This window comes from Paenibacillus lycopersici (genome assembly GCF_010119935.1).
Classification (GTDB): domain Bacteria; phylum Bacillota; class Bacilli; order Paenibacillales; family Paenibacillaceae; genus Paenibacillus_Z; species Paenibacillus_Z lycopersici.
In genome coordinates this window covers 3955700-4012359 of record NZ_CP048209.1, presented here as the reverse complement: position 1 = coordinate 4012359, position 56660 = coordinate 3955700, and the positions used below count along the sequence as shown (strand labels likewise).

Genomic DNA, 56660 nt, shown 5'->3' with positions numbered 1-56660 from the left:
GATTAGTGCTGCATTCCGGAGCCCATAACGCATCCTATGTCCGATCGATGCTTCCAAAACGCCGATTTCGATCAAATAGCGGATCGTCCGTCCGCCTGCCTATGTTTGTTCGCGGTGCTACCCAAAACGCCGATGCTGTCGGCCTTTCAATTAATCAGCATTGGCATTTCGCGGTTAATATTGACGCGCTCGTCGTCACCATCGTTCGGGCGGGAACGCTCGGCCGGTTTAACGGGAGCGGAATTCGCTTGGGATCGTTACGCGCCGTTCGTGGAGAATCGTGCGTGGCGAGAAAGCGGAGGCAGGAGATCTGGCGTGGTTCACGTCCATGAATACAAGAACATCTGCAGGATTCATCCGGCAGGTGTTCTTGGACGTACAAGGGAACATCCAAGTAACATCCGGCTCTCTATTCAGGAGGAATCAACGCCTCCAGCAATTCCTTCCGATAGCCGTTAGCCGCTGGATCATATACGCCGAACCCCGCGCAAAATTCCCAATACGACCAGCCGAAGCCATGCTTCTCGGCTTGTTCGCGCACGAAGCTCGTCCAGCGTGCTCGCGAAGCCATGTCGGCATTGCTGTACGCGCCGAATTCGCCGAGCCAAATCGGCCGGTTGTTCTCTTCTCCCCATCTTTCCGCCTGATCGAAAGCTTCCGCAATCGCATGGGGGCCAGCCGGATTCGTGTCCGCCGGTTCCGTATTATACGCATTGAACCAATCGTTCACCCACTGTACCTGCTTGGCGGCATCGACAGGTTCCGCCTTCTGCGCCGGGGGACCTGGCCATACGATGCCGGTTGTTCCGTTCTCCGGGCCTACCCAATCTGCACCTTGATGAGTAAAGAGAAACGGATCGTAATAATGGAAGGAAACGATGACGTTCCGTTCGGTATCCGGAATGTCGAGCGACACGAGCGCGGCGTAATTGCTCCAGTTGGCGGAATCGATAATGATCGTATGCCACGGATCCTCGCTCCGAACCGTATCGAGCGCTTTCTTCAGCATTTTATTCCATTTGGACCAGGTCAGAGAACCGTTCGGTTCATTGGCCAGCTCGTAGTACACATTGCCTGGCAGCTCTTTATACCGCGCCGAGATTTGCTTCCATAAAGCCAGAAAACGAGATTCTTGCTCGTCTGCGTTCGCATTGAACTCATCGTAATTGTGCATGTCAAGAACGACGTTCAGCCCTTGCTTCAACGCCTGGCCGAGCACCCAATCTATGCGATCGAAAAACGCGGCTTCAATGGCGTACGGCGCATTCGCGTCCGCATGCCCCGACCACTTGATCGGAACGCGAACCGTCTCGAAACCCGCATCCTTGATCGTCTTGAAGTAACTTTCCTCTAGCGTGACTCCCCATTGCCCTTCTACCGGCGCTTCCAGCGCATTGCCAAGATTGACGCCTCTTCCGAGCTGCTTCGATTGTTTCCGTACGTCAAGCTGCGCCGACCGGGGGTCGCGCTTCGGCAGCTTCGGGTCCGGCGCAGTCAAAGGCACGTCAGCTGGCACCGGATCGGGGATCGGCGAGACGGCCGGGTCTGGGGCCGGCGCGGCCGTCTCTTCTTGATTGGCCGGCGGCTTGTCGTTCTCCGCTGTATTCGCCGCCGCATTTTCATGATTTTGCGTGCTGTTCTTGCATCCCGCCGCCAATACAAGCACGAGCAGCAAGACTGCGAGCGTCATGATTCGTTTATTCAAGGTCAACTTCTCCTCTCAGTAAATTCCTTCCATTATAAACCGCTTTCATACGGAGTTGAATACCTTTTTCTCCGGCAACGGGTATACGGGGACGAAGCAAATGAACCATCGCAAGGGAGCGTCGTTTTGGCCGTCCTATTGTAGGTCTCAATGAGAAGAACCCGCATTATTAAACATGCGGGTTTCTCTTCAGACCGGCTATCGCGAGTTTGATGCGCTAGGTCGCCGGCGTTGGCGGCGGCTCGGGATTTATACTTTGCTGCTGCTGTTGTTGCTGTTGTTCGGGATCGCTTTCTTGTTGCTGTTGCTGCTGTTGCTGCGCAAGAAGAGGCGACGGTTCGCCCGAAGGCGGAGGCGGCGACGACTCAAAGTTTACGATTTGCTGCTGCTGCTGTTGTTCCTGCTGCTGCTGTGAATCGAGTTGATCCTGCATCTGCTGCAGCTGTTGCTGCTGGGTTTGAATATGGGTTTGTACGAGCGCGAAGAATTGCAGCTGCGCTTGATATTGCGACTGCTCGGCGCTTTGAATCTGTCCTTGCACTTGCGTCTGGAACAGCAATTGCGCCTGTACCTGTGCATTAATCTGCGCTTGCAGCTGGGCTTGGAACTGCTGCTGCGCTTGCAATTGCGCTTGCGTCTGCTGGATCGTTTGCAGAATTGCGAGCGTGATTCTTGAGCTGGCAGTCGAGCATTTTCTCGCCGCTTTGTGATGCTTTTTGCTGCCGTGCTTTACGGTACAAACCGCCATAAACGTCAGTCGCTCCCTCCATGATTGAATATGACATCCCATTACATTATGAATCTATGCGTTCCAGGGACAAGGCGGATACCATAAGACGTTCGCGTATCTTTAAGGGATAAGCCCGCTATCTCTCGCATGCCGGCGGCGTTGTCTTGCATCGCGATATTTAGGTAATTCAAGCAAGTAAGCCGTCTAGTCCAACGTTGCCGCTTAGTCATATCTTTATAGAAGGGATGATGCTATCAGATCGTTCTATCGGGAGGCTGCTATGAAAGGGATGATCTTATGCGCTGGTCATGGCACGCGGCTGAGGCCGTTTACTTATTCCAGGCCGAAATGCACGGTTCCTGTGAACGGGGTTCCTGTCATCGTCTCGATTGTCGAGCAGTTCGTAAAGCTGGGCATTAACGACATTGGGGTCGTGCTGAACGCAACCCAGCATCAGATACGCCGCTTGCTGGGAAACGGGAGTTCGTTCGGCGCTTCCATCTCGTATTTCCTGCAAGATGAAGCGCTTGGCCTGGCGCATGCGGTCCAAGCAGGACGCTCGTTTCTACAGGATGGACCTTTCTTCTTAATGCTGGGAGACAATTTGGTGAATGACGTTCCAAGCGCATTGATCGAACAAGTGGCGAACGGCAACGCGGAAGCGTCGCTGCTGCTCGCGCGCGTTGACGATCCGCGTCAATTCGGGGTGGCGACGTTGCGAGAAGGCATCATCGTACGACTGGACGAAAAGCCCGCAGCGCCTATGTCCGATCTAGCCATTGTCGGCGTCTATGCATTCGGCGGCGCCATTTTTCAAATGCTCGACCGGCTTCAGCCGTCCGCGAGGGGCGAATACGAAATTACGGACGCGATCATGGGTTTGATTGAAGCCGGAGCTCGCGTGACGTACAGCCTCATGGCAGAGCCGTTCTTCGACATCGGCAATCCGGATCGGTGGCTGGCGGCCAACCGGTTCATGCTGGACCGCTATTCGGTTACAGCAGTCGGGGGATCGAAAGGGCTGATGTGACGATCATTCCTCCCGTCAATATCGCTCCGTCGGCTGTCGTGGGAAACAGCACGCTCGGTCCTTATGTCTATGTGGGGCCTGATTGCGAAATCGATGCATGCCGTCTCGAGAACGCCATCGTGCTCGATCACGCGAAAGCGCAGGACAGCATCTTCGGCTCCCATGTACTGGTGTCGAACGCTTCGCTGGACGCGAATCCCGGCCGATACATCAGTGATTGAGGACATCCTGGCCCGGAAGGGTCGTATGAGGATAATCGGACAAGAACCTCAGCATCTCTTGATCGCGGTTCGTTCTCGCGCGCATATTCGCCAATCCGAGCAGTATAACGCCGGAATTGAAATATCGGCTCGGCTCCAGGCCGCAGGCAATAATCTCTTCCTTGACGCCCATGATGCCCTGATCGATCGAAGCGGCCAAATAATGCTCGCCCAGATCAATGTTCCATAATTCCGCGATATCCATATTCACGAAGAGATCGCAATCCAAATAAATGACTTTCTCTGTTTGCAGCACGTTCGGCAGGTACAGGCGGTAGAGACTTGTTTGCGCTTGTTCTCTTCGGTCAGCGTGTCGTCGTGCAAGATATGAACGTTCAGCGTGAGTCCGTCCGTTGAATAATCGACATCAGCGTGACGGCGGCATGCTTCGCATACGATCCGCTGCGGTCGTTGAATGCCAAAGCCAGTTCGATCATTAGGTCCCTTTACACTCCTCGCAGCTTTGTCGTGAAAGCATTCATTCATTAATGTATGAGCCGGGTGCATCGGCGATCCGGGCATTGTCCATACTCCCGTCTCTTTTTCTTGCCCATTTCAATGCTGCCATAAGGAGAAGGACCTCGTCTCTCGACAGACAGACGCGAGATTCGTTATTCTCTGGACGTTATCAATGACAGTCGACGTTAACAGCCCTGAACAGCGCAGAGTGGCGAGAAGGATGTGAACAGCGGATTGCATTATTTCCCGACAGGACTATGATGATAATGAGCAGCAAGACCGCAGAGAGCGCTGCGGCTTCGTTGGATGTGTAAGGAAGGGGCGGCGTGGGCATGGAAGAAGACGCGACGGCAGAAAATGCGGCGGGATCGGCTGATAATAATACGAAACGAACGGCATCCGGCACAAGCTGTCTGGTGCAGCGAACCGGGCTCGTCACGATGACGGGACCGGAAGGCGTGACGGCGCTGATCAACGGCAGGACGCTGCTGCTTGCCGCAGAGAAGGTGGAAGCCGGCATCGAGGCAGGCGATACCATCGTCTGGAACGGCAATATTTGGACCGCTTCAAACGGCGGCGCGCAGGGTACATCAAACATGAGAAAAGCTTAATGGCCGCGGCGCCCCTATAAGGGGCGTTCGCTGCGAATCCTTCATAAAGAAGGGGAGGATGATAACGCTCATGGAAGTATTGGATACGAAACGATGCCTGTTCTGCGATGCGCTCGTGCAGGTGAAACATAAAGGCGGCAGCGAATGGTACATGAACTGCCTGTGCTCGCCAAGCGGCTCTTACGGTTTGAAGGATGGCAGCAGCGAACCGTTCCGCCTGTTGTCGTATGCGGAGAAACGGTCCGCATTCCCGATTATTTCGGCTTATATCCGGGAACAGAGCGATTGCGAAGAGACGGTCGTCGTCGCTTACGACGAGCTCGGGGCCATCCTGCAATCGCCGCTGATTCCGCTCACGCCGGAGGAGAAGGGGCTGAAGCTGCTTCGCTATCTGCACCGACATTCGAACGGGCCGGGCGAACCGGTCGTGATCAATCAGTTCTCGCAATGCTTTAATCTTACGTATTCGCTTAATTTGCAGGAATTGGTCTACCTCGTCGAGAAGCTGAAGGAAGAAGGAATGATCGAGCGGATCGGCTCGACGTTCCGTTTGACGGAGAAAGGGTGGCTGGAGGCGGACGCAAGCGCATCGGGCAAAGCGTACAAGCCTTGCTTCGTCCTGCTTCCGGATGGCGAGGAGGACATGGCGCAGCAATGGACGGAGAACGTCTTCCCGAGGCTGCTGCAGCTCGGCTACGCGCCGAAGCTGGTCCATCAAGGCAGGCCGCGGAGCGCGGCCGACACGCCCGTGCAGGAAGCGATGCAGCAGCTGCTTACATGCAAACTGTTGATCGCGGACATCAGCGCTCCCGAAGCGGAGACATGGATGTACGCCGGATATGCGCTCGGCAACGATATTCCGGTGGCTTGGACATGCCGGTCTTCGGCGGCCGGGACTCCGCCGGCCGGCGTCCGTCCGATTCAATGGGAGCATGCAGAGCAGCTTGCCGATCAGTTGCAGCAAGCGATGAGCCGCGACAAGTGAGGCATTGTCGATCGTAAGCTTGATTGCTGCTTGACAGGCGTGTGGACAGGCATGCCGGCTCAAAATAAAGTTGCTTACGAATCGCGGAATCGTCTATAATAATTTTATGCAATTTAATTTAATGAAATCGACTAACGGCCGATTTCGGGAGGGGACCGCTCATGGGCATTTATGATTTCAAGGTGACAACGATCGACGGCAAGGAGACGACGCTTGCGCCATACGAGGGCAAGATCATGCTGATCGTCAACACGGCGAGCGCTTGCGGATTGACGCCGCATTACAAAGGGCTGCAGTCGCTGTACGAGGCGTTCAAGGACGAAGGCGTCGTCGTGCTCGGCTTCCCGTGCAACCAGTTCAAGGAACAGGAGCCCGGCAGCAACGAGGAAATCGCGCAGTTCTGCGAATTGAATTACGGCGTTACGTTCCCGATGTTCGCGAAGATCGACGTCAAAGGCGAGCACGCGCATCCGCTGTACAAGCACCTCGTGGATGCCGTGCCTGCTCCGTACCATACGGGCGATATCGATTGGAATTTCGCCAAGTTCCTCGTGGACAAGCAGGGCAACGTCCTGAAGCAATATCCGGCGCCGACCGATCCTGCGGCGATCGAAGCGGATGTGCGCAGCTTGATCGAGAAGGGCAGTCTCTAATCGGCTTTCGAATGCAGCGATCGACTGGCAGGCGCGTTCCGTTCGTGGTTGACTTCCCGGCACGCGCCCGGTATGATAATGACGAGTCATTCCATACGAACGCGTATAACCTCAATAATAAGGTTTGAGGGTCTCTACCAGGAACCGTAAAATCCTGATTACAAAAAGGGCAATACTACTTTTTGTGATCGGGATTTTTGGCGTACGCTCATTCTCGCGATAGGGGCCGCGAAGTATGTAGTCAACGGCCACATGGACGCCTTCGGGCGAACGGGAAGGCTGCAATCGAAAGGCAGGTCGAACGAAATGGAACAGGAACGCGAAGCGCTCCGCCGAAGAATCTTGGTCGCAGGCAAGCGGATGCCCGCCGATCTCGTCATCAAACAAGCGACAATCGTCAACGTATTCACAGGGGAACTCATGGAAGGCGACGTTGCCGTCGTTGACGGCGTAATCGCCGGAATCGGCACGTACGAAGGGAAGGAGACGATCCAGGCGGAAGGACGCTACCTCGTTCCCGGCTTCATCGACGGTCACGTGCATGTCGAGAGCTCCATGCTCGCGCCGGGCGAATTCGCGAAGCTGTTGCTGCTGCACGGCGTCACCGCCGCCGTCACCGACCCGCATGAAATCGGGAACGTGGCCGGCGAGGACGGCATCGCGTATATGCTCCGCAGCGCCGAATCGCTGCCGGTCGATCTGTTCGTCATGCTCCCCTCGTGCGTGCCCGCCACGTCGTTCGAGAGCGGCGGCGCCGTGCTCGAAGCGGAACGGCTGGCGCCGTTCTATGCGCATCCGCAGGTGCTTGGATTGGCCGAGGTGATGAACTTCCCTGCCGTCGCCGGCGCCGAAGACGCGATGCTGAGCAAGCTGGCCGACGCGCAGCGGCGCCGCATCGACGGCCATGCGGCGGGCATCGGCCGGGAAGAGCTCAACATCTATATGGCCGCGGGCATCCGAACGGATCATGAATGCGTTACGGCCATGGAAGCGAAGGACAGACTGGATCTCGGCATGCATCTGATGATCCGGGAAGGCACCGTCGCGAGAAACCTCGATTTGCTGCTGCCCGCGATCACGCAGCGCAACGCAAGGCGGGCGCTGTTCGTCACCGACGATAAGCTGCCCGACGATCTGGTCGCGGAAGGCAGCGTCGATCATGTCGCCCGGCTTGCGATCCGGAAGGGACTCGACCCGATCACGGCTATTCAGATGATCACGATCAACGCGGCCGAATGCTTCGGTCTCCGGGACAGAGGGGCTATCGCGCCGGGGTATAAGGCGGATATGCTGCTGCTGGACGATCTTGGCAGCATTGCCATCCACGCCGTGTACAAAGCAGGGGTTCGCATCGTGGAGCAAGGCATTCTGGATACCTCCGCGTTCCCGGCGCCGATCCCGCAAGGCGACCTTCCGCCGTCGATCGCGGCGATGCAGGTCAAGGCCGTCGCCTCGCAGGATCTGGATATTCCGCTGTCGTCCGATCGCTGCAACGTCATCGAGATCATTCCCAATCAAATCGTAACGCGCCATCTGCAGGAAACGGTCGATATCCGGGACGGCAAGTTCCGGCCTTCGGTCGATAAGGATCAATTGAAGCTCGCCGTCGTCGAGCGCCATCATGCGACAGGCAACGTCGGGGTCGGCATCGTCAAGGGCTTCGGGTTCGGTAAGGGAGCGATCGCCTCGTCCGTCTCCCATGATTCGCACAATATCGTCGTCGCCGGCGCCTCGGACGAGGATATGCTGGCCGCCATCGAGCATCTTGCAGCGCATAACGGCGGTCTTGCGGTCGTCATGGACGGACGGGTGCTGGCGGCGCTGGATTTGCCGATCGCCGGCTTGATGTCCGATCGTCCATACGGGGAGGTATGCATGCGGCTTGAACAGGTGAAGCGCGCATTGGACTCGATCGGCGCCCGGCGGTCGTTCAATCCGTTCCTGACCTTGTCGTTCCTGACGCTGCCCGTCATCCCGTCGCTGAAGCTGACGGACAAGGGATTGTTCGACTTCGCATCCTTCAGCCATATAGCCGTCCAATGCCCGTGAACGCGCATGAAGACGAAGAAGAGCGCAAGAAGCAATGTCTTCTTGCGCTCTTCCGGATTTTATTCAGGCTTGAAAAGATACGATCCGCCTCTCGCGGGCGCGGTCCCGACGAGGAGAAGCAGCAGCGCGGCGGCGGCCAGCAGGAACATCGGCAGCGTCCAATTGCGGACGGCGTCGTGCAACACGCCGAACAGGAACGGCCCGACCGCGGCGAGCAAATAGCCGACAGACTGGGCCATGCCCGAGATCTCGGACGCTTCCCTCGCGGTTCGCGTGCGCAGGCTGAAGAACATCATCGCGAGACTGAAGGACGTGCCGCCGGCGACGCCAAGCGCGAGGACCGCTATCGAAGTCATGACCGGATTGCCGTCCGCGGCCAGCAAGCCGGCAAAGCCGGCTAAGTAGAAGCAGCAGGTCAGCACAAGCAGCCCCAATTGGCTCTTCAGCCGGCCCGCGATGATCGGAATCAGGAACGCGAACGGCATCAAGCCGACCTGCAGCAGCGACAGCATGTACCCGGATTCCACGTTGCTCATGCCTTGGGACAGCAGCATATCGGGCAGCCACGCGACGAAGACGTAGAAGATGAATGATTGCAGTCCCATGAAGAGGGTAATTTGCCAGGCGAGCCTCGAACGCCATACGTTCTGTTTCCTGTCCGCCGCAGCCGCCGAGGTGACGGCCGCCGTACGATTATGCCTTAATTGCGGTATCCAGGCGCCGAGCGCAAGGACGCCGATAAACGCGACGGCGAGGAATGTTCCGCGCCAGCCCAGGCTCGTGCCGTTCGCGATCGGCGCGCTGACGGCCGATGCGGCCGCGGCGAAGACATTCATCGAGATGGAGTAGATTCCTGTCGTCAAGCCTAGACGCCGGGGAAATTCCTTCTTGATCATCGCGGGAAGCAGGACATTGCCGGAGGCGATGCCAAGGCCCGTAAGCACGGTGCCGGCGAGCAGAGCCGAGACGCCGCCGGCATCGCGGACAAGGCTGCCGGCAACCATTGCGATCAGGGCGACGAACAGCGTGTATTCCATGCCGAACCTGCGCGCAAGGCGCGGCACGAACGGCGACAAGCCGGCGAAGGCGAGCAGGGGAAGCGTCGTCAGCATGCCTGCCAATGTGCCGGAAATCGGAAAATCGCTGCGGATCAGCCCGATCAGCGGGCTGACCGACGTAAGCGGCATTCGCAGGTTGGCGGCGATCAAGACGATGCCGGCGAGCAGCATCGCCGCATTGCGGCTGCGGGCAGGCTGTGCGTAAGCTTTGGCGAGCGTTTGTGTATTCGTTGCTGTCATGTCATGGGGTCTCCGTTTCTGCCGTTTCGTGCAACATGGATTTGGTCAAGGCGATATAGGCGTCGACTTCCTGCTCGGCCGCGGCCGCATTGCGATTCGAGATGGCCGCCACGAGCCCCGGATGGCCAGTAATCGCATCGTTGGAGAATTCCGTCGTGCTCGCGATAGACACCTGGATTTCCTCGAACAGGCTGGTGTAGATGTCAAGCAATAACGCATTATGGGAAGCGGCGACGATGGCCTGGTGCAGCTGCCAGTCCGCGCTGACGAATGCTTCGAGGTTCTGAGCGCGGAACGCGGCAATGCATGCCGCGTTGGCGTGCCTGATCCGTTCGAGATCTTGCTCCGTCCGGTTCGAGCAGGCGAGCGATGCCGCCTGACGATCCAAGGCGTGTCTGACCTCGAGCGTCTCCAGCACCGAGGAGCGCTGCATGCGCTTCTGCAGGATCGCGTTCAGTTCGCTCGTCGCCGCCACGAAGGTGCCGTCGCCCTGCTTCGTCTCCAGCATGCCGACATGGACCATCGCCCGGGTGGCTTCCCTGAGCGTATTGCGGCTGACGCCGAGCTGCGCCATCAGCTCCGGTTCGCTTGGAATGCGGGCGCCCAGCGGCCAAGTACCGTCGGCGATCATTCGTTCCATCTCGCCATAGGCTTGATCCGACAGCGAAATCCGGTTCAATTTATTCAACATGTATTCGTCCTCCTTATCAAACGTAGGATGTCTGATGATTGGTTGATTGTTTCATACTACCACTTCAGATCGTCCGCGTAAATAGGGACCGAGTGAATCGAGGGGCAGTCCGTCCAATAGAGCGGACCGCCCCTCTTGCCGGCATGTCCGGTCCGCCCGGCGAAGTCGGAGACATTTTGTTGACATCCCGTAGACGCCGCCGTGACATTCGGACGTTATGATGATGTTGAACTTACTGCGACTATCGCAAGCCGGGAGGACAACATGAAGAGAACGGGAAGCACGAAAGGGCTGGCCGGCTTTATTTTATTATTCTGCATCCTGATCGTGATCGGCTGCGCGCTAGCTGCGCAGAACGATCGTCGCTCCGGCATGAATATGCCGCTTGCGGATCGGCATGCCGGAGCAGGCATCGGCCCGGGAGAAGCCTCGGACAAGCCGTACAAGATCATGATCGATCCGGGCCACGGCGGCAAGGATCCGGGTTCGGAAGGCAGCGGCGGCGAATGGGAGAAGGACAGCAATCTCGCCCTTGCAGCGAAGCTGTACGACCTGTTGAAGCAAGATCCGGCGTTCGAGCCCCGTATGACGCGTACCGACGACACCTTCGTCGAACTTGACGACAGGGCCGCCATGGCGAATGACTGGCATGCGGATGTCATGATCTCGATCCACGGCAATGCTTTCGAAGACAAGACCGTCGCCGGTACGGAAACCTATTACCGGTTCGACGACGGACTTCGGCTGGCGGATATCATTCATAAGCAGCTGGTTGACGCGCTCGGCTTCGAGGACCGCGGCGTAAAGCAAGAATCGCTCAAGGTACTGTCGCTCAGCACGATGCCGGCGGTTCTGATCGAGCCTGGATATATTACGAATCCCGCGGAGGAAGCGGTCATGCTGAGCGGCGACGGACAATCGCGCGAGGCGCAGGCGATCGCGGACGGGCTGAAGCAATATTTCGGAGAACGCTGACGGCTGCGGGGTTCTGCTGGCGCCTGCTCGATTTTATTCAGGCGGGCAGCTATGCTACTATGGGCCTTACGAGGTACGCGCAAGCCATGCGGAACAGAACAAGGTGGGAGCCCGAATGGACAAAACGAAAATACTGATCATCGAAGACGAGGAAGCGATCGCGGATTTGCTGGCATACGGTCTGGAGCGGGAGGGCTTCCTCGCGCGCACGGCTTCGAACGGGGCGGACGGCCTCAAGGAGCTGGAGCGGTTCCGTCCGAATCTGCTGCTGCTCGACTGGATGCTTCCGGACCAGAGCGGCTTGGACATCTGCAAGAGGGTGACCGCGAACTATAATTTGCCGATCCTCATGATCACGGCGCGATCCGATATTACGGACAAAATTCTCGGCCTCGAATTCGGCGCCGACGACTATATTACGAAGCCGTTCGACCTTCGTGAAGTCATTGCCCGGATTCGCTCAATACTACGGCGGATCGCGCAGGCCGGCCAGATCGAAGATGCCGCGAGCGGCGATAACGTCATTCGCTTGCGCAACATCGACGTCGCGCCGGCCGAGCGGCTGGTTACGAAGGACGGCGAACCCGTCGAGCTGACGCCGAAGGAATTCGACCTGCTTCTGACGCTGCTCGGGAACCGGGGCAGGATCTATTCGCGGACGGAACTGCTTGATCTCGTCTGGGGCTACGATTTCCCCGGCGACACGCGAACCGTCGATACCCATATCCAGCGCCTGCGCAAGAAGCTCGATGCGGGGGATCTGATCACGACGGTGTTCGGCATCGGCTACAAATGCGAGAAAAGGGCGGATTGACGGCATGTTCCGGACGATAAGGGCCAAATTCGTCATCGGCTTCTTCGTGATCTTCGGGCTTGCTTTCGTCGTGCTTAACCTGACCCTGAAGGAAGTCATTCGGACGAGCAACCAGAAGATCATCGCCTCCGACCTGATCGGACTGAAGAACAACGGCAACGTCTATGTTCGGCAGGCGTTTCTCATTAACCATTTTACGAATAATAACCTGTACTTCGGTCAGATGGCCGAGGAGATGGTGGACGATCTGCATCGCGCCGCTTCGTGCGAAGTGGCCGCGTATACGGTCGACGGCATCCTCCTGTACGCCTCGGACGAAGTCGCGTTTGCCGGCCGGCCCGCGGACGATCTGAAGCAAGCGCTGAACGGCCGAACCGCCTATACGATCACGTACAAAGGCAGCGAAGGTTCCGTCTACTTCTCCTACCCGGTCATAATCGACGGCGTGAAGGTAGGCATTCTGCGCTACGCGGAAGACTTCTCCCCGCTGTACGAGCAGAGCGAGCGCATCTTGAACGTCGTCTTCGAGGTGGCGCTGGCGATATTCGCGGCGGCGTTTCTGTTCTCTTACTTGCTGTCCAGGCATATCACGATTCCGCTCGTCAAGCTGACGCGCGTATCAACGGAAGTCATCGGCGGGAACTTGAACGTTCGGAGCCGTATCAGGCGAAAGGACGAAATCGGGCGGCTGGCAGCCAATTTCAACGAAATGATCGGCCGGATCAGCAGCCAAATCGCCATGATCGCCCATGACCGCGACCGGTTGAAGCAGCTGAACGAACAGGAGAAACGGTTCTTCGACAACGTAACGCACGAGCTGAAGACGCCGCTGACGTCCATTCTGGGCTACGCCGAGTTAATTAGGGAGAACGGGACGAACGATCCCGCGTTCTTCGATAAAGGCATGAACCATATCGTGGACGAAAGCAGGCGGCTGCACGGCATGGTGTTGAATCTGCTCGAGGTTTCGCGGCGCCAAGCGGACCGGGAGGCTCTCGAGCTCGTCGAAGCCGGAACGATCCTGCGCGACGTATGCGACGCGATGGGCATTCGGGCGAAGCGGTACAACAAACGGATCGTTCCCGAAGCGAAAGACGCGCTGTACGTGCTCGGCCAAGGGGACAGGCTCCGGCAGCTCTTCATTAATCTGCTCGACAACGCGATCAAGTACAGCTCGCCGCGTTCGGACATCGCGGTCTCGGCCGATACGGACGCGTCTGCGGGGATCGTATGGTTCGAATTCGCCAATCCGGGCGAAACGCTGTCTTCCGGCCAGCTGTCCGCCGTGTTCGAGCCTTTCAATTCGGGGGACCGCCGATTCAAGGAAGAAGGCAGCGTCGGGCTCGGCCTCAGCATCGTGAAAGCGATCGTGGACGATCACGGAGGGACGATCGCCATCCGCTCCGATGAGCGGCGTACGACCGTCCGCGTGGAGCTGCCCGCCGCGGGAAGGGAGGAAGGACGATGACGAAGCTGCGACGGCGCTGTACGCTCTTCGCGTTGGCGGCGCTTATCCTGCTGCTGACTTCCGGCTGCATGGGCGGTCCGCGATCGGAGACGATCGTGATCCCCGGCACGGACGACGATCAAATGAACAGCGGGGCGACCACCGGTCAGTCCTTCCGGGTGAAAACCATCTACCGGCTGCCGGCTTCCGCCGCGAACGGCGCGCAGCTGCTGGGGTGGGCGAACAACGCCGATCTCGTCGCGCTGAGCGCGGAGAGCCGGGCAGCGACGAGCACCGGGCTTCAGCTGCAGCGTCTCGCGCCTCCTTACGAGCAATTCCAGCCGATGGAAGGCACGGTTCCAGCTGCCGGCTGGTACGCCTTATCGCCGGACGGAACGCGGACGGCATTCATTGCGAAGGCGAAGACCGGTACCGAATTGACGCTGGCGTCGTTAACGGACGGGAAATCGGCGCACATGGCCGCGCCGCCGAACGGGCAATGGCAGATGCTCTCGGGCAGCTTGAGCTGGTCGAACAACGGCCGGTTCGTCTCGTATCTCGTCGTCTCGGCGGAAGAGAGGGGGCAGCTGCGCATCGTCGTTTGCGATACGGTTGATCGTACGGCCGAGCTGTACCCGCTGACGGGACTGCAGTCGTACGGCGAGCTCATCAAGGTCGCGCTGTCGGACGACGGCAGCGGCGCGTTAATCGATACCGGGAAGACGGTCGCGTTCGCCAAGCGGAACGGGGACGGGTATGCCGTTCAATACGACCGCCCTTCAGGCTTCGGCGAGAGCGCCTGGGTCGGCGAGAGCCAGTTCGCGTTCCTGGGCTCTGACGGCACGCTGTTCCAATACGACATCCGCAACGGAGAGCTGTCCGTGCTGCTGGAGAAGGTCGACAGCTTCCGGCTGTCGGCGGATCGCAAGTCGATTGCGTATACGCAGGACGAGAAGGATACGATCTTCGCGGGCAAGCTGCAGGGCAACAATATCCTGTACAGCGAGGCGGTCTATCAAGGCGTCTACCCGCTGCGGATGGACTGGAGCCTGGACGGCGGCGCGCTGCTGGTCGATGGGCGCAAACGATATGCCCATGCCGCGGCGCAAGGCATGCCGGCAGTCGAGTCGAACCCGGTCGTCGATCAGCTGCCGTTCATCATTCGGTTTCGATCTTAACAGGAGCAGTGCGACAGCGCCTGCTTCTTCTACCGTTAGCCGCGGCAGGTTGGGCGATCGTTCCGTCCGGCCTGCCGTTTTGTTTGAAATTCGGAGACATTTTGTTCGCAACCGGTCGAAGTTTCGGAGACATCTCTCCTCTAAGCTGTGGATGTGCCCGCCAAGCGGGCATAATCGATTCCGAGCGAAGGAGAAGGAGATCAGACCATGAATAAAATCGGCACGAGCCTGATGGCGAGCTGTATGCTTGCGCTTGCCTTAACGGCTTGCGGGAGCGGAGAAGGAACGGGCGGCGGCGCTTCTTCCGGCAATGCGTCATCCGGGGGCAAGGCGGCGGCAGGCACGGCGGACGAGCGCGGCGGGAAGGACGCGGCGAACGGAGCAGAAGGGTCGAACGGGAGCGCGGGCGGCAAGAAGACGATCGTGTTCTCGACCTTCTGGCATGACGACAAGTACGAGGACGCGAAGAAGAACTATGAAGCGCTGCATCCCGACGTCGAGATCAAGCTGGAACACGTCGATTCCACGGATGCGACGCTGGAAGCCGATATCGAGAAATACGTGACGTCGACGAACGCGGCGATGCTGGCGGGCAAAGGTCCCGACGTTCTCGAGACGGACCTGCTGCCCGCGGACAATTACGTCAAGCATCATCTGCTGGCGGACCTGAACCCGATGATGAAGCAGGATTCGGGCTTTCGCAAGGACGATTACTTCGGCAATGTCCTGGACAACGTCCGCGTAGGCGGCTCGCTCTACGAGATGCCGCTCTCCTTCTTCCTGATGGGCTTCGCGGGCGACGCGGACGCCATTGCCGATACCGGGGCGAAGTTCGACGATCTGGCTTGGTCCTGGAACGATTTCGCCAAGACGGCGGAGGCACTGACGGCGAACGGGCCGCTGCCTTCCGCGCTGTCGTATTCAAGCCCCGAATATTTGCTGGGCGAAATGGTCGGCGATAATTACGGCTTGTTCATGGATGAAGCGGAGCATAAGGCGCATTTCGACTCGGCGTCTTTCACGGGGCTGATGAAGCAGGTGAAGACGTTGTACGACGACGGCGTCGTCTCTAACCTGGGCCGAGGCGCGAATGCGTATTTCCGGAGCGTCCAGATCAATTCGCCGAAGGATTACCTGGAAACGATGCAGGGCATCGCGCTCGGCGTGAAGGTGACCCATAAGGAGCTCGGCAACCGAATGAAGCTGTACGCCAAGCCCCATGCGCAGGACACCGCGGCAGGCGGTTATTTCAAAACGTACCGGAACGTCGCCATTGCCGACAATTCCAAGGTGAAGAAGGAAGCTTGGGATTTCGTCAAGTACCTGACGTCGGAAGCGGTGCAGGCCCCGTCGAACGCGACCGGATTCCCGATCAACAAAGCCGCTTATGCCAAGCAGATCCAGGCGTTGAAGGCGCAAGGGTCGTTCGGGTCGTATCCCGAAGGGCCTCTGCAAGGCGAAGCCGTCCAGGTGGACGACGGCATGCTGGACGGATTGAACGGTTACGTGAACGGCGCCGTCCATTCCGTCCGGGATACCGGTTCCGACAAGGTATGGGAAATCGTCACCACGGAAGCCAAAGCTTACTTTACCGGGCAGAAGTCGGCGGAGGATGTCGCGAATCTCGTTCAGAACAAAGTGACGACATACCTCAATGAGTAGAACGGCGCCGTTCGCGCGGCTGCGGAAGGACGGCTTCCAGGCGCTTTGGTTCCTGCTGCCCAGCGCGGCCGGCTTTGCGCTCTTCTATCTCGCTCCGTTCCTGCTCGGCCTGTACGAATCGTTCACGGACGGCGCGCTCGCCGGGAAGTTCGTCGGCTTCCGCAATTACGCCGAGCTGCTGGACAGCGAATCCTTCCTCAAGGCCGCGGGGAACACGCTGATATTCGCCGGCATCGGCGTTCCGCTGCTGATCGCGCTGTCGCTGACGCTTGCGCTGCTGCTGAACAGGCCGCTCTATGCGCGAGGCTGGCTTCGGTCATCGATCATGCTGCCGCTCGTCGTGCCCGTCGCATCGGTCGTAACCGTATGGCAGCTTTTTTTCGATTGGAACGGCACGCTGAATGCCTGGCTGCATCAGCTTGGGAAGGAGCGGATCGACTGGCTGCAATCGAATGGGTCGATGAGCGTCATCGTCGCCATGTTTGTCTGGAAGAACGCCGGCTATAACATGGTCTTGTTCCTGGCCGGCCTGCAGTCCATCCCGAAGGATTACTATGAGACGGCGTCCATCGAGGGAGCGGGCCGATTCCGGCAATTTCGAACGATCACGCTCGTGTATTTGACGCCGACGATGTTCTTCGTCCTGCTCATCTCGATCGTCAACTCGTTCAAGGTGTTTCGGGAGACGTATCTGCTGGCGGGCGATTATCCTTACGACCGGCTGTACATGCTGCAGCACTACATGAACAACATGTTCTACGTACTCGACGTGCAGAAGCTGACGGCCGCGGCCGTGCTGATGGTCGGCTGCATCGTCCTGCTGGCGATGGGCCTGCTCCGCATCGAGCGCCGGTTCAGGGACAACACGGAATAGAGAGGGGCGGTCCAATTTGAAAGGCATGGCAAAGCTGCCGCGTCTCGCGCTGTCGCTGGCGATCGGAGCGTTCGCGGGAGCGATGTTGATTCCGGTCCTGCTCACATTCACGAATTCCTTGATGACGCAAGCGGAAATCGGCCGGAATTACGATCTGCTCGGACGGATGGTCGATACCGCGCATGGCGGCAGGGACGCGTTCGTCAATCTGAAGCTGCTTCCCGATTGGCTGACATTCGCGCAGTACGCGCAGGTGCTCGTTCTCAGTCCGAAGTATATGAGCATGTTCTGGCATTCGGTCCTGCTGGTCGTGCCGATCGTTGCCGGACAGGCTGCCGTCGCCTCGCTGGCGGCCTATGCATTCGCCAAATTGCGCTTCTTGGGACGGGACAAGCTGTTCGCGGTCTATCTGATGACGATGCTGATGCCGTTCCAGGTTACGCTCGTGCCGAACTATTTGGTGATCGACAAGCTCGGCCTGATGAATCATGCGTCTGCGATCATTCTGCCGGGCATCTTCGGCGCTTTCGGCGTCTTCATGATGCGGCAGTTCATGTCGCATATTCCGATGGCTTACGTCGAAGCCGCCAAAATCGACGGCGCCGGTCATTGGACGATCTTCGCGCGCATCGTGCTTCCGCTTGCCAAGCCGGGGCTGGCCGCATTGGCGGTGCTCTTGTTCATCGACTATTGGAACATGATCGAACAGCCGCTCATTTTCCTGCAGGACAAGGCGAAGCAGCCGCTGTCGCTCTATTTGGCGCAGATCAACGCCTCGGCGCGGGGCATCGGGTTTGCCGCATCCGTGCTATATATGGCCCCGGCTGTGCTGCTGTTCCTGTATGCGGAGTCGTATTTCGTGGCGGGCATTCAGCAATCGGGCATCAAAGGTTAATCGGGAGTGGTGGTCATGGAAGAATTGGTTATCCGGTCGAGGAAGCGGAAGATCCGTCTCGCAGCCGGACTGTTCGTCGTCCTGCTCATTGCTTTCACGCTGGCAGGCAACACGCTGCGCTCCTTGTCCTTGCCGAAAGTTTATATGGCGGCAGCAGCGGAGGGACAGGTGACCCATAGATACGAAGGCACCGCGGCGGTTGAGCCCGGCGAGACGATAGCGCTTGCGAATCCGGCAGGATGGAAGGCGGCGAATGTCCTTGTCAAGCAAGGCGACCGCGTGCACGACGGACAGACGCTGGTCGAATACAACGATGACGATGCGCAGCTGCAGCTCGCGGATTTGAAGGCAAGCCTGAAGAAGCTCGAGCTGTCGATGAACCAATTGCATGCCGATTATATCGCGGCGGCGAACGGAGGGGGCGAGAGCGCGATAATCGGCGCCGGCAACGCGATCGAGACGGCGAAGCTGGATATCGCGACCGAGCAGCAGCATATTGCCAACCTGCAGAAGAGCATCGCCGCGAACGGCCGATTGACGGCCCCGTTCGACGGAATCGTCATGCAGGTCAATGCGGCGGAAGGCTCCTTCCCGCAAGGGGGAGCGGATATTGTCTTGTCGAATACGGCCAAGGGCTACCGGATTCAACTGGCGGTGCCCGCCGATACGGCCGACTTGCTCGAAATCGGCGAGACGATGGACGGTGTCTCGCTCGACGAGCCGGGCGGCAAGCCGCTTTCGGGAACGGTCTCGGCAATCGACCAGATGGCCGTGTCCGGCGATCCGGTTCTAACGGAAAGCGGCGATCCGGGCGCAAACGCGGGCAAAACCGGTTCGCGCATGGTGACGATCGCGCTCAAGGACGAGTCGATTCGCGGCGGAGAGCGAGTCATTGTGAAGCTGTCCAAGTCCGCAGGCGTTCCGCTGGTTACGGTGCCCGCCAAGGCCGTCCATCAGGATGAACGGGGCGCATATGTCTATACGCTGAGGGAAGAAAGCGGGCCGCTCGGCAACGCTTATTACGCGGCGGAGACGCCGGTTCGAATCATCGATGCCAACGCTTACGTGATGGCCGTGGACGGGGACTTGTTCGCGGAGCAGGAGGTCGTCGTCGACAGTTCCGGCTACTTGACGGACGGCGTTCGCGTTCGAAGATGACGCACTGGCAGTACGGTTCAGGCGATGATTGGCGTGAGGTTTAGATGAAGGATCAGCTGTAATAGAACAGGGGATGTATGCGAATAAGACGGTTGTCGATCCGGTTAGCGGATGGTCAGCCGTCTCTTTGCTTTTCCTCATAAATCCATTTATATCGCCCAAGCCGAATGTCCTGGCCTGCCTGCCGACGATGGCCGGCGGTGCGTAATTATAGCGGATATCGGAAACATTAACGAAGAAGAAGGCCTTTAGAGAAAGAGCGAGACCTGCGGAACCGGAGTTCGGGAACGAGTTTCTTATGGAGATGCGTGCGGGGCCGAACAAGACGGTGTGACAGATAGAATGCTGGCGATTATAATAGAATAGGCAATAGCGCGGGGGACGTCCGTCTTGGCGTTCCAGGTTTCTTCCGTCATGGCGATGATGGGATCGAAGCCGAGGAGCGAAGAAGCGGATGACGGAAGCGCCGGGCGGTATCGAAGTCATGGGAAAGTTTGCACAAGGCGGTATCGGATCGTGAACGGACGTCAGGCTGCGGGACAGCGGCATGAAGCGCTGCCGCGATGAAGCCCGGCTGCAGCAGAACGAACCATTGGCTTCCGGGGGAGAACATACAATCCAGCGAGAGCGCCCATCCGACAATGTAACAGAGACAGGGGTGGAGAGCTTCGGACACATAGGTATACGATATGCCGAGGTCGGATGGGCGGCGGACAGCAGCTGCAGCTGTATGCGGTGAACACCATGGCGATGAATGAGAGCAGGTACGCTGGCATTGCCTGCGAGCCCTATTCGGGAGCGCCGATCCTCCCGGGCTTCTATCCCTCCGCGCACTCGGCGGCTGCATGCGTGATCCCTGACCGGATCGGAGTCGGGCATAGCAGCCGCTGCGCCACCGTTGATAACGATGTTTGTTATCGAACCGGGTACAATGCGGAGCAGCACAACATTCAATTCAGGGGATGTCGACGGAAGAATTAGAATCAACCTAGAATTTGCGCGATGAACGGAAAGGATGCTTACATGTGTCAACGACTGAAGAAGAGAAACCGAAACTAATCCCGACGAAGATTTGGAAATGCAAAAATCCGGAGTGCAAAGCGTGGGTCCGGGAGGAATTTGCCGCTAGCGAGCAGGCTTGCCCGATCTGCAAAGGCCCGATGCACCGCAGCATGAGGCATTTGCCGGCCGTTCAGAACAAAATCAAACGACAACCGAAGAAACCGAAATCGGAATTCGATCTATAAGCCGCCGCTCTGGCGGCTTTTCTTATGCCCGGACTAGTACAGCAGGCGCCATAGATAGAACGTCGCATATGCTTTCCAGTCGCCCCACGGCTCGGACAGCGACTTGATTTCGGCGACGGTCGGCTTCGCATCCCGGCCGAGCGCATGCTTGAGGGCGTTGTGCAGCCCGACGTCGTCGATCGGAAAAGCGGCCGGCATGCGGAGGCAGCGCATAAGCACGTAATTCGCCGTCCACGGACCGATGCCGCGGATGCGGATCAGCGCTTGCTCGATCGCCGCCCAATCCTCCAGCGCAAGCAGTCGTTCGCGGGACAAGCCGCCTTCCGCCATCAGCTGCGCGACGCCGATGACGTATTCCGCTTTGCGCCCCGTGAATTGCATGTCCCGCAGCTCGGCATGGCCGATCGAGGCGATGTCCCGCGGCGCCGGGAACGCCCAATAGCGCTCCCCGTTCCATTCCGCGTAAGCGCCGTATCGTTCCACGAACCGTCGTTTGAGCGTATAGGCGAAAGCGAGGTTGATCTGCTGGCCCATGATGCCCCAGCAGAGCGCTTCGAACAAGTCGTCGATTCCGACGATGCGCAATCCGGCGAACCGCCGGGCGGCGCCGGCCAATACGGCGTCTTGGGCGGCCATGGCGAGGAACGGCCGGAGATCCCGGTCCATATCGAACCAATTCCGCACATACGCGGCGATCGCATTCGAATAGGCGGCATCCGGCGGTTCCTTCAGCGCCGGGCATTGGATGACGAGCGAACCGTCGGGCTGCGACGCGGCTTGAATAAGGACCCGGTCATTCAGGAGGGGGATAAGCTTCGTGATCGTATGATTCTCGATCCGGTACAGACACTCATTGCCCGAGCGTTCCAGATAGCCGAGGATGTGGCCGAAATCGAACGCCGCCCGCGGCGGGATGATTATGTTAAGCGTCATGGATTCGTAATGCCTCCTTCTTCTTGGCGATGATGAGCTTGGCCCGAAGCGCGGGCACAATGATGAACTCATAATCGTGCGAACGTGCGATTGTGCAAATGATCAATTGGGCAAATGAGCAAAAGTGCAAAGGAGCAAATGAGCAAATAAGCAAAGGAGCAAATGAGTAAATGTGCAAAAAGCGGGCGTACCGATACTCGCGCCGCTTGTGCGGGCGTTGTTCCTCATGGTCTAGTTGTATCATATTTCGCGCGGGTTCGGCTTTCGTAATCTTGCTTTTCCATTCACGAGAGGTTACATGCGGGCTATCCGGCGGTGTATACTTTGCCTTGGAGGCGAGTGCCGTGGTAAGCGAAGACAACTGGTCCGCCATCGTCAATTGCGATGCCGGCCAAGATGGCAGGTTTTATTACAGCGTCAGCACGACGGGGATTTTCTGCCGGCCCTCCTGCAAGTCCAGGGCGCCCAAACGCGAGCATGTGCGCATCTTCGATACGGCGGCAGGGGCGGCAGCGGCGGGGTTTAGGCCATGCAAGCGATGCAAGCCCGACGGCCTGCGGCTGCCCGACGAGGAATGGGCCGAAGCCATCGCCGAGTCGATCCGGCTCCGTTACCCGGAGCGGATCACGCTGCAGTCGCTGGCGGAAGAGCAGCATGTGAGCCCATTTCATCTGCAGCGCACGTTCAAGCGGATCCAAGGGATGACGCCGGCCGCGCACTTGCTGCGCGTGCGGCTCGATGCGGCCCGAGCGCTGCTTCGCGATACGCGGCTTCCGGTGGCCGATGTCGGCGAACGGGTCGGGATACCGAACGCGGCGCATTTCGCGACCGTATTCCAACGCGCGGAGGGGCGCTCGCCGTCCCGGTATCGGCAAGCTCGCGCAGAGGCTCAAGGACAGGCAGAAGAATAACGAAATCGATTTCGGATCGGAAAGCGGGTCGGATGGATGAATAGCTTGTATTGGACACAGCTGGAAAGCGGGATGTGGAAATTATTCTTGGCGGCGACGGAGACGGGATTATGTTACGTGGGTTCGCCAGGCGCGCCGTTCAGCGAGCTTGAAGCATGGGCGGGGAAGAAGCTGCCTGATGCCGTGCTCGAGCGAAGCGATGCGGCACTGAAGCGGTACGCCGATGCGGTGGAGGCCTATTTGCAAGGCACGGCCAGGCGGTTCGAAGTCCCGCTGGACATGAAAGGGACGGCGTTCCAACAAGCGGTCTGGGAGGAGCTGCTCCGCATCCCGTACGGCGCCACATGCGCCTACGGCGATATCGCGTCGCGAATCGGACGGGACTCCGCGGTGCGCGCGGTCGGGACGGCGATCGGCGCGAATCCGGTGCTGATCGTCGTGCCATGCCACCGGGTCGTCGGCAAGGACGGCAGCCTGACCGGCTATCGCGGCGGCATGGAGGCGAAGGAAGCGCTGCTGCGTCTCGAAGGAGCGCCGATCGGGGCGATGACCGGGGCGGTGCGCGCGGCGAGATGATCTTCTACTTCATCGCCCTGTCGGCGGCCGGCGCCGTGCTGCTGCTCAGCCAGCCGCGGCAGGGGGCGAACCGCTGGGCGGCGTTCTTCTTGTTCTGCGCCGCCATCGGCGGCTTGGAGCAGACATTGCGCGACGCAGGCCTGGCGCATGCCGCCGATGCGGTCGTGTACGTCAACCAGACGTGCACGCCGTACGGCATCCTCGCGTTCAGCCTCGTCTATGCCGGTTATTTGCCGGCAGGACAGGGGGCTGCGCGGCTGCTGAAGCTCGCGCTCCTGCTGCCCGCGGCGGGCATGCTGGCGGTCACGCCGCTGTGGCCTGCGCTTCGGCTGGATTTTGGCTTGCTGCTCTGTTGGGTCGGGCCTTATTATGCCTTCTCTTGTTTCGTTCTGCTGCGCGCGCTGTGGAAGGAGCCGGATGCGGGCCGGCGGCGGAACCGCCTGATGACGACGCTGATCATCGTGCCTTCCGTCCTCGCGGCGCTCGTATTCATCAATGTGGCGCGGGTCATCGAGCCCGGGTTCGATTTCTTCGCGTATATCTCCATCTTCGTTCTTTACTCGCTCGCGATGGCGCTGTTATGCGTGTTCATCTACGGATTCCTGGGCGTGAAGCTGCGGATCGAGCGGGACCCGCTTGACGCGACCATGCAAGCCGTCAGCTCGGGAACGACGCTGCTGAACCATTCCATCAAGAACGAGATCGGCAAAATCTCGCTCAGCACGCTCAATCTGCGTCACCACCTGCCTGGCGCCGACGAGGAAACGAAGCGGCATCTTGCGATTATCGCCCAATCGTCCGAGCATATGCTGGAGATGGTGACGCGTATCCACCATCGAACGCGCGCGGTCGAGCTGCACGAAGCGCCCTGCGCGCTCGATGTCCTTGCGGAGGAGAGCTTGGCGAGATCTGCCGCATTGCTGGAGGACAAAGGGATTACGGCCGCGTTCAGCCCGCTGGAGCGTCCGACGCTGGTTCTCGATCCGATTCATGTCCGGGAAGCGCTCGGCAACCTGATCATGAATGCGGTTGAAGCGTTGGAGCACGGCGGACATGTGCAGATCGGGCTGGACGGCGATAAACGCAACGTTCGCTTGACCGTGGCCGACAACGGGCCGGGCATCCCGAAGGCGCTGCTTGGACGGGTGATGGAGCCGTTCTTCAGCACGAAGAGCCGCGCCGACAATTACGGGCTCGGCTTGTCCTATGTGTACAATGTCATGGCGCTGAGCGGCGGCGCGCTGGACATCAAGAGCGAGCCGGGCGGCGGAACCCGCGCGACGCTGATATTTCCGCGCGACAAACGAACGAAAGGATGAGGCGGAACGGATGAACACCATACGCGTGCTGCTGGTCGAAGACGATCTCGATTGGATAAAAGCGATCAGCACGTTTCTGAACCGGGAAGCGGACATGCTCGTCGTCGGAGCCGCGACGAATGCCGCGGAAGCCGCCGAACTTGCCCGGTCGCTCTCGTTCGACGTCGTGCTGATGGATATTCAGCTGACCGACCGCAAGCTGGAGGGCATCTATGCGGCGGTGGAAATCCACGAGCTGGCGCCGGCAGCGAAGATCATCATGCTGACGTCGATGAGCGAGGAGTCCGTCATGACGCAGGCGTTCACGGCAGGCGCCGTCAATTACATCGAGAAGACGAATTATCTCCATCTGCCGCACGCCATCCGCGCGGCGTACCGTCATTCGGCGCCCATGGACGCGCTGCTCAAGGAATTCGCGCGGTTGAAGCGGGAAGAACAGCTGAAGCCCCTGACCGCCGCCGAGCGCGAAGTGTTCGATCTCATCGAGGAGGGCTATACGCAGCCCCAAATCGAACGCAAGCTGTTCAAGGCCGAGAGCACGCTGAAGAATCAGGTCAACAAGATGCTGAAGAAGCTCGGCGTTCGCAGCAGCCGCGAAGCGGTGGAGAAGGTGAACCGGAAAGGGCTGTCGCCGGATGACAGGTAATTCGCAGCGGGGAAACAGGAAATGGCGGTTTACGGCCGTATTTTGGGGCATTTTCGACAAGCCGAGGTTCTACTGCCCGTATACCTCAGGCTGACCTGGAACGTTCGACGCCGTATGTGTTGAAGGGCTGCCTTCATCCGGACGGGCGGACAGAGGTTCCGTTATTTTGGCGAATCGGGGCTTTTGGGGTAGCGCACGGACGCAGGATCCGTTAATGACTCCGAATGACTTCGAAAACAGGTTAATCGGCCGATATAACGGATCCCCTGTCCGCCAACACACGGGAAAACGTGATCATGAAGGGATTAACGGATCTCCTGTCCGTTTCCTCGCTCGGCGGACGTACCGCGACCCGGCAGTCATGATGACGGCCGGGTCGCAGCTTCTGTGCAGTCCAGTCCATGCCCGCGAAGCGGCTGCAGGTTCTGTCCGTGCTCCAGGGCTCAAGTTGTCACGAGCCTGCCCGGAACGTCTATTATAGGCACTTCGATACTTTGAGGCGGGTGCGCTTGTGCAGCCGGCAGTTGCGGAGAGGTTCATCTGCACGCTGAGGTACTACAAACCGTAGTACCTCTTTGTGCTGCCGTTCTATGGAAGTTGGTTCTGCCGGAACGGCCGGATTCGCCGTTATACTTGCGCTAGAGAGGAGCTGAGCAGGAATGATGGACGGAAGAAAGCCGATCTACGTGGAAACGACGATACGCGCCGACATGGAAGCGCTGTGGGCACATACGCAGCGGCCGGAGCTGCATCGGCAGTGGGATTTGCGGTTCAGCGACATCGCCTATCTGCCGCGCACGAGCTCCGAAGCGCCGCAAGGGTTCACGTACAGCACCAGAATCGGGTTCGGACTGCGAATCGCCGGAACGGGCGAGACGCGTTCGCGCATCGCTTCGAAGCGCAATGCGCGGCTGTCGACGCTCGTATTCGGTTCCCGGCAGCCGTGGTCGCTTATTCGCACGGGGGCGGGATATTGGAAGTACACGGAGGCGGGCGAGAGCGGGAGCCGCGAAACGCCCGGACAGCCGGAACAGAGCGGACAGCCGGAACAGCCCGGAAAGTCCGAACAGGCCGAACAGGCCGAAAAGCCCGAACAGCCCGGACGGTCCGGACAGCCGGAACAGAGCGGCGGCGCAGGGCGCGAAATCCGCTTCGCGACCCAATACGATTACCGGACGCGCTTCGGCTGGACCGGGGCGGCGTTCGACCGCTGGCTGTTCCGGCCGCTGTTCGGGTGGGTGACCGCATGGAGCTTCGACGCGCTCCGCATCTGGCTCGAAGACGGCATACCGCCGCGGATGCTCGTCCGGCAAGCGTTGATTCACTACGGCTGCGCCGCCGCGCTGGCGCTGCTGTGGATCGGCCAGGGCCTGCTGCCGAAGCTGCTCTTCCCGGGTCACGGCGAGCTTGCCCTGATGCAGGAGGTCGGCTGGATTCCTGACCGCTGGGCGCCGCTGCTCGTCAAGCTGCTCGGCGCGGCCGAAGCCGGCATCGGCATCGCGTCGCTGCCGCTGCATCGGAGCCGCCCAGTGCTGCTGCTGCAAATGCTGTTGTTAGCGGCCATGGCGCTGGCGGCCGCCGCGGCCAGCCCCGGGCTGCTGGCGACGCCGTACAACCCGGCGGCGCTCGCGCTAGGGATGATCGCGCTCTGCTTCGCAGTGCTGCATACGCGCCTCGATCTTCCGCAAGCCAGGCGCTGCCGGAGAACGCCAAATCGATCCTACGGAGGGCGATGACGCTATGAAATCCATCTATGAACGCGTATTGGGCGCCTCGTTTCGAACGCTGCATCCGCGCATGCAGGAACGGTTCGGCTTCAACAGCCAAGACGGCGTCGCCTCGATCGGCAAAGGCGTCATGGAACGGATCTGGTACGCCAAATGGGCTTCGGCTCCGCTGCTGCTCGGTTCGACGCGCCGCATCATGTTCCCGCAGGCAGGCGAGAACATTCCGTTCACGGTCGCCAATTACGCCTATAGGGACAGCTTCGGGCGGGAAACCGTCACGTGGAGCCGGAGGTTCCGATTCCCGAACGGCGTGCGCAAATTCGACGCAACGATGATTTACAGCCCGGAAAGGCGGCGCATCGTCGATTACTTGGGCACGAAGCAGCATCTGGCCGTCGACTTGGCGCTGGACGTCTCGCCGAACGGAGGCATCCATATCCGCTCGGGCGAACAACGATTTTACGAGAAGTTGCTGCGGTTCCGTTTCCCGGAACGGTTGACCGGCGTTGCGGACGTCTATGAATGGTATGACGACGCGGCCGGCTGCTATCGCATTAAGGTCGATGTCAACAACCCCGTGCTGGGCCCGGTGTTCCGTTATGCCGGACGATTCCAGGCATCGCGGATCTCAATGGCGGACAAGCGCGTGCCGCAGGAGGCGCTGCCGGCGCGCGAGGAGTTCAGAGAGTGAAGCGCGCAGTCCCGCCGGTTCGTAAGTCGTCCCCAAACGCGGTATAATGGAGGCTACGACGTCTGGAAGGATGAGGAACATGATCGAGATCGAAGCCTATACCGTTGAGAAAATCAAAGATCCGTTCGGGATTTTGGCCGGGGAGCGGTATGAATTCAAATTGGACACGGAGGTTGCCGAGGACGACGATCTGTACGTCGAAGGCGGCTTGTATCTTCGGGTCATCTACCGCGCGGACGGCGACGGCGGCAGGGTCGTCAAGTACGAGCTGTACGAGCGGCTGACCGACAAATACGTCGACGCCGAGCTGGAGGACGAAGAAGAGCAGATGCTGGAAGCGTTCTGCGGCGCGCATTTCTCCGAAGCGGAGGAATAGAGGCTGCGCCGGGTTTCATGACGCGACGGCTCGTTTAATAAGGAATACGGCAAGCGGATAAGCGAGCCGAAACCAGTGATTAGGCGGTGAATGACATGACAGTCCATTATCTGTTGAATTGTTACAACAATCAAATTCTGGTGAAGCAGGAGCAGGTGAATGGCGAAGCCGATGCCTTCCATGTCAACATCCAAAGCAACAACAATCCGCTAAGTTTCGGCAACACGCTGTATACGGCTTCGTCCAAAGAGCAGGCCGTGCGAATTGCCGACCAGCTTTGCGAGTTCTACTCGTTAGCCAGAACGAACGGCTATCGCCTGGAAGGAACGATTTTCCGCAGCGAGAACAAGCCCGACATCGCGGTCGAGTACGTGCTGAACGTCGAACGCACGGCCGACGAGCTGCACAAGCTGCTCCAGGGCGCATAGGCCGCGTTTGCGCAGGCCTGCATATGCCGAACCGAATACATCCCGTACAAGCGCAGGGCCTTTCCGAAGGTCCTGTTTCTTTGTATGGAGCCGGTTGGCCTAAGGGAGTTGCTGGAAGGCCCGGCGCCGAAAGTGGACAGGCCTCGTCCCGGCGTCCTATAATGGAGGGTATGGTATTGCAAAGCATAGGGTTGAAGCGAGGAAACGAGGCGCTGGCGTCATGAAGACATTCAAGAAATTTTATATCGAAATAACGAGCATCTGCAATCTGGCCTGCTCCTTCTGTCCGCCGACGAATCGCGCGAAAGGGTTCATCGGCATCGAGGATTTCACGAAGACGCTGGATGAAATCAGGCCGCATACCGAGCATATTTATTTCCACGTCAAGGGCGAGCCCCTGCTCCATCCCAAAATCGACGTGCTGCTCGATCTCGCCGGCGAACGCGGCTTCAAGGTCAATCTGACCACGAACGGCACGCTGCTCCATAAGGCAGGACCGAAAATCATCGGCAAGCCGGCGCTGCGCCAAATTAATTTCTCCCTGCACAGCTTCGACGGGCATGAAGGATCGGTCGACAAGGAAGGGTACGTCGGCAGCGTTCTGACGTTTGCCAAGGAAGCCGTCGCCAGGTCGAACGTCTTGATCTCGCTGCGGCTGTGGAATCTAACGGAGAACAACGTGACGAACGTGCAGCGTCAGCGCAACCAGGACATTCTGGACCTGCTGGAGCGGGAATTCGCGCTCGAGTACCGCATTCAGGATCAGTTCACCCGCGGCAAAGGGATCAAGCTCGCCGACCGGATCTACTTGAACCACGACCATGAGTTCAAATGGCCGGATTTGAAGGAGAAGGAAGACGAGGGCCGCGGCTTCTGCCACGGACTGCGGAATCAAGCCGGCGTGCTCGTGGACGGCACCGTCATTCCGTGCTGCCTGGACGGCGAAGGGGTTATCGATCTGGGCAACATTCATCAGACTCCGTTCTCGGCAATCATCGAGGGGGAACGGGCGAACCGTATGTACGACGGCTTCTCCCGCCGCGAAGTGGTGGAGGAGCTGTGCCGCAAGTGCGGATACAGGCAGCGGTTCAGCATGTAAGGAAAGAAGGGTTTTCATACAATCATGCATCATTCACCGATTCAATCGCCCAAACGGCTGCTTCGCTTGAACGAGGAGCGGAATGTCCGCGTGCCGCTGTTCTACGCGGCCGTCTTCATTCTGCTCGTCAAGCTGGCGCTGCTGCGCTATTTTCTGTTCGGCGACATCAAATGGACGCGGCTGACCGCGGACGCTTCCGCGCTGCTCGTGCTGGCATGCGCGCTTGAGCTGGCGACGCCGGCCAAGCTTAAAGCATGGGCGTACGGCGGGCTGAACCTGCTCTTGTCGCTGCTGTTGTTCTCGTCGGCGGTCTATTTCGAGCATTTCGGCACCCTGCCGACATACACTGCGCTATACGAGCTGCATCAGGTGACCAAAATCAAAGACAGCGTCGAGAACACGGTACAGTGGAGCCATTACTGGTTCTTCCCGGATATCGCGTTCGCGCTCGGCTGGTGGATTTATACATCGGTTACCGGGAAGAGAAGAAGCGGCCCATCCGGCTTCCGATTCGGTAAAACCGCTCCGGCAAGGCCGATGTACCGCGTCGTGCTGAGCGTGCTGTTCATTCTCGCGGTCGTCGTGTCGGCGAGGTTCATCCAGACCGGCATGCCCATCGAGAACGAGCTCGTGCTGGCGGAGGACGAAGGCTTCCTGAATTATCAGGTGACGGCCGCGATCAAAGCGGCCAAAGACAACAGCATCGCCGCCGAAGGCAACACGGAGGAATTCGCCAAGCAGGCCAAGGACCTGCAGGCGACGTATCCGTACCAAGACAAACAGGGCGGAACGCCGGTCGATTTCGGGATCGCGAAAGGCAAGAACGTCATCTTCGTGCAGCTCGAAGCGTTCCAGAACTTCCCGATCCACTTGAAGCTGGACGGCAAGGAGCTGACGCCGAACTTGAACAAGCTGGCCGACGAGGGCATTTACTTCCCGCATATTTTCCAGCAAATCGGCCAAGGCAATACATCGGATGCGGAATTCATGTCCAATACGTCCATCTATCCGACGGCGCAGATCGCCATGTCGACGGGCTACGGGAACCGGAACGTGCCGAGCCTGCCGCGGCTGCTGCAGCAGAACGGCTACGTGGCGGACACTTTCCATGTCAATGACGTGACGTTCTGGGACCGGAACAAGCTGTACGCGGCCATTAACTTCAATCACTATTACGACAAGCCGTATTACAAGAACGACCATTTCAACAGCTTCGGCGCGTCCGACGAGGAATTGTACCATACCGCCGTCGACAAGCTGAGCGAAATCAGCGTGAGCAAGCAGCCGTTCTACGCCCAGTTCATTACGGTATCGAGCCACTTCCCGTTCGCGGTGCCGGCCGACCGCGCGAAGATGACGCTGCCCGACAAGCTGAAGGGCACGCAGCTCGGCAACTACCTGCTTGCCGTCAATTATACGGATTATGCGATCGGCACGCTGATCGAACGGCTCAAAGCAGCCGGCCTGTGGGACGACACCGTGCTCGTCTTCTACGGCGACCATTTCGGCCTGCAGCCGGACGATAACGATCCTGCGCAGGTCGGCGAGGCGCTCGGGATCAAATACGATCCGAAAGTGACGCGCTTCAACATCCCGCTCATCGTTCGCGTGCCGGGCGAGCAGAAGGGGGAAGTCGTGGATCGGGTCGGAGGACAGGTCGATATTCTGCCGACGGTAACGAACCTGCTCGGCATTTCGCTGGACGAGGCGAAATTCACGGCCTTCGGACATGACTTGCTTAACGTCGACCATAACGTCGTCGGCTCGCGCTATTACTTGCCGACCGGTTCGTTCTTCAACGACGACGTATTGTTCGTGCCGGGCAAAGGCTTCGACGACGGAACCGCCGTCAATATCCGAACGCTGGAGCCGGTTACGGATCTGTCGCCGTATCGCGCCGATTATGATTACATCATGAAGCTGATGACGCTGTCCGACCATTACGTGCGGTCGCTTCCGAAGCGGTAGCCGATTGAATACGCGAAGCAGGCAAGCCCGGGAGATAAGCGCTCCCGGGCTGTTGCCGTTCGGGAACACGGAGGGTCATCGCGGGCTCGGGCTGCATGCCGGCTTACGCGAGTATGGGCGCCGTGCAGAATCAATCGGCGAACTAGAAGGCGAACGGACGAGAGGCGTATACTAGAAGAACCGGGAGGTGCCGCGAAAGGTGAAGAAACTGATTATCGTGCTTGGAACGCTCCTGCTGCTGATCGCAGTCCTGGGGGCGGCGGCCGCATGGTACGTCAAACCGGCTGAAACGCTCGATCTGAATTATACCCCGGTACCTCTGGAAGACCGGGCGCTCGACATGGCCAGGAGCTTAAGCACGAAGCTGACCCTCTCCGAAGCCGACGTCAACAATATAGGCAAAGCTTACATTGCGGCCAACCCGCAGTACGGACCGAACGTGACGATTACCGGCGCGCGTTTTCGGTTCGAGAACGGCCGCGTGGCAGGCCATTATAACTTGAAGGTGAAGAATCGCGTCCCGGTCGGCATCGTCGTCTACTATAACGTGAAATGGCAAGATCCGAACCTGATCGCCGAGGTGGACGAAGCGAAGCTGAGAAGCCGAACGCTGCCTTTGAAATATTTCGACGATATCGTCATTCCGCTCGGAGATTCCGTCCCGAAGCCGCTGCGCGTTCAATCGGCATCGTTGACGGGGAATCAGCTGGTCATAACGCTTAAAAAGCCTACCCTGTCCGAGCTCGCCCAATTGCTGCGGCGGGAGCTCGGCCTGTAGGCAGGCTTTCTAGCGAAGTATTAGGTAAGGCGGAATTTTGCTTGCGTGAGCGGACGCTTCTTGAGCGGACGCTGCTCCTCGGCGCGGCTTGTCAGCGCTGCGACCGGGCAGCAAGCGCTGCGAATGTCAGCGCAGCCGAGCCAGCATCGGCCGCAGCGTGCTGATCAATGCGGTCGCCGCGACGGCTTTGAGGCAGTCGCCGATTAGGAACGGATAGCATCCGCCGCTCATGGCGGCGCCGAAGCTCAGCTTCGCTTTATGCGCAAGCCACGGCACGCCGCCGACGTAGGAGAGAACGACGCCGAAGAGCGCCAGGCTGGCGAACAGCAGGACGATGCCGGTTCGGTTCAGCTTCTTCGAGCCTGCGAACAGCCGGTCGCTGGCGAAGCCGATGAGCAGGGCGGAAAGCGGGAACATCCATATGTAGCCGCCCGTCGCGCCGAAAATAACGGCAATGCCGCCGCTGCCGCCAAGGAGCGGGAGTCCGATTGCCGTCAGAAGGACGACGATGATAATGCTCAAGAATCCGTAGAAAGCGCCGAGCAGGCCGCCTGCGAGCATGACGGCGAGCGTCTGGAGCGTAATCGGGACGGCCGAGTACCATAGCGGGATTTTGGCGAAGCTGAAGGCGACGAACAGGGCCGCGAACAAGGCGGTGAATACCGCGCCTCGAATCCAGGATGCGGAACCGGAGCGTCTGTCGGTGGAAATCGGTGTCTGTGCATTGTGAATCGGCGTCAAAGCCATTGTCAATTCTCCTCTCGAATGTTAACCTTGTTATCTGTTGGAGGTTAACAATTAGCATCTTATCATGGGAGTAAACTTTTGGGAAGAGGGAAATTCGAGTGGTGGATCACCTACATAATAAGCTTGTCCTGCAAAGGGTTTCCGCTTCGAGCGAGTCGGCCGAGGGCGCGGGGACACCAAGGCTGGACAAGATTGACTTCGCGCTGAACCCCGGGGAATGGGTTAACCTGGTCGGCGTCAACGGCAGCGGCAAGTCTTCGCTGGCCCGTCTGCTGGCAGGACTTCCGATCGACGGCGCGCAGGGGTCGTGGGACCGCGGGTTTGCCGGAGCAACGCCGTCGCCGTATGTGATGCAGCAGCCCGATGCGCAGCTGTTCGCCGAGACGCCGCGGGAAGAAATCCGTTTCGCGCTGGAATGGCGCGGGCTTGCGCCCGAGCGGATCCTGACGGAGACGGAGGCGATTCTGCGGGAAACCGGTCTGCAGGCCGTCGGCGATCTGCCATGGGAACGGTTATCCGGCGGGCAGCGACAGCTTGCGGCCGTCGCGGCGGCTTCAGCGGCGAAGCTGGCCCTGATCGTGTTCGATGAAGCGACCTCGATGCTCGACGAGCAATCGCGGGAGGGCGTTCGTGCCATTGCGGCCCAGCTGCACGAAGGCGGGGCGGCCGTCGTCTGGGTAACGCAGCGGCTGCAGGAAATCGGAGCTTCGGAGCGGACGGTCGCCTTGTCGGAAGGGCGGATCGTATTCGACGGGACAGGCGGGCAGTTTCTATACGGTTCCAGCTATCCGATTTCCTTCGGACCGGATGCGGATCCGCCCTGCCTGGCTTGCGGCTTGCACCTTCCGTACGCATCCCGGCTGGCGCTTGAGCTTGGCCGAATAGGCCTGCTCCAGCCGCCATACCCCGAGACGGCCGGTGAATGGGAAGCGGCGCTTCGGCAGGTGACCGATCGATGAACAGGGATTGGGTTCATGCATCGGGCGTCCTCCGAATAAGCGGCATTCAAATGATTAACGGCGAGCATGCTCCTCCGTCTGCCGTCGGCCATCAGCCGCAATTAGATGCACTTGAGCTGAACACCGGCGAAATCACGGTATTGATGGGCGCGAACGGCGCGGGAAAAACCCGTCTGATGGAGAAGATCGCGGGCTTGCGCGGCCCGGGAGAGGTAAGCATACAGTACGGCCGCGAGCCGCTGTGGGTGTCCAGCCGGACGTCGATCCGGGGCAAGAAGAAGCTTAATCCCAAGGCGCTGCTCGCTTACGCGTACGCCTGCCAGTCTCCGGAGGAGCAGCTGTTCCTGAGGACGGTTCGCGAGGAGCTGGTCTATTCGCTAAGACCATATGATAATTCCCTGCCGGCTGCGGAGAAGAGCGGCCGAATCGCGTCCGCCTTGGCAGCCGTGAGCTGGGACGGCACCTGGCTGGAGCGCGATCCCTACGTGATGAGCGGCGGCGAACGGAGACGGACGGCGCTCGCTTGTCTGTTCGCGCCGCCGGCGGATTGGCTGCTGCTCGACGAGCCGACGGCAGGGCTCGACGCCGAAGGCCACGAGCTGCTCGGGGCCAAGCTGCGGCGCTGCGCGTCCGACGGTCAAGGCGTCCTCCTGATCTCGCATGAGAGCGATTGGGCGTTCGGGCTCGCGGACCGCATTCTGCTGCTTCATGGCGATGGAAGCGTTCGTTCGTGCGATCGAAGCGAGCTGCTGGCCAATCCCGGCTGGCTGACCGAGGCGGGCATGAACGTGCCGGACTGGTTCGGCATCGCGCATCTTAGTCTTCAGCTGGGCGTAAACGAGCCGGACGTGTGGGACGCGAGCAAACTCGCTGCAGCGTTGGCGTGGCGGCATCGTCCGGCGCGTACATCGGCTGCCGCCGACGAATGGGATAGGGAAGCCGAAATGCCGGCTGCCGACCCGGCTGTTGAGGCCAGTCAGGCAGCGATACGGGTTGGAGACTCAGAAGCAAAGTTTGCAGCCGGCTCAGAAGCATTGTCGGCAGCCAGTCAGGCAGCCATGCCGACAGCCAGCTCAGTAGCAACGCCAACAGACAGCTCAGAAGTAATGCCGGCAGCCATGCCATCAACTAGTTCAGAAGCAACGCCTTCAGCCGCAATGACCACGGCCGTGTCATCCGGTCAAGATGCCCCGCCGGCGCTCTTACTGGCCGCAGCGCCCCGCCAAGCTGCGCCGACAGACGCAGCACCGGCGCGCAAGCCCTTCGCACTGCGCGCGTCGGCGGCCCTGCCATCGCCGATCGCGGCTTTCGACGCCCGCGCCGTATGGCTGACCTACATCATCCTGTCGACCTTCATGCTCCGGATGGCGGGCTGGCGAAGCATCGGCCTCGCCGCGGCGTTCGTCGCCTGCGCGATCTATTTCGGCCGCATTCCGCTGCGCCGATGGCGCGGAGCGATCCGGGCGATCGCGACGTTCACGGTCGCCGTCTCGATCATTGCGGGCTTCGGCCGTCATCCCTCAGGCGCCTTTTGGGACATGAACGACGCGCTCGTTTCTTTGCGCTCGCTGCTCAAGCCGCTGCTCGTCATGCTGCTCGGCTTCGGGCTGCCGATCGCCGTCACGCCGCTCAGGCTGAGGCGCTCGCTGGAGCAGCTGTTCACTGCCTTCGGTCGCATGCCGGCCTGGGGAACGAAGCTGCTGCTGACGGTAACGCTCCTGCTGCGGTTCGTACCGGTTCTGCTCTCGGAATGGGAGCGGTTTGCCCGCATCGCGGCGGCGCGCGGCAAGAAGACGGGGCATGGCTGGCGGGGAGCGGTCAGGCGTATCCAGGAGACGGCGCTTCCGTTCATGCTGTCCTTGTTCCGGCTCGGCGATCAGGTGACGGACGCGCTGGAAAGCCGCGGCGTCGGCGTACAGCCGCATCCGACCGTGCTCGTCACGGAAGCTTGGCGGCTTCGGGATACGCTGCTCGTTGCCGCCGGAGCGGCGGCAGGTTTGATCCTGCTGCTGAACGAATAGGATTTTCGCCCGGAATGGGCTATGATAGTACAAGGTTCAAGAAAGGAGCGCAAGCAACGATGACTCAACCGCTTCAGCCGCGGATCGACCGCGCGTACATGCTGGCATGTCTCGAACGGCTGCTCGCGACGCCAAGTCCAAGCGGCTTCTGTACGGCCATCATGAAGCAGATTCACGAGGAAGCCGCGAAGCTCGGCTATGACCTTGAACGGACGCCGAAGGGCAACGGCATCATCACGATTCCGGGCAGCCGCCCAAGCGCCGATGACGTCATTGCATTCACCGCCCACGTAGACACGCTCGGCGCCATGGTGCGGTCCGTCAAATCGAACGGCACGCTACGCTTTACATCGGTCGGCGGTTACGCCATGCAGTCCGTGGAGAACGAATACTGCCTCGTACATACGCGCGACGGCAGAACGTACGAAGGCACCGTGCTCACTTCGAAACCGTCCGTCCACGTGTTCTCCGACGCCCGCGACTTCAAGCGCGAGGAAGCGAATATGGAGATCCGCATCGATGAACCGGTCCATGCCAAGGACGACGTCCTGAAGCTCGGCATCGGCGTCGGCGATTTCATCTCATGGGATCCGCGGACGAGAATCCTCCCGAACGGTCTCGTAAAATCCCGCCATCTGGACGATAAGGCGAGCGTAGCCGCGTTGTTCGCTTTGCTGGAATGGATGAAGCGCGAAAGCCGGACGCCGGAACGTACGGTCAAAATCATCATTTCGACCTACGAGGAAGTCGGTCACGGCAGCTCGCATATCCCGGCGGACATTACGGAAATGATCGCCGTCGACATGGGCGCGATCGGCGACGATCTGTCGGCGACGGAATACGACGTCTCGATCTGCGCCAAAGATTCTTCGGGTCCGTACGACTACGAGATGACCTCGGCGCTTATCTCGCTCGCGAAGCGCGAGAATATCCCGCACGCGGTCGATATTTATCCGCATTACGGATCGGACGCGTCCGCTGCGCAGCGCGGCGGAAGCAACATCCGCGCGGCGCTGATCGGACCGGGCGTGCATGCCTCCCACAGCATGGAGCGCACGCATGCCGACGCCATCGCCAATACGGCGGCCCTGCTTGCGGCCTATCTATTCGAGCCGCGCGCCTGAGACTTGCTGGAAAAATTACAAGTGGACAAGTGCAAAACGGACATTATATGATAATTTAAGGGTGATTCGACATGACGACAGAAAATAACGTATCCAATAATAACGATACGCAGGAGCAAGGGAATATTTCGGAAGAAGAATTCCGGCAGGTCGTTCAAGCGCTGCACGACAATGGCTTGAAAGCGCTCCGGTTCAAGTTCGAGGACGAGCAAGTCGACGGACAGGTGTTGAACCACGAGGTCTACGGACCGATTTTTACGTTCAAAGTGGAAACGAGAGACGGCGGCAAATACGCGACCGGCTTCTTCATGCGCGAATTGCTGCAAACGTTCCAGAGCAACGAAGATCCAGCGCTGTGGATCTCCTCGTTCTTCTTCGATCTGATGGACGGCCACGAGGGCGCGGACAGACTGCTGCCGAAGCCGCCGCAATCGGAGGAAGACGCGAAGGCGCTAATCGATAACATCATCGTGCCTTATTGCGCGAAGACGATCCGCGACGAGTTCCCGAACGAACAAGTTTACGTGGATCTGGATCTTCACGAGCAGCACGGCCCCGTTCTGGAAGCCGGATTCACGGCGATCTCGGACGGCAACAACATTTGCGCGCTGCCGCTGCACGTGCTGATCGCGCACTTCCTGTTGAACCGCGATCCCGCCGAGCCGATGATTCAAGGGCTGTACCGCATCCGCGAGGAGCATGGGCTGGAATAGGCTTGCTGCCTCCGATGTATCGCATCCGGCGTCAACGTCTCGATAACGACGACATGAAAAAAGCCTGAGCAATCAGGCTTTTTTGTCGATATTCGGTTCGGGCCGGCGCCATTAATCAACCGCGGCGTTCGCGGACAGCGGATCGGCAGGGAGCGCGGTGCCGGCCTCATGCTTCTCCGCGCGCATGTACAAGACCAGGCCAAGAATGATGAACAGGCCGCCGACCACTTGGAAGCCGGTAATCATTTCGCGGAAAATCAGCATGCCGAGCAGGCTCGCGCCGACCGGCTCCGCAAGCACGGTCATCGAGATGGTCGTCGGCTTCACGTATTTCAGCAGCCAATTGAAAATCATATGGCCGAATACGGTCGGCACGATGGCCAGCAGCGCGAAGACGAGCCATTCTTTGGCGGGATAACCGCCCATCGGGATGCCGCGCGCGACGTTATAGATCGCGAAGCAGGCCGCCGTGACGCCGAATGCGATGAAGCTGTACAGAAACGACGATACGCGGCGCATAATCTGCTTGGCGATGAGCATGTTGACGGCAACGGCAAGCGCGCCCAGAAACGACAGCGTGTCGCCGAAGAAAGCGCGGCTGGACAAGCCGATATCGCCGGAACCGATGCTGGCCGCGCCGATGATCGCGACGAGCATGCCGAGGACGGCCAATCTGCCAGGGCGGTCCTTGAACAGGAAGAACGCGCCGATCATGACGAACACCGGTTCGAGCGCGAGCAGGATGGTGGAGCTTGCGATGGACGTGTAGGTCAATGACGCCATCCAGAGCAGGAAATGCAGCGCAAGGAAGAAACCGGCCGCGAGCAGCAGCAGCCAGTCTTTGCGGCCGATCGTATGTATCGTCCGCAGCTGTTTGGCGCCGAAAGGCAGCATCAGCAGGAAGGTGAAGAGCATGCGGTACATGCCTTGCACGGATACCGGCGCATCGGAAGCGCGAACGAGAATGGGTGCGAACGAAATGGCCAGCATGCCGACCAGAAGCGGAAAGATCGGCGATACGGGCGGCTTGGCGGCCACTGTTGTTGATTGCATGATGACGGTCCTTTCTGCGGGCGGCGTGTAATGAAATGGATGAAGCAATCCTCATTATGCACCTCGAAGCTTGTCCAGGCAAGAGAGCGGCGCGAATTGGCAGCGCGGCGTCCTGATTAGGGAGCGGTGCCGCTCGTCTGTCTGCATGATGCGGATGCTGCGGCCAAGCGCGGCATTCGTCATAATGTTGTCATTTGTAACGTTATGTCAGGTCTGTTATGATGTCATGTAATAAAGGGGCGGCTCCGGATGACCGGAACTGCCGAAGGAGAGACTGACAATGGGCGTACCTGCAGGGGTATGGATTTCGGCGGTAATCATCGGGGTGCTTGTCACCTGGATGACGATTTGGATCACCAATAAAGCCTATTCCCGGCGATGGGAAGATCATGGTCATGGCACGGGCAATAACAAAAACGACCCGACGAATTAATGCGTTTGACATGAAACCAAACGGTGTCCTATACTGAAGGCGAAACCGGAAGGGTTCGCTTTTTTGTTTATCGGACGCATGCTTCTTCCAGGATAACGAGACGTACCAAGGAGATGACAGTAGCATGGAAACGGAGAACGTCTTGCCGGATATTCGGCAAACGCAGGTATTCAAAGCGCCGATCCAGAAAGTATGGGCCGCGATCGCGACGTCTGAGGGCTTAAGCAGCTGGTTCATGCCGAACGATTTCGAACCGATTGTCGGCCATTCGTTCAAGATCGACGCAGGCGCGTTCGGCATGCAGCCATGCGTCGTCAAGGAGATCGAGGCGCCTACCCGGATCGCGTTCCAATGGGGCAAGGAATGGACGATCACGATCGAGCTGGAGGATCAGGGCGACAACCAAACCGCTTGCACGCTCATTCATTCCGGCTGGCGGGTGGACGGCATGACCGAATTCAATATGCCGCATAGCATGGTGCGCGATACGATGAGCAAGGGCTGGGTCGGCCTCGTCGCCAAGCTCGGCTCGTTCGTCGAGGCGTGATATGACCGCGCTGCCATCCGGCAAGCACGACGTGTTTCAGGCGATCGCCGACCCGACCCGGCGCGAAGTGCTGCGGCTGCTCGGCGACAAGGAGATGCCCGTCACCGCCATTACCGGCCATTTCACGATGACGCGCACGGCGGTATCGAAGCATCTTCGCATCCTTTCGGAGGCCGGTCTCGTCAAGGAACGCAAAGTCGGGCGCGAGACGCGCTATCGGCTCGAGCCGGAGCCGCTGCAGGAGCTGCGCAACTGGCTGCGGTATTATGAGCGGTACTGGGAGAACAAATTGTCCGCGCTGCAGCGTATGGTCGAAGCGGACGGCGAACCGGCAACGGACAAGCCCGTAACCGACGAACGGGAAGGCGGCGGCTCAAGCTAACGTTAAACCGTCCGTTTCCGATTTACAGCATCAGAATGCCATAGCGCTGCAGATGCTCATATGCGCTAATCATGTCGCAAACCCGTGGTTTATCGCCGCGGGTTTTTCTGATACGCTTAACGCATGCGAAAGGAGAATTCAACCATGTCAATCGTTACCGCAGCTATACAGTACATCGGACAAGTCGGCGTCGTGATCGGCCGCAACGGCTTCAAGCTCGCCGTCGATCCGTATTTGACGGACTCCGTCGACCGGATATCGCCGGACGGGTTTTGGAAACGCTCTTATGCGCCGCCGGTCGAGGCGTGCGAGCTGAACGACCTGAACCTTGTACTCGTCACGCATGAGCATCTGGACCATCTCGATCCGGAAACGCTCCTTGCCGTTGCCGGCGCATCGCCGTCGTGCAGGTTCGCCGGACCGGCCGTGTGCGCGGACATGCTGAAGCACATCGGCATTGCCGCCGAACGCGTGGACAGCCTTCGGTACGGGGAACGTTACGAATGCGCGGGCGGATTGACGATTCATCCGATCCCGGCATGGCACGAGACGAGGGTCATCGACGAAGAAGGCCGCGACCGCTTCCTGGGCTATATGCTGGACTGGGACGGAATCGTCATCTATCACGCGGGAGACACGCTGGTCACCGAGGAGCTGATTACGATTCTGAACGGCTTCAGCATCGACATCGGCATGCTGCCGATCAACGGCAGGGATCTGTTCCGTCACCGCCGCGGGATCGACGGGAATATGAACGCGCGGGAAGCGGCCGCGCTGGCTGCCGACACAAGGATGGGCGTCGTCGTGCCGCTCCACTTTGACCTGTATCCGAACAACAGCGAGGGGATCGTCGGCTTCGTCGGCGAGCTGTACGATCACTACCGTGGCCAGCGGTATCATATTTTTCAACCGGGCGAGACTTGGATATATGTAGCGAGCGAGGCTCGCTAAGCGCCAGTGGCGCAGCATCGCGCAATCGGATGAAGCAGCGGCGCATTTCGAGCCGGCCGTATCGGAAATACTAGTCGAAATCCGCATTGCAAGCCGTTTACAAGCTATGAAATCATTCAACAATGAAGACGCGTTCTGCAGGAGCAGGAAGGAGGGTGGTCGCGCGTGGGCATTCTTGCGTTCAAAGCATTGAGCAAAACGCTTGCCGGCGGCAGGACGTTGTTCGCGAACATTGCCGCATCGATCGATACACCCTCGTCCATCGCGCTCATTGCGCCTTCGGGGCATGGCAAGAGCACGCTGCTGCGCCTGCTCGCCCTGCTCGACGAGCCAAGCGGCGGCGAGGTGCTGTTGGAGGATCGTTCATCCGCGGGCTGGGAGCCGCAGGCATGGCGCTGCAAAGCGGCTTACGTGGCGCAGCAGGCGGTGATGCTCCCGGGCAGCGTCGAGTGGAATTTGCGCGCGTTCAGCCGCCTGCACGGCACGGCATTCGACGAAGCCGGCGCCAAAGCGCTGATGGCCGCAGCCGGATTGTCGGCGACCGGCTGGTCGGAGGACGCGGATACGCTGTCCGGCGGCGAGAAGCAGCGGGTGTCGCTCGTACGCTCGCTCCTGGCGCGGCCGGAGATCCTGCTGCTCGACGAAGTGACGGCCTCGCTTGACCGGCACAGCAAGGATGCGGTGGAGAAGATGCTGCTTGCCTTGCAAGCGAAATCCGGCACGTCGCTTGTCTGGGTCACGCATGACTTGGAGCAGGCCAGACGCGTCAGTACGCGGATCTGGTTTCTGGCTGACGGGTCATTATGGGACGGGGAGTCGGAAGCCTTCTTCCGGCAGCCTCCGACCGAAGCCGCAGCGCAGTTCCTGAAGCAGCGGACGATGGAGGCGGTGGACTGATGTCGCTCACGGCGGTTGCGTTCACGCTGCTCTTCGTCGCGATCACCATATTCGTCTCCATGCGCCAGAAGCTCGGGCTGGAGCGCGATATTATCGTAGGCACGATCCGCGCGGCGGTGCAGCTGCTCGCCGTCGGATTGGTGCTGCAGGCGATATTCCGGACGACGCATCCGCTGCTGCTCGTGCCGATCATCGTCATCATGGTCGCGATCGCGTCCTGGCACGCAGCCAGGCGGGGGAAGGGCTTGCGGGGCATCGGGCTGAGGATCGGCATCGCCATCGCCTCGACGGAAGCGATGATCATGCTGCTGCTGCTCGGCATGCATATTATCCAGAGCACCCCGCAGTATATCATCTCCATCAGCGGGATGACGATCGGCAATGCTATGGTCGTGGCGGGCCTCTACCTGAACCATATGAGGCGCGACGTCGAGTCGTCCCGCGGCGAGATCGTGACGCTGCTGGCGCTCGGCGCAAGCGCGAAGCAGGCCATCCAGCTCGGCATCAAACGCGCGGTGAAGGCGAGCTTGATTCCGACGATCGACGGCATGAAGACGGTCGGCATCGTACAGCTGCCCGGCATGATGACGGGGATGATCATCGCGGGCGCCGATCCGCTGCAAGCGGTTCGCTATCAGATGCTGATCGTCTTCGCGTTCACGTCTTCGGCGGCGGTGACGAGCATCATATTAAGCTTGCTCAGCTACAAGCTGTGGTTTACGCCGTCTCTGCAGCTGCGGCGATGGGAGAAAGAAGAATAGCCATTCTCGCGGCTGCTGTCCATCCATGAGAGGGGCAAGCCAGTCCGACCAACAATCGAAGGGAGAGAATCGAAGATGATGAAATACCGCAGATTAGGACGCACGGGACTTGAGGTTTCCGTGATCGGGGTAGGCACATGGCAGTTCGGCGGCGAATGGGGCTTGCAGTTCTCGCAAGCGGATGCCGACGCCATTCTGGACCGGGCAGCCGAGCTCGGCATCAATCTGATCGATACGGCCGAATGCTACGGGGATCATCTGTCCGAATCGCTGATCGGCGATTACCTGTCCCGCCGCAAGCGCGAGGACTGGATCGTGGCGACGAAGTTCGGCCACCACTTCCATGAGCGGTTCACGCGCACCGACAGCTTCTCGCCGAACGAAGTCGTGAAGCAGCTGGAAGCGTCGCTGAAGGCGCTGAAGACGGATTACGTCGACGTATACCAGTTTCATTCCGGTCCCGACGGCGTGTTCGACAACGACCACCTGTGGTCGGTCTTGAACGACCAGGTCCGAGCGGGCAAAATCCGGCATCTCGGCACGTCTATCGGCAGCAACGCGAATGCGCATCAGGTGGACGCCTCGACGAGAATCGGCTCCGAAGTCATCCAGGTCGTATACAACCGGCTGGACAAGGTGCCGGAAGAAGCCGTATTCCCGTCCTGCATGCGGCAGGATCTGGGCGTATTGGCCCGCGTTCCGCTCGCAAGCGGCTATCTTAGCGGCAAATACAAGCCGGACGCCGTCTTCGACGCGACCGACGTGCGTCATCGCCACGATCGCGAAAGCACGGTCCGGAAGCTCGAGGAGGTGCAGCGCATTGCGGCGGAAGAAGTGCCTGCCGGAGTGGATATGGCGGCATGGGCGCTTGCCTGGTGCCTGAAGCACCCGGCGGTGACGGCAGTAATCCCGGGCTGCAAAAGTCCGGCGCAGGTCAGCTCCAACGCGAGCGTGACGGCGCTCTTGACGGACGCGCATCCGCAGGACGTTCGGCGATAGGTCGGCGCAGCAATCGGGAAATATGGAACGTAAGCAGATCTATTGCTGCTCCTCCTTAATTGCAATCTTGATTGCAATCATGCATTATGTGCCGATAAGGCAGTTCGAGGTTAGTTTCACTCATTCCTTGTCATGCGGACAGGATGATAAGCATGGTTTTTCGGATCATATGCTGCTTGGCGGGAGGAGACAGCGTTGTTACACTGGATGTGGCAGTGTCCAATCAGCTGTACTGAATCAAATGTCAACGGAGGAGAAATCGAACGATGAAACTGAATATTTATAATGCCTTATGGGGCATGCCCGGCACTTATGCGGAGCAACTGGCGAGAGCGGCCGAAGCGGGCTATGCCGGCGTCGAGGCTCCGGCCCCGTCGAAGGAGCATGAGAACGAGTTCAAGGAACTGCTGGCCAAGCATAACCTTGGCTATATTGCCCAAATCTTCTCTTCCGGCGATCATGCGGCTTCGTTCGCGGAGCAGGCGGAGCGCGCGGCGAGCTTCGGCCCGCAGCTGATCGTCTCGCACAGCGCGAAGGACAGCATGCCGTTCGCCGAGCAGGTGAAGTTCTTCCAAGCGGCACTCGACGTGGAGCGTTCGATCGGCATTCCGGTCGCGCACGAGACGCATCGCGCGCGGGCGATGTTCACGCCGTGGGCGACGACGGCGCTCTTGAAGGAACTGCCGGAGCTCCGGATTGCGGCGGATTTCAGCCACTGGTGCTGCGTAACCGAGTCGATGCTGGACGACAGAGAAGATGATTTGCAGCTCGCGATCGAGCGCGCCATCCATATCCATGCCCGCGTCGGATTCGCGGAAGGACCGCAGGTGCCGCATCCGGCCGCGCCGGAATTCGCGTACGAGCTGGGTCAATTCGAAGCCTGGTGGAGCCGGATTCTGCAGGCGAGAGAGCGGGATGGCCGCGCCATCGCGACGATTACGCCGGAATTCGGCCCTCCCGGCTACATGCCGACGCTGCCGTTCACGGGCCAACCGGTCGCCGACCTGTGGCAGGTCAATTACTGGATGGCGAACCGCATCCGCGAGAAGTTCGGCCAAGCGTGACGATGGAACCGCCCGATTGCGCTTTCGCCCGATGTGAGACATTCGGTGCTTCCCGGGATCGGCTCCTTTTATTGCAGCGGGAGCGATGGGGGAATTACGCCCGAGGGACTCGGGGCGGCTTGAACCGCCAATGTCGGTCGGTTCCTTCGGGTTTCGTTCGGCTCCCTGCGGTTCCCCGCGGCTCCCTGCGGCTCCTCGCAAGAACGAGGTTGACGGCCATCACGCGCCGTCGCGTTTCGCGCAGATAGACGCGTGATGGCTTCCGCTCCCAGGCTGAGCTGCCGAAACCGTTTGGATCAACCGGCATTTGTGGCCGGCTGGGCAGCAGCGCCGGCGTCGAAGCAAGGAAACGGACAAGAGATGCGTTATTGGCCGGTTTTCATCGTTTTTCTGTATGCTTACGGACAGGAGATGCGCTATTTCGTCCAACATGCAGGCATTTGATGCTTCCAGGGGGCAATAACGGATCCTGTGTCCGATCACCTGTCCATAACGCCGATTTTAATACAGATAGCGGACCCCGTGTCCGTAGCCTATGCAGGTTATCCCGTTCAGGCTGCGCGGGTGGAAGCTTCGAATAGTTTGTCGACAGTCTGGCCGCTCCGAATAGGGAGCGGTTTTTTGCATCCCCAATCACCTCCAAGACAGCCCGCGCGACATTGCCACAAAATAATAATTGCTGATCGCCCGCGTCTAATGGTACGTTAATAGTTACTAGTCTTTACCTAGCGGAGCGGGAGGTAGACGCGTTAACATGTCGGTATACAAACCAGTTCGTTTAGCCGCCTTGCTGCTGATCCTGTTCGTGCTCGGATCGGCCGCTCGCGCCTTTGCGGCGGAAGAAGACCCGGGACCGCCCGCGCTGTCCTCGGATTCCGCGATTCTTATCGATGCCAAGACGGGGACCGTCTTGCTCGCGCATAACGAAGAGAAAGAGCAGTTTCCGGCCAGCATTACCAAGATCGTGACCGGCATCATCGCCATCGAGAGCGGCCGGGAATTATCGAGCCTGGTGACGACGTCGAAGGAAGCGCGGAACGAGGACGGGACGCGCATCTACTTGGAGGAAGGCGAGCAGCAGACGCTGATCAACCTGCTGTACGGCATGCTGATGAATTCGGGCAACGACGCGGCGACGGCGATCGCGGAATTCATGGACGGCTCCAAGGCGAAATTCGCGGATCGGATGAATGAGTTCGTCCGGGAGAAGGCGGGAGCGACGCATACGTTCTTCGTCAATCCGAGCGGGCTGCCCGATCCGCGGCAGGTGACGACGGCGGTCGATATGGCCAAGATCGCCAGATACGCGATGCAAAACGACTTGTTCCGAACGATTGTCGGCACGAAGAAGCTGCCATGGAACGGACAAGCCTGGCAAACGACGCTCGTCAATCATAATGAAATGCTCGGCAATTACGAAGGCACGACAGGCGTCAAGAACGGCTATACGGGCGATTCGGGTTTCACGCTCGTCACGTCGGCCAAACGCAACGGCATGGAGCTGATCGGCGTATTGCTGAAATCGCCGACCAAAGCGCTGCTGTACAAGGATATGACCCATCTGCTCGATTACGGGTTCCGGAACTACGACTTGCAGCAGGTGAAGATGACAGAGCAGGCGTATCCGTTCGCCAGCCTGGAGACGGAGGGCTTCGTGGCCGAGGAGCCGTTATACGCCGTCGTACCGAAGGGCGAAACGCCGGTGGTTACGGTTTCGCCGGCCGGCGAGGTCAACGTCCGCACGTCGCTCGGCGATTATTCGGCAGGCTGGCTGAAGCCCGTGTCGCCGAATTTGTCCGCCGTTGCGCAGCGGTACCCGGAGGTCGAAACGGCGATGAAGAGCGCCGCGTCGCCGGTTCATGATGCCATCGAGCCGTCGAACAGCAAGAAAGAGGCTATTCTCTTCGTGTGGATCGGATTGCTGGTGTATTTGGGCGTGATGGCCGTTATCCGCCTCAAACGGCAGCGGGTACAGCGCAGGCGCTATTAGCCGGGCAGCAGCCTGATATTATCGACCGCGAAGAGGTAATTCCCTTGGCTGCGGCGAATATATATCATGTAACCGTATCCAAAACGAGGAGATGGAAACGATGAGACTTTCGGTAGAACAGTCGGCTGCACAATGGTACATCAGGGAACTGGAATTGGCGGATGGCGATCATTTGCGGATTTTCGTAAGGCTTGGCGGCAGCGGCAGCGTTCAACCCGGCTACTCGCTCGGCATCATGAAGGATACGCCCCGCAATCCGGGTCTGAAGGACGTCGTGGAAGGCATCACGTTCTACATGGAAGCGGACAACTTGTGGTTTCTGGAAGACAAAGAGCTGCTCATCCGGTTCAATGCCGAGGAAGACGACATTTCCATGGATATCGAATAAGTTAGACGGATTGCCGCCGCCCGAGGGACTGCCCTCGGGCTTGTTTATTCCGGGGGCATTGCGCCGCATTGTCCAAGTATCCGCCGTTAATCGCGCGCGGTTAGCTATCGTCTGGCTAAAGGATGATTGCAGAGGCTTCAGCCGCATAAGGCAGTCTTGGCTTCGCTTGCCCCAAGGGGGCGTTCCCACTATAATGGTTCCAATGAATTCGGCAAGGACGTGAGGCAGGCATGGATTTCAAGAAATACAAGACGTTTCAGGTCGTCGCGGACACGCTCAACTTGACGAGGGCCGCCGATCAGCTCGGCTATACCCAGCCGACGATCACCCTGCAGCTGCAGTCGCTCGAGAGCGAGCTTGGCGTAACGCTGCTCGGCCGCAGCGGGAAACGGACGTTCTTGACTCCCGCGGGCAAGCTCGTCAAGCGATACGTGGACCGGACGTTCGCGCTCATGGAGGAGATGGAGGCCGAGCTGCGCAAGCTTGAGCATCCGCATGGGCTGTTGACCGTGGCCGCGCCTGAATTTTATTGCACGCAATATTTATCGCTCATTCTGCATTCGTACATCGCCGAGAATCCGAACGTCAAGCTGCAGCTGTTCTCCTGCGACAGCAACGACGCGATGAAGAAAGTATCGTCCAACGAGGCGGATTTGGCGATTATCGCCGGTCCTTGCGAGCTGCCGCAAATCGAGACGATGCCGCTCGGCAGGGAGGATCTCGTTCTCGTTACAACAAGCGAGCTGCTGGAACAGCATACGTTGACCGAACTGCTGGGGACCTACCCGTTCATCACGTACAAGTCCGGTTCCAACATTCAGCGCCTCGTGAACGAATGCTTGTCGGAATACGGCATCGCGCCGGAGAAGTACATCGCCTGCGTCTCCGACGAGACGATCAAACGGACGGTCATGTACAATACGGGCATCGCGCTGCTCGGCGCAGGGCTCGTCGAGGATGAGCTCCGCAAGGGAACGTTGGCGGAAATTCACAGGTTCCCGGGCAAAATCGAAACGAATATGGTCATGCTCAAGAAACGGATCGCGGAACAGAACATCCATTCCTTCGCGGAAATCGTCAAACGCATCTGGAAGGAATGGGGCTGACGCCTTCGCCCGCCGATCGAGGGCGTATAGGATCTTACATCGGCGCCCATCAGAACACCTCAGGACGCCTTCCCATATCGATGCCCGCCTCCGGCCGTTCGTCTGCCGGAGGCTCTTCGTCGTTGCCGGAGCGGGTAATTGAGCGTCTCAGCAAGCGCTATATCTTGGAGAGAAATTGAGGCAACATTGCATTTCTTAATCGTAACCATTGAATTATTCAATTTTTTCAACAAAAAACGCTATGCTACAATGAGAATGAACGAATGTTTTGGGAAAGGGTGCAACGTATGGATGCGGTGAGGAAGACCAACATCACGATTATCGGCGTGCCGCTGCATTATGGTGCAAACCGGAAGGGCGTGGATTTGGGACCGGACGCGATTCGCGGCGCGAATTTGCAGGATCGGCTGGAAGCGCTCGGCTATACGATCGACGATCTCGGAGACTTGCAGGTGAACAGGCAGCTGCAGCCTGCCCCCGAAGACGAGAAATTGAAGTATTTGAGCGAGATCGCCAGGGTCAACCGGGAGCTGTGCGCTTCCGTCTCGGCAGAACTGGGCAAAGGCAGATTTCCGCTCGTACTGGGCGGCGACCATAGCATCGCAATCGGCACGATCAAGGGCGTCCTGCAGCATATCAAGCGGCTGGGCGTTATTTGGTTCGATGCGCATACCGACGTCAACACGCATGAAACGACCGATTCGGGCCATATCCACGGCATGTCGCTGGCGGCCGCCCTCGGGTTCGGACACGGCGACCTGACTTCGATCGGCGGAGCCGACGTCAAGCTGAACCCAGGGAACGTCGTCATTATCGGCGCGCGGTCGATCGATCCCGGCGAACGCGCCTTTCTGAAAGCGAGAGGGATCCGCGTGTTCACGATGCACGATATCGACCGCGACGGCATGAAGCGGGTGATGGAGGAGGCGCTGGACATCGTGTCGAACGGCACGGACGGCGTCCACTTGAGCCTCGATCTCGACGGCATGGATCCTTCGGCGGCGCCTGGCGTCAGCACGCCGGTAACCGGCGGCCTGTCGTACCGGGAGAGCCATTTCGCGATGGAGATGCTGTTCGAACGGAATCTGCTCGTCTCCGCGGAAGCGGTGGAAGTCAATCCGATGCTGGATCGGCACAACAAGACGGCCTCGGCGGCGGTGGAGCTGATCGGCTCCGCGTTCGGCGAGCGGATTCTATAGCTCGTCAGTCGATACGGGAGAGTACGCAAGCGCAAGCCCGCAAGCAGAGTGCAGTCGGAGAAAAGGAGCGTGGCCGCATGGCAAGCACTTCGAATGCATCCAATCGGATCATCGCCCGGACGGAACGGTTCGGGGCGCATAATTACCGGCCGCTGCCGATCGTCGTCTCGAAGGCGGAAGGCGTCTGGGTCGAAGACCCCGAAGGGAATCGGTATATGGATATGCTGAGCGCTTACTCGGCGCTGAATCACGGCCACCGGCATCCGCGCATCATCGAGGCGCTGAAGGCGCAGGCCGATCGGGTCACGCTGACCTCGCGCGCGTTCCATAACGACCGGCTCGGCGAATTCTACGAGAAGCTGAGCGCGCTGACGGGCAAAAGCATGATTTTGCCGATGAATACGGGCGCGGAAGCGGTCGAGACAGCGCTTAAAGCGGTTCGGCGCTGGGCGTACGGCGTTAAGGGCGTGCCGGAGAATCAGGCGGAGATCATCGTCTGCGAGGGCAATTTCCACGGCAGGACCATTACGGTGACGTCGTTCTCGTCATCGGACGAATACAAGGCGGGCTTCGGACCGTTCACGCCAGGCTTCCGCATTATCCCTTACGGCGATATCGAAGCGCTCCGGGCGGCGATAACGCCGCATACGGCCGCATTGCTCGCGGAGCCGATCCAGGGCGAAGCCGGCATCGTCATCCCTCCGGACGGTTATTTGAGAGAAGCTGCCGAGCTGTGCCGCTCGCGGCAGGTGCTGTTCGTGGCGGATGAAATCCAGACCGGATTCGGCCGCACGGGCAGACGGTTCGCCTGCGACTGGGAAGGCGTTGTCCCCGACATGTACATCCTCGGCAAAGCGCTCGGCGGCGGCGTGTTCCCGATATCCGCGGTAGCGGCGGACGAAGCGGTCCTCGGCTTATTCGAGCCCGGATCGCACGGCTCGACGTTCGGGGGCAATCCGCTCGGCTGCGCGGTTGCGATCGCGGCGCTCGACGTGCTGGAAGATGAAGGACTGATTAAGAGATCCGAAGAACGGGGTAACTACTTCATAGGTCTGCTTCGAAGCATCGGCAGCCCGGTTATCAAGGACATTCGCGGCCGGGGATTATTCATCGGCGTGGAGCTGAACGGCGAAGCGCGTCCTTATTGCGAGAAGCTGATGAAGCTCGGCATCCTGTGCAAAGAAACGCATGCGACGACGATTCGTTTCGCGCCGCCGCTCACGATTGCCACCGGGCAGCTTGATTGGGCTTTCGAGCGGATCAAGCTGCTATTCGCACCGGATAGCCGCATAGAATAGTATGACAAACCGATCCGAATGTGGGGCGAAAGCGATGACTAATAGGAAAGACACTCGCGGCAGCGGCGGTCGTTACTCCGCCGGTTCAGGCAGGAAGCTACATCTCATTCAGGTGCCGTTCGGTCTCGGCGCAGGCAGGCCGGGCAACGAGGCGGGGCCGGAATCGATGATTCAAGCCGGCTTGCTGCGCCAGCTTCGCAAAACGGCTTACGAAGTAACGGGAGAATCGAGATTGAACGCCGCCGGCCGGCAGGCGAATCCGGCAGTCGCGGAAGGACCCGTCAAGCATGCGGCTGAAGTCGGCGCGATGTGCCGGAGCGTCTCGGAAGCCGTCGCGGAGGCCTCGGAACGCGGCGAGCTGCCGCTCGTGCTGGGCGGCGATCACAGCGTAACGATCGGCGTGCTGGCGGGGCTTGCGGCGAAGGAGAGACGCGTCGGCGTCATCTATTTCGACGCGCATGCCGGACTGCATACGGAGGCAGGCAGTCCGAGCGGCCATATCGGCGGCATGTCGCTGGCGGTGGCGCTCGGCTATGCGAGGCCGGCTCTCGGCGATGTCGGCGGGCTTGCCGGCGGCAGCGCGATCCGCAAGCAGAACGTCGTGCTGATCGGCGTCCGCGACGTGGAACCGGAGGAGCGCGAGCTGATACTGTCCGAAGGCATCACCGTCTTCACGATGCATGAAATCGACCGGATGGGCATCGAAGCGGTCATCGGCAAGGCGCTCGAAATCGCGGGCGACGGCACGGACGGCATCCATGTCAGCTTCTCCGCGGACTGTCTCGATCCGCTCGAAGCGCCGGGCGTCGGCATGCAGGTGCCCGGCGGGCTGACGTACCGCGAAGCGCATTTCGCCTGCGAGCTGCTGGCGGAATCGGGCCGGATCGCGTCCATCGATATGGTCGAAGTTAACGCGATGCTGGACGAGAGCAGGCGAACCGCGCGTCTGGCGATCGGCTTGATCGCTTCGCTGCTCGGCAAACGCATACTATAGGAGCATTCGATGAGCACACGTCAATGACAGCCGCAATCTCTTAGATGAAACGACTACAGCCGTTACGAACCGCTATCTCTCCGATTGCGCTCCGCAGCGGCTGTTTATTTATCGTTCCTATGAACAGCTCAGACGAACAGCTTAGATGAACAACTCGGGTGAACTGCTTAGGTGAACAGCTCGCGTGAACGGATCAGGTGAAAGGCTCCGACGAACCGCCAGGGAGTAAGGTTCACGCGGCGTTCCGAAGCGCGCTGCGCAACCCGGCCGCCCCCGACCGTCCCCGAACGCCGGGCTCGATCAGGCGCAGAAACGGCATATTCAACGTATCATGCAAGCAGAGGGTTGAACGATAACGTCCCATCCACTGGAGGCATTCGGCATGGATCTGTTATTGAGAAGCTTGTTTCAGGCGCTTGGCAAGAGCCGTACGGCCCATCGGCTGGCGAAGAAATACGGGCTGCGCCTCGGCGCCGCCCGATTCGTCGCCGGCGAATCGGTCCGGCAGGCGATCGAAGCCGTCCGCAAGCTGAACGAGAGCGGACGAATGGCGACGCTCGACCATCTCGGCGAATTCGTCTTCAACGAGGAGGAAGCCGAACAGGCGGCGGACATGTGCATCCGGACGCTAGACGCCATCGCGGAATCCGGCGTGCAGTCGAATTTGTCGCTGAAGATGACGTCGCTCGGTCTCGATATCGACCGCAAGCTGTGCATCGGCAATATGAAGCGGATTTTGGACCGCGCGCGCAAGTACGGCAATTTCGTCCGAATCGACATGGAGGATTACGCGCACTGCCAGGCAACGCTCGACGTCTATCGGGAGCTGCGCCGGCAATACGATAATGTAGGGATCGTGCTGCAAGCCTACTTGTACCGGACGGAGCAGGACGTGAAGGACTTGCATAAGCTGCAAGCCAACCTCCGGCTCGTGAAAGGCGCCTACAAGGAACCGGCGAGCGTAGCGTTCCCGGCGAAGAAGGACGTGGACGATAACCTGGCGCGCATAATTCGGCTTCATCTGACGAACGGCAATTATACGGCCATCGCGAGCCACGACGAGGCGATTATCGATGATGCGAAACGGACCGTGCGGGAACTGAACGTCGACCGGAACGCGTTCGAATTTCAAATGCTGTACGGCATTTGCGACGAGCTGCAGCTGCGGCTCGTGCAGGAAGGGTACCGCGTGCGCGTCTATGTCCCGTACGGGACCGATTGGTTCGGCTATTTCATGCGGCGGCTGGCGGAACGGCCGGCCAACGTGTGGTTCGTGCTGAGAAACCTGCGCGGCAAATAACGACCGAAGCCGTGCGTCGCATGCCATGCACCGATGCATCATGCGTTAGAGCAGCACCTGACCACCCAAGATGCCCATCTGGAGAGGAGAATGGATATGACGGCAACGCCATTCAATGAACCGCAGCCTTATGCCAACGAACCGTTCACGGATTTCAGCCGGCAGGACGAACGCGAGGCGATGGAAGCGGCGATCGCACAGGCCAAGACGAAGCTGGGGCGGACGTATCCGCTGAAGATCGGCGCGCAAATGATCGAGACGGAGCCGAAAATCGCCTCCGTCAATCCGGGCAACGTCAATGAGGTCATCGGCTTCGTCAGCAAGGCGAACCAGGAGCTGGCGGAGCAGGCCATGCAGGCGGCGCTAGCCGCTTTCGAGTCCTGGAAGCGGGTATCGGCGCGCGAGCGGGCGGAATATCTGTTCCAGGCGGCGAAGCTGATGCGCGAGCGCAAGCACGAGTTCTCGGCGCTCATGCTGCTGGAAGCCGGCAAGAACTATGCCGAGGCGGACGCGGATACGGCCGAGGCGATCGATTTTCTCGAGTATTACGGCCGCGAAGCGATCCGGCTGAGCGCGGTGAACGAGACGCAGCCGCTTGTCAAGATTCCGGGGGAGGAGAATCGGCTCTCCTACATCCCGCTCGGCGTCGGCGTCATTATTCCGCCTTGGAATTTCCCGCTCGCGATTTGCGTCGGCATGACGGCCGCCGCGATCGTCTCGGGCAACGCCGTGCTGCTGAAGCCGTCGTCCGCGACGCCGGTCATCGCCTACAAATTCGTCAAGCTCATGCAGGAAGTCGGGCTGCCTGCGGGCGTCATCAACTACGTGCCGGGCAGCGGCGCGGAGATCGGCGACTACTTGACGTCGCATCCGCAGACGCGCTTCGTCAGCTTCACCGGCTCGAAGGAAGTCGGCTTGCGCATCAACAGGCTGGCCGCGGAGACGGCGCCGGGCCAAATCTGGATCAAGCGCGTCATCGCCGAGATGGGCGGCAAGGACGGCATCGTCGTCGACGAGACGGCCGATCTGGATGCTGCGGCGTCGGCGATCGTCGCCTCGGCCTTCGGCTATCAGGGGCAGAAATGCTCGGCGGGCTCCCGCGCGATCATCGTCGAAGCCGTATACGACGAATTGGCGGGGCGCATCGTCGAGCTGACGAAGCAGCTGCAGGTCGGCCTGCCGGAGCACAACTTCGCCGCCGGGCCTGTCATCGACAGCGCCTCTTATGCGCGCATCCTTGACTATATCGACCTCGGGCGCGAGGAAGGCGAGCTGCTCGCCGGCGGTTCGAAAGCGCCGGGGAACGGCTACTATATCCAGCCGACGGTATTCGGCGGCGTGGATGTCAAAGCGCGTCTCATGCAGGAAGAGATTTTCGGACCGGTGCTGGCGCTGGCCAAGGCGAAGGATTGGCGCGAGGCGATCGAGATGTACAACGACACGGAGTTCGGCTTGACGGGCTCGTTCTTCTCGACCGACGAGGACCGGATCGCCGAGGCGCTGGAGACGATGCACTGCGGCAACCTGTACGTGAACCGCAAGTGCACGGGCGCGCTCGTCGGCGCGCAGCCGTTCGGCGGCTTCAATATGTCGGGGACCGATTCCAAAGCCGGCGGGCACGATTATTTGCTGCTGTTCACGCAGGCGAAGGTGACCTCGCGTAAACTATAGTCCCGTGGAGGAAGCAATCGATGCGCCCGCGAGACCCTCGGCCGTTCGGTCGAAGGGTCTCGTTCGCTCCCAAGCGGCACCGCCGCTCCTGCGCATGATAAAGCCTGGCTTTGGCAATGCTGGAAGTGATCAATGTTTATGATTCGCTCGCCGCTGCGCGTGATTCAGGCGGCGTTCCGGCCAAACCGGACTTAAGGATTACGGATCGAGCACCCGCAAGGGAGAAGGAGAGCGTAACATGGCGCAAACGAGCATGATTTTCCGGCTGGAGCTGGATCACACGAAGGTAAGCTTCGGCGACGTTGCGGCGGCGATCAGCCGGGCGGGGGGCGACATTTCCTCCATCGACGTCATACGCCCCGGGCACGATACGTCTACGCGGGACATCACCGTCGATCTGCAGGACAACAAGGAGACGGCCGTCGTCGAATCGCTTCGGGCGCTGGACGGCATCAAGGTCGTCAACGTCTCCGACCGCACGTTCCTCGTTCATCTCGGGGGCAAGATCACCATTCAGCCGACGCTGCCGATCAAGAACCGCGACGACTTGTCCAAGGTGTACACGCCGGGCGTAGCCAAAGTGTGCCGCGCCATCGCGGAGGACGCGAACAAGGCGTACTCGCTCACGATCAAGCGCAACACGGTCGCCGTCGTGACGGACGGGACGGCCGTGCTCGGTCTCGGCGATATCGGGCCGCATGCCGCGGCGCCGGTCATGGAAGGGAAGGCGATGCTGTTCAAGCAGCTGGCCGGCGTCGACGCGTTCCCGATCTGTCTCGACACGAAGGACACGGAAGAGATCATCAAGACGATCAAGACGATCAGCCCGATCTTCGGCGGCATCAATCTGGAGGACATCGGCTCCCCGCGCTGCTTCGAAATCGAGAACCGGCTTGCCGCGGAACTGGACATCCCCGTCTTCCACGACGACCAGCACGGAACGGCCGTCGTTACGATCGCGGGCTTGATCAACGCGCTCAAGGTTGTCGGCAAGCGAATGGAGAATATCCGCGTCGTCGTGAACGGCATCGGAGCGGCGGGCGTGTCCATCTGCAAAATGCTGCTCGGCGCAGGAGTGAAGCGCCTGGTGCCGGTCGACCGGGAAGGAGCGATCGTTCGCGGCGGCACGTATCCCTATCCGATGTGGCAGTGGCTGGCGGAGCAGCCGCAGGTCGAAGCGCAGGCCGGGACGCTAAAAGAACTGATCGCCGATGCCGACGTCTTCATCGGCGTTTCTCGCGCGGGCCTGTTGAATCAGGAGGACGTGAAACGAATGAAGCCGGGCGCGGTCGTGTTCGCCATGGCGAATCCCGAACCCGAGATTACGCCGGAGGAGGCGCTGCCTTACGCGGCGGTGTTCGCGACGGGGCGCAGCGATTACCCGAACCAGATCAACAATGTCCTCGTATTCCCGGGCTTGTTCAGAGGCGCCTTGGATTGCCGCGCCAGACATATCAACGAGCCGATGAAGCTGGCCGCCGCGCGCGCCATCGCCTCCGTCGTCACGGCGGATGAGTTGAACGAGCATTACATCATTCCGAGTATTTTCAACGAGAAGGTCGTGACGTACGTGCGCAAAGCCGTAATCGAAGCGGCCATTCTGACCAATACCGCACGCCGCACGCCGCCGGATTTCAGGTAGTCAGGCGCGATCGCGCATTTCCGATGGAGCCGCGAATGGTCTGCGTGCGATCCGCTATTGAGCTGCGTATGATCGCAAGCCTCCGGCAAGGCATGCGAAAAGCAAGATACACGGAAGGCCGTCAAGCCCGCTTAAGCTGAGCGGAGCTTGACGGCCTTTTTGCGTCGTGCGCGGGAAGCTTCTGCCTAGCCGGTCGACGGGCTGTTCGGCACATGTCCTTTCTGGTTGCGGTTGCGGTCGGTGGAGCC

The 56660-nt window shown here is 59.8% G+C and carries 56 protein-coding genes and 1 riboswitch (1 of these 57 cut by a window edge); of the genes, 47 read left to right on the top strand and 9 right to left on the bottom strand.

Going from position 1 to position 56660, the window contains the following annotated elements; genetic code table 11:
* Positions 1-409: 409 nt before the first annotated feature.
* Both GXP70_RS17630 and GXP70_RS29595 read right to left on the bottom strand, forming a co-directional pair.
* Entirely contained in the window at positions 410-1705 is a 1296-nt protein-coding gene (locus GXP70_RS17630; RefSeq protein WP_225442459.1) for a glycoside hydrolase family 5 protein, read from the bottom strand.
* Between the two features lie 217 nt (positions 1706-1922).
* Positions 1923-2453: a hypothetical protein gene (locus GXP70_RS29595; protein WP_192043366.1), complete on the bottom strand. Its 531-nt coding sequence runs from the start codon at positions 2451-2453 to the stop codon at positions 1923-1925.
* A 262-nt stretch (positions 2454-2715) separates the two neighbouring features.
* Between GXP70_RS29595 and GXP70_RS17620 the strand changes: the two genes are divergently transcribed.
* Positions 2716-3465 (top strand): sugar phosphate nucleotidyltransferase, encoded by a 750-nt coding sequence (locus tag GXP70_RS17620; RefSeq protein WP_162358045.1) that lies wholly within the window; start codon positions 2716-2718, stop codon positions 3463-3465.
* Complete coding sequence (locus GXP70_RS17615; protein WP_162358044.1) at positions 3462-3686, top strand: hypothetical protein; 225 nt, start codon at positions 3462-3464, stop codon at positions 3684-3686. The genes GXP70_RS17620 and GXP70_RS17615 overlap by 4 nt, the downstream gene beginning before the upstream one ends.
* Here GXP70_RS17615 and GXP70_RS17610 read toward each other — a convergent pair.
* Entirely contained in the window at positions 3676-3981 is a 306-nt protein-coding gene (locus GXP70_RS17610; RefSeq protein WP_162358043.1) for a glycosyltransferase, read from the bottom strand. The genes GXP70_RS17615 and GXP70_RS17610 overlap by 11 nt on opposite strands.
* A gap of 529 nt (positions 3982-4510) precedes the next feature.
* Between GXP70_RS17610 and GXP70_RS17605 the strand changes: the two genes are divergently transcribed.
* From GXP70_RS17605 to ade, 4 genes are all read left to right on the top strand, one after another.
* Positions 4511-4795, top strand: a complete 285-nt coding sequence (locus GXP70_RS17605) for a hypothetical protein (RefSeq protein ID WP_162358042.1) — start codon at positions 4511-4513, stop codon at positions 4793-4795.
* A gap of 70 nt (positions 4796-4865) precedes the next feature.
* Positions 4866-5780, top strand: a complete 915-nt coding sequence (locus GXP70_RS17600; RefSeq protein WP_162358041.1) for a hypothetical protein — start codon at positions 4866-4868, stop codon at positions 5778-5780.
* 161 nt (positions 5781-5941) lie between these two features.
* Entirely contained in the window at positions 5942-6433 is a 492-nt protein-coding gene (locus GXP70_RS17595) for a glutathione peroxidase (protein ID WP_162358040.1), read from the top strand.
* An 81-nt stretch (positions 6434-6514) separates the two neighbouring features.
* A riboswitch (purine riboswitch) is annotated at positions 6515-6614 on the top strand.
* 125 nt (positions 6615-6739) lie between these two features.
* Complete coding sequence (gene ade / locus GXP70_RS17590; RefSeq protein ID WP_162358039.1) at positions 6740-8482, top strand: adenine deaminase; 1743 nt, start codon at positions 6740-6742, stop codon at positions 8480-8482.
* 59 nt (positions 8483-8541) lie between these two features.
* Here ade and GXP70_RS17585 read toward each other — a convergent pair whose 3' ends face one another.
* Both GXP70_RS17585 and GXP70_RS17580 read right to left on the bottom strand, forming a co-directional pair.
* The gene (locus GXP70_RS17585; RefSeq protein ID WP_318652438.1) at positions 8542-9711 is read right to left on the bottom strand and encodes a CynX/NimT family MFS transporter; all 1170 of its coding nucleotides are present in this window, start codon (positions 9709-9711) and stop codon (positions 8542-8544) included.
* A 70-nt stretch (positions 9712-9781) separates the two neighbouring features.
* The gene (locus GXP70_RS17580; protein ID WP_162358037.1) at positions 9782-10471 is read right to left on the bottom strand and encodes a FadR/GntR family transcriptional regulator; all 690 of its coding nucleotides are present in this window, start codon (positions 10469-10471) and stop codon (positions 9782-9784) included.
* 264 nt (positions 10472-10735) lie between these two features.
* Here GXP70_RS17580 and GXP70_RS17575 point away from each other — a divergent pair, with 264 nt between their 5' ends.
* The 9 genes from GXP70_RS17575 (at position 10736) to GXP70_RS17535 (ending at position 20721) form a co-directional block, all read left to right on the top strand.
* Positions 10736-11446: an N-acetylmuramoyl-L-alanine amidase family protein gene (locus GXP70_RS17575; RefSeq protein ID WP_162358036.1), complete on the top strand. Its 711-nt coding sequence runs from the start codon at positions 10736-10738 to the stop codon at positions 11444-11446.
* A gap of 115 nt (positions 11447-11561) precedes the next feature.
* Positions 11562-12260 carry a response regulator transcription factor gene (locus tag GXP70_RS17570; protein ID WP_162358035.1) on the top strand — a complete coding sequence of 233 codons (699 nt, stop codon included), beginning with the start codon at positions 11562-11564 and terminating at the stop codon, positions 12258-12260.
* Between the two features lie 4 nt (positions 12261-12264).
* Positions 12265-13728, top strand: a complete 1464-nt coding sequence (locus GXP70_RS17565; protein ID WP_162358034.1) for a sensor histidine kinase — start codon at positions 12265-12267, stop codon at positions 13726-13728.
* Positions 13725-14885 (top strand): hypothetical protein, encoded by a 1161-nt coding sequence (locus GXP70_RS17560; RefSeq protein WP_162358033.1) that lies wholly within the window; start codon positions 13725-13727, stop codon positions 14883-14885. The genes GXP70_RS17565 and GXP70_RS17560 overlap by 4 nt, the downstream gene beginning before the upstream one ends.
* A 207-nt stretch (positions 14886-15092) precedes the next feature.
* A complete protein-coding gene (locus GXP70_RS17555; RefSeq protein ID WP_162358032.1) occupies positions 15093-16547 on the top strand; it encodes an ABC transporter substrate-binding protein in 1455 nt (484 codons plus the stop codon).
* A complete protein-coding gene (locus tag GXP70_RS17550) occupies positions 16540-17421 on the top strand; it encodes a carbohydrate ABC transporter permease (RefSeq protein ID WP_162358031.1) in 882 nt (293 codons plus the stop codon). The genes GXP70_RS17555 and GXP70_RS17550 overlap by 8 nt, the downstream gene beginning before the upstream one ends.
* 25 nt (positions 17422-17446) lie before the next feature.
* Complete coding sequence (locus GXP70_RS17545) at positions 17447-18316, top strand: carbohydrate ABC transporter permease (RefSeq protein ID WP_162360531.1); 870 nt, start codon at positions 17447-17449, stop codon at positions 18314-18316.
* Positions 18317-18331: 15 nt separating this feature from the next.
* Positions 18332-19474 carry an efflux RND transporter periplasmic adaptor subunit gene (locus GXP70_RS17540; RefSeq protein ID WP_162358030.1) on the top strand — a complete coding sequence of 381 codons (1143 nt, stop codon included), beginning with the start codon at positions 18332-18334 and terminating at the stop codon, positions 19472-19474.
* 1025 nt (positions 19475-20499) lie between these two features.
* Entirely contained in the window at positions 20500-20721 is a 222-nt protein-coding gene (locus GXP70_RS17535) for a cold-inducible protein YdjO-related protein (RefSeq protein ID WP_162358029.1), read from the top strand.
* Between the two features lie 33 nt (positions 20722-20754).
* Here the strand turns inward: GXP70_RS17535 and GXP70_RS17530 are convergent, their stop codons facing one another.
* Positions 20755-21654 (bottom strand): DNA-3-methyladenine glycosylase 2, encoded by a 900-nt coding sequence (locus tag GXP70_RS17530; RefSeq protein ID WP_225442458.1) that lies wholly within the window; start codon positions 21652-21654, stop codon positions 20755-20757.
* A gap of 344 nt (positions 21655-21998) precedes the next feature.
* Between GXP70_RS17530 and GXP70_RS17525 the strand changes: the two genes are divergently transcribed.
* From GXP70_RS17525 to GXP70_RS17475, 11 genes are all read left to right on the top strand, one after another.
* Positions 21999-22565: an Ada metal-binding domain-containing protein gene (locus GXP70_RS17525; protein WP_225442457.1), complete on the top strand. Its 567-nt coding sequence runs from the start codon at positions 21999-22001 to the stop codon at positions 22563-22565.
* 36 nt (positions 22566-22601) lie between these two features.
* On the top strand, positions 22602-23141 hold the full coding sequence (locus GXP70_RS17520) for a methylated-DNA--[protein]-cysteine S-methyltransferase (protein WP_162358026.1): 540 nt from the start codon (positions 22602-22604) through the stop codon (positions 23139-23141).
* Positions 23138-24460, top strand: a complete 1323-nt coding sequence (locus GXP70_RS17515; protein WP_162358025.1) for a sensor histidine kinase — start codon at positions 23138-23140, stop codon at positions 24458-24460. Before GXP70_RS17520 ends, GXP70_RS17515 begins: the two co-directional genes overlap by 4 nt.
* A 10-nt stretch (positions 24461-24470) precedes the next feature.
* Positions 24471-25106, top strand: coding sequence for a response regulator transcription factor (locus GXP70_RS17510; RefSeq protein WP_162358024.1), 636 nt, complete (start codon positions 24471-24473; stop codon positions 25104-25106).
* A gap of 659 nt (positions 25107-25765) precedes the next feature.
* Entirely contained in the window at positions 25766-26842 is a 1077-nt protein-coding gene (locus tag GXP70_RS17505) for a DoxX-like family protein (RefSeq protein ID WP_162358023.1), read from the top strand.
* Positions 26843-26846: 4 nt separating this feature from the next.
* Positions 26847-27524: a DUF4166 domain-containing protein gene (locus GXP70_RS17500; RefSeq protein WP_162358022.1), complete on the top strand. Its 678-nt coding sequence runs from the start codon at positions 26847-26849 to the stop codon at positions 27522-27524.
* Between the two features lie 79 nt (positions 27525-27603).
* On the top strand, positions 27604-27900 hold the full coding sequence (locus tag GXP70_RS17495; protein WP_162358021.1) for a DUF6509 family protein: 297 nt from the start codon (positions 27604-27606) through the stop codon (positions 27898-27900).
* A gap of 95 nt (positions 27901-27995) precedes the next feature.
* On the top strand, positions 27996-28328 hold the full coding sequence (locus tag GXP70_RS17490) for a hypothetical protein (RefSeq protein ID WP_162358020.1): 333 nt from the start codon (positions 27996-27998) through the stop codon (positions 28326-28328).
* Positions 28329-28548: 220 nt separating this feature from the next.
* Positions 28549-29427 (top strand): radical SAM/SPASM domain-containing protein, encoded by an 879-nt coding sequence (locus GXP70_RS17485; RefSeq protein ID WP_162358019.1) that lies wholly within the window; start codon positions 28549-28551, stop codon positions 29425-29427.
* Positions 29428-29451: 24 nt separating this feature from the next.
* The gene (locus GXP70_RS17480) at positions 29452-31395 is read left to right on the top strand and encodes an LTA synthase family protein (RefSeq protein WP_162358018.1); all 1944 of its coding nucleotides are present in this window, start codon (positions 29452-29454) and stop codon (positions 31393-31395) included.
* A 199-nt stretch (positions 31396-31594) separates the two neighbouring features.
* Positions 31595-32173: a hypothetical protein gene (locus GXP70_RS17475; RefSeq protein WP_162358017.1), complete on the top strand. Its 579-nt coding sequence runs from the start codon at positions 31595-31597 to the stop codon at positions 32171-32173.
* Between the two features lie 126 nt (positions 32174-32299).
* On the opposite strand, the gene GXP70_RS17470 is transcribed toward GXP70_RS17475, so the two are convergent.
* A complete protein-coding gene (locus GXP70_RS17470; protein WP_162358016.1) occupies positions 32300-32920 on the bottom strand; it encodes a biotin transporter BioY in 621 nt (206 codons plus the stop codon).
* A gap of 98 nt (positions 32921-33018) precedes the next feature.
* On the opposite strand from GXP70_RS17470, the gene GXP70_RS17465 reads away from it, so the two are divergent.
* The 4 genes from GXP70_RS17465 (at position 33019) to GXP70_RS17450 (ending at position 37737) form a co-directional block, all read left to right on the top strand.
* Positions 33019-33879: an ATP-binding cassette domain-containing protein gene (locus GXP70_RS17465; RefSeq protein WP_162358015.1), complete on the top strand. Its 861-nt coding sequence runs from the start codon at positions 33019-33021 to the stop codon at positions 33877-33879.
* Positions 33876-35900, top strand: coding sequence for an ATP-binding cassette domain-containing protein (locus tag GXP70_RS30075; RefSeq protein ID WP_162358014.1), 2025 nt, complete (start codon positions 33876-33878; stop codon positions 35898-35900). The genes GXP70_RS17465 and GXP70_RS30075 overlap by 4 nt, the downstream gene beginning before the upstream one ends.
* Positions 35901-35959: 59 nt before the next feature.
* Positions 35960-37024, top strand: a complete 1065-nt coding sequence (locus GXP70_RS17455; protein ID WP_162358013.1) for a M42 family metallopeptidase — start codon at positions 35960-35962, stop codon at positions 37022-37024.
* Positions 37025-37095: 71 nt separating this feature from the next.
* Positions 37096-37737 (top strand): hypothetical protein, encoded by a 642-nt coding sequence (locus tag GXP70_RS17450; RefSeq protein ID WP_162358012.1) that lies wholly within the window; start codon positions 37096-37098, stop codon positions 37735-37737.
* 111 nt (positions 37738-37848) lie between these two features.
* On the opposite strand, the gene GXP70_RS17445 is transcribed toward GXP70_RS17450, so the two are convergent.
* Positions 37849-38790 (bottom strand): DMT family transporter, encoded by a 942-nt coding sequence (locus GXP70_RS17445; RefSeq protein WP_162358011.1) that lies wholly within the window; start codon positions 38788-38790, stop codon positions 37849-37851.
* Between the two features lie 280 nt (positions 38791-39070).
* Between GXP70_RS17445 and GXP70_RS29590 the strand changes: the two genes are divergently transcribed.
* The 17 genes from GXP70_RS29590 to GXP70_RS17365 all read left to right on the top strand — a co-directional run bounded on the left by GXP70_RS29590 (position 39071) and on the right by GXP70_RS17365 (position 56412).
* Positions 39071-39223, top strand: coding sequence for a hypothetical protein (locus tag GXP70_RS29590; RefSeq protein ID WP_192043365.1), 153 nt, complete (start codon positions 39071-39073; stop codon positions 39221-39223).
* Between the two features lie 124 nt (positions 39224-39347).
* Positions 39348-39770, top strand: a complete 423-nt coding sequence (locus tag GXP70_RS17440) for an SRPBCC family protein (protein WP_162358010.1) — start codon at positions 39348-39350, stop codon at positions 39768-39770.
* Position 39771: 1 nt separating this feature from the next.
* Entirely contained in the window at positions 39772-40152 is a 381-nt protein-coding gene (locus GXP70_RS17435; protein WP_162358009.1) for an ArsR/SmtB family transcription factor, read from the top strand.
* Positions 40153-40296: 144 nt separating this feature from the next.
* The gene (locus GXP70_RS17430; protein WP_162358008.1) at positions 40297-41103 is read left to right on the top strand and encodes an MBL fold metallo-hydrolase; all 807 of its coding nucleotides are present in this window, start codon (positions 40297-40299) and stop codon (positions 41101-41103) included.
* A 165-nt stretch (positions 41104-41268) separates the two neighbouring features.
* A complete protein-coding gene (locus GXP70_RS17425; RefSeq protein ID WP_162358007.1) occupies positions 41269-42000 on the top strand; it encodes an ABC transporter ATP-binding protein in 732 nt (243 codons plus the stop codon).
* Positions 42000-42761, top strand: a complete 762-nt coding sequence (locus tag GXP70_RS17420) for an ABC transporter permease (protein ID WP_162358006.1) — start codon at positions 42000-42002, stop codon at positions 42759-42761. The genes GXP70_RS17425 and GXP70_RS17420 overlap by 1 nt, the downstream gene beginning before the upstream one ends.
* 78 nt (positions 42762-42839) lie before the next feature.
* The gene (locus GXP70_RS17415; protein WP_162360530.1) at positions 42840-43760 is read left to right on the top strand and encodes an aldo/keto reductase; all 921 of its coding nucleotides are present in this window, start codon (positions 42840-42842) and stop codon (positions 43758-43760) included.
* A 266-nt stretch (positions 43761-44026) separates the two neighbouring features.
* Positions 44027-44824 carry a sugar phosphate isomerase/epimerase family protein gene (locus GXP70_RS17410; protein ID WP_162358005.1) on the top strand — a complete coding sequence of 266 codons (798 nt, stop codon included), beginning with the start codon at positions 44027-44029 and terminating at the stop codon, positions 44822-44824.
* Between the two features lie 754 nt (positions 44825-45578).
* Positions 45579-46814, top strand: a complete 1236-nt coding sequence (locus tag GXP70_RS17405; protein WP_162358004.1) for a D-alanyl-D-alanine carboxypeptidase family protein — start codon at positions 45579-45581, stop codon at positions 46812-46814.
* Positions 46815-46914: 100 nt separating this feature from the next.
* Entirely contained in the window at positions 46915-47202 is a 288-nt protein-coding gene (locus tag GXP70_RS17400) for a HesB/YadR/YfhF family protein (protein WP_162358003.1), read from the top strand.
* A 230-nt stretch (positions 47203-47432) separates the two neighbouring features.
* A complete protein-coding gene (locus GXP70_RS17395; RefSeq protein ID WP_162358002.1) occupies positions 47433-48308 on the top strand; it encodes a LysR family transcriptional regulator in 876 nt (291 codons plus the stop codon).
* A 287-nt stretch (positions 48309-48595) separates the two neighbouring features.
* Complete coding sequence (gene rocF / locus GXP70_RS17390; protein WP_162358001.1) at positions 48596-49507, top strand: arginase; 912 nt, start codon at positions 48596-48598, stop codon at positions 49505-49507.
* Between the two features lie 77 nt (positions 49508-49584).
* On the top strand, positions 49585-50805 hold the full coding sequence (locus tag GXP70_RS17385) for an ornithine--oxo-acid transaminase (protein ID WP_162358000.1): 1221 nt from the start codon (positions 49585-49587) through the stop codon (positions 50803-50805).
* A gap of 34 nt (positions 50806-50839) precedes the next feature.
* Positions 50840-51799 carry an arginase gene (rocF, locus tag GXP70_RS17380; RefSeq protein ID WP_162357999.1) on the top strand — a complete coding sequence of 320 codons (960 nt, stop codon included), beginning with the start codon at positions 50840-50842 and terminating at the stop codon, positions 51797-51799.
* A gap of 382 nt (positions 51800-52181) precedes the next feature.
* Positions 52182-53099: a proline dehydrogenase family protein gene (locus tag GXP70_RS17375; RefSeq protein ID WP_162357998.1), complete on the top strand. Its 918-nt coding sequence runs from the start codon at positions 52182-52184 to the stop codon at positions 53097-53099.
* 96 nt (positions 53100-53195) lie between these two features.
* Positions 53196-54770, top strand: coding sequence for an L-glutamate gamma-semialdehyde dehydrogenase (gene pruA, locus GXP70_RS17370; protein ID WP_162357997.1), 1575 nt, complete (start codon positions 53196-53198; stop codon positions 54768-54770).
* 238 nt (positions 54771-55008) lie between these two features.
* Entirely contained in the window at positions 55009-56412 is a 1404-nt protein-coding gene (locus GXP70_RS17365; RefSeq protein ID WP_162357996.1) for an NAD-dependent malic enzyme, read from the top strand.
* A gap of 185 nt (positions 56413-56597) precedes the next feature.
* On the opposite strand, the gene GXP70_RS29585 is transcribed toward GXP70_RS17365, so the two are convergent.
* Positions 56598-56660, bottom strand: the end of a protein-coding gene (locus tag GXP70_RS29585) for a hypothetical protein (protein WP_192043364.1). It continues 84 nt past the right edge of the window; only the last 63 of its 147 coding nucleotides appear in the window; its start codon lies beyond the right edge, outside the window — the gene reads right to left on this strand; its stop codon occupies positions 56598-56600.

Excerpts from the sequence above, each read along its gene's own strand:
- GXP70_RS29595 (WP_192043366.1), bottom strand. The coding sequence starts at position 2,453 with ATGGCGGTTTGTACCGTAAAGCACGGCAGCAAAAAGCATCACAAAGCG.
- GXP70_RS17620 (WP_162358045.1), top strand. The coding sequence starts at position 2,716 with ATGAAAGGGATGATCTTATGCGCTGGTCATGGCACGCGGCTGAGGCCG.
- GXP70_RS17600 (WP_162358041.1), top strand. The coding sequence starts at position 4,866 with ATGGAAGTATTGGATACGAAACGATGCCTGTTCTGCGATGCGCTCGTG.
- GXP70_RS17595 (WP_162358040.1), top strand. The coding sequence starts at position 5,942 with ATGGGCATTTATGATTTCAAGGTGACAACGATCGACGGCAAGGAGACG.
- ade (WP_162358039.1), top strand. The coding sequence starts at position 6,740 with ATGGAACAGGAACGCGAAGCGCTCCGCCGAAGAATCTTGGTCGCAGGC.
- GXP70_RS17585 (WP_318652438.1), bottom strand. The coding sequence starts at position 9,711 with ATGCTGCTCGCCGGCATCGTCTTGATCGCCGCCAACCTGCGAATGCCG.
- GXP70_RS17580 (WP_162358037.1), bottom strand. The coding sequence starts at position 10,471 with ATGTTGAATAAATTGAACCGGATTTCGCTGTCGGATCAAGCCTATGGC.
- GXP70_RS17575 (WP_162358036.1), top strand. The coding sequence starts at position 10,736 with ATGAAGAGAACGGGAAGCACGAAAGGGCTGGCCGGCTTTATTTTATTA.
- GXP70_RS17570 (WP_162358035.1), top strand. The coding sequence starts at position 11,562 with ATGGACAAAACGAAAATACTGATCATCGAAGACGAGGAAGCGATCGCG.
- GXP70_RS17565 (WP_162358034.1), top strand. The coding sequence starts at position 12,265 with ATGTTCCGGACGATAAGGGCCAAATTCGTCATCGGCTTCTTCGTGATC.
- GXP70_RS17560 (WP_162358033.1), top strand. The coding sequence starts at position 13,725 with ATGACGAAGCTGCGACGGCGCTGTACGCTCTTCGCGTTGGCGGCGCTT.
- GXP70_RS17555 (WP_162358032.1), top strand. The coding sequence starts at position 15,093 with ATGAATAAAATCGGCACGAGCCTGATGGCGAGCTGTATGCTTGCGCTT.
- GXP70_RS17550 (WP_162358031.1), top strand. The coding sequence starts at position 16,540 with ATGAGTAGAACGGCGCCGTTCGCGCGGCTGCGGAAGGACGGCTTCCAG.
- GXP70_RS17545 (WP_162360531.1), top strand. The coding sequence starts at position 17,447 with ATGGCAAAGCTGCCGCGTCTCGCGCTGTCGCTGGCGATCGGAGCGTTC.
- GXP70_RS17540 (WP_162358030.1), top strand. The coding sequence starts at position 18,332 with ATGGAAGAATTGGTTATCCGGTCGAGGAAGCGGAAGATCCGTCTCGCA.
- GXP70_RS17530 (WP_225442458.1), bottom strand. The coding sequence starts at position 21,654 with ATGACGCTTAACATAATCATCCCGCCGCGGGCGGCGTTCGATTTCGGC.
- GXP70_RS17520 (WP_162358026.1), top strand. The coding sequence starts at position 22,602 with ATGAATAGCTTGTATTGGACACAGCTGGAAAGCGGGATGTGGAAATTA.
- GXP70_RS17515 (WP_162358025.1), top strand. The coding sequence starts at position 23,138 with ATGATCTTCTACTTCATCGCCCTGTCGGCGGCCGGCGCCGTGCTGCTG.
- GXP70_RS17510 (WP_162358024.1), top strand. The coding sequence starts at position 24,471 with ATGAACACCATACGCGTGCTGCTGGTCGAAGACGATCTCGATTGGATA.
- GXP70_RS17505 (WP_162358023.1), top strand. The coding sequence starts at position 25,766 with ATGATGGACGGAAGAAAGCCGATCTACGTGGAAACGACGATACGCGCC.
- GXP70_RS17500 (WP_162358022.1), top strand. The coding sequence starts at position 26,847 with ATGAAATCCATCTATGAACGCGTATTGGGCGCCTCGTTTCGAACGCTG.
- GXP70_RS17495 (WP_162358021.1), top strand. The coding sequence starts at position 27,604 with ATGATCGAGATCGAAGCCTATACCGTTGAGAAAATCAAAGATCCGTTC.
- GXP70_RS17490 (WP_162358020.1), top strand. The coding sequence starts at position 27,996 with ATGACAGTCCATTATCTGTTGAATTGTTACAACAATCAAATTCTGGTG.
- GXP70_RS17485 (WP_162358019.1), top strand. The coding sequence starts at position 28,549 with ATGAAGACATTCAAGAAATTTTATATCGAAATAACGAGCATCTGCAAT.
- GXP70_RS17480 (WP_162358018.1), top strand. The coding sequence starts at position 29,452 with ATGCATCATTCACCGATTCAATCGCCCAAACGGCTGCTTCGCTTGAAC.
- GXP70_RS17470 (WP_162358016.1), bottom strand. The coding sequence starts at position 32,920 with ATGGCTTTGACGCCGATTCACAATGCACAGACACCGATTTCCACCGAC.
- GXP70_RS30075 (WP_162358014.1), top strand. The coding sequence starts at position 33,876 with ATGAACAGGGATTGGGTTCATGCATCGGGCGTCCTCCGAATAAGCGGC.
- GXP70_RS17455 (WP_162358013.1), top strand. The coding sequence starts at position 35,960 with ATGACTCAACCGCTTCAGCCGCGGATCGACCGCGCGTACATGCTGGCA.
- GXP70_RS17450 (WP_162358012.1), top strand. The coding sequence starts at position 37,096 with ATGACGACAGAAAATAACGTATCCAATAATAACGATACGCAGGAGCAA.
- GXP70_RS17445 (WP_162358011.1), bottom strand. The coding sequence starts at position 38,790 with ATGCAATCAACAACAGTGGCCGCCAAGCCGCCCGTATCGCCGATCTTT.
- GXP70_RS29590 (WP_192043365.1), top strand. The coding sequence starts at position 39,071 with ATGGGCGTACCTGCAGGGGTATGGATTTCGGCGGTAATCATCGGGGTG.
- GXP70_RS17440 (WP_162358010.1), top strand. The coding sequence starts at position 39,348 with ATGGAAACGGAGAACGTCTTGCCGGATATTCGGCAAACGCAGGTATTC.
- GXP70_RS17435 (WP_162358009.1), top strand. The coding sequence starts at position 39,772 with ATGACCGCGCTGCCATCCGGCAAGCACGACGTGTTTCAGGCGATCGCC.
- GXP70_RS17430 (WP_162358008.1), top strand. The coding sequence starts at position 40,297 with ATGTCAATCGTTACCGCAGCTATACAGTACATCGGACAAGTCGGCGTC.
- GXP70_RS17420 (WP_162358006.1), top strand. The coding sequence starts at position 42,000 with ATGTCGCTCACGGCGGTTGCGTTCACGCTGCTCTTCGTCGCGATCACC.
- GXP70_RS17415 (WP_162360530.1), top strand. The coding sequence starts at position 42,840 with ATGAAATACCGCAGATTAGGACGCACGGGACTTGAGGTTTCCGTGATC.
- GXP70_RS17410 (WP_162358005.1), top strand. The coding sequence starts at position 44,027 with ATGAAACTGAATATTTATAATGCCTTATGGGGCATGCCCGGCACTTAT.
- GXP70_RS17405 (WP_162358004.1), top strand. The coding sequence starts at position 45,579 with ATGTCGGTATACAAACCAGTTCGTTTAGCCGCCTTGCTGCTGATCCTG.
- GXP70_RS17400 (WP_162358003.1), top strand. The coding sequence starts at position 46,915 with ATGAGACTTTCGGTAGAACAGTCGGCTGCACAATGGTACATCAGGGAA.
- GXP70_RS17395 (WP_162358002.1), top strand. The coding sequence starts at position 47,433 with ATGGATTTCAAGAAATACAAGACGTTTCAGGTCGTCGCGGACACGCTC.
- rocF (WP_162358001.1), top strand. The coding sequence starts at position 48,596 with ATGGATGCGGTGAGGAAGACCAACATCACGATTATCGGCGTGCCGCTG.
- GXP70_RS17385 (WP_162358000.1), top strand. The coding sequence starts at position 49,585 with ATGGCAAGCACTTCGAATGCATCCAATCGGATCATCGCCCGGACGGAA.
- rocF (WP_162357999.1), top strand. The coding sequence starts at position 50,840 with ATGACTAATAGGAAAGACACTCGCGGCAGCGGCGGTCGTTACTCCGCC.
- GXP70_RS17375 (WP_162357998.1), top strand. The coding sequence starts at position 52,182 with ATGGATCTGTTATTGAGAAGCTTGTTTCAGGCGCTTGGCAAGAGCCGT.
- pruA (WP_162357997.1), top strand. The coding sequence starts at position 53,196 with ATGACGGCAACGCCATTCAATGAACCGCAGCCTTATGCCAACGAACCG.
- GXP70_RS17365 (WP_162357996.1), top strand. The coding sequence starts at position 55,009 with ATGGCGCAAACGAGCATGATTTTCCGGCTGGAGCTGGATCACACGAAG.